The organism is Pseudomonas sp. LA5, from assembly GCF_028640825.1.
Lineage (GTDB): Bacteria > Pseudomonadota > Gammaproteobacteria > Pseudomonadales > Pseudomonadaceae > Chryseomonas > Chryseomonas aestiva.
Genome location: NZ_JAQYZY010000060.1, coordinates 221,643 through 277,703 on the forward strand (window position 1 = coordinate 221,643; position 56,061 = coordinate 277,703).

The following is a 56,061-nucleotide window of genomic DNA, read 5'->3' on the forward strand; positions in this document are numbered from 1 at the left end:
ACTGGCCGGCGCGAAAGCGATAGCGCGGGTCGCGGGTGGTCCTCAGGCTGAAGAGGTTATCGCTCCAGGGCCAGACGGCGGTGATCGTCTCGCGGGTGAACTTGTCTTCGGTGGCGGTCATACTGGCCTCTTTTTCCCGATTGCCTGGCGCCATTGTCCCGCAGTGAGCCGCCGATAAACACCGACAGAAACCATGCCTTCTCTCGTCTCGCCCTTCGCCACCCTCGAACTCGACCGCCAGCCACCACGCCGCGACGATCCCCTGCAGGCCTTCGACGCCGCCGACGAATACCTGCTGCAACAGGTCGCGGAGGATGGCCTGGACCCCGCCGCCCGGGTGCTGGTGCTCAACGACGGCTTCGGCGCCCTGGCCGCCAGCCTCGCCGCCCATGCCCGGGTGACCTCCAGTGGCGACTCGCACCTGGCGGCCCTGGCGCTGGTAGCCAACCTGGCGCGCAACGGCCTTGCCGCCGAGGCGGTGACCTTCGTCCCGGCCAGCGAGGCGACCAGCGGTCCCTTCGATCTGGTGCTGATACGGGTGCCCAAGACCCTGGCCTTGCTGGAGGAACAACTGATCCGCCTGCACGGCCAGCTGGCGCCCGGTGCGCGGGTGATCGCCGCCGGCATGCTCAAGCACCTGCCCCGCGCCGCTGGCGATCTGCTGGAGCGGCATATCGGTCCGGTGCAGGCGTCGCTGGCGGTGAAGAAGGCGCGGCTGCTGACCGCCACGCCCGAGGCGCGACCAGCGGTGACCTCGCCCTACCCGACTGGTTATCGCCTGGAGGCACCGCCGCTGACCCTGGTCAACCACGCCAACGTCTTTTGCCGCGAGGGTCTGGATATCGGCACCCGTGCCTTCCTCCCGCACCTGCCTCAGCAACTGGGCCAGGCCCGGGTAGCCGATCTCGGTTGCGGCAACGGCGTGCTGGCACTGGCCTGTGGCCTGGCCAATCCGGAGGCGCAATTCACCCTGGTGGATGAGTCCTACATGGCAGTGCAGTCGGCACGGGAGAACTGGACCGCGGCCTTCGGCGACCGGCCGGTGGCGATCCGCGCGGCCGACGGCCTGGCCGACCAGCCGCCGCGGTCGCTGGACCTGATCCTCTGCAACCCGCCGTTCCACCAGCAGCAGGTGGTGGGTGACTTCCTCGCCTGGCGCATGTTCCAGCAGGCGCGAGCGGCGCTGACCGAGCAGGGCGAACTCTGGCTGGTGGGCAATCGCCACCTGGGTTACCACGCCAAGCTCAAGCGGCTGTTCAAGCGCGTCGAACAGATCGCGGCCACCCCGAAATTCGTGGTGCTCAGGGCGGTCCAACCTCTCTGACATCCACCCCGGAGCGAGAGCTGCCCGCGTGCCTTCCCTGCCCCTCGATCTCCACTACATCGCCCTGGTCCTCGAACTGATCGGCATCAGCGCGGCGATCCACGCCATCATCACGGTGCGTACCGCCCAGGGCGCCATGGCCTGGGCCATGGCGCTGGTGTTCATGCCCTTCCTCAGCTTGATCCCCTATCTGGTCTTTGGCCGGCGGCGCTTCGACAGCTATGTGAAGGCGCGGCGCCAGGCCGACGAGGAGATGGCGCGGCAGGCCGCCGAGCTGGACTGGCGGCCCTGGATCGCCGAGGCCATGGCCGCCCAGCAGTGCAGCGCGGCCAATCGCAAGCTCAGGGCCATGACCGCCCTCACCGGTACCCCCTGCGTCGCCAACAACCAGGTGCGCCTGCTGATCAACGGCGAGGAAACCTTCGCCGCCATCCTCACGGCCATCCGCGGTGCGCAGAAGGTGGTGCTGGTGCAGTTCTTCATCATCCACGACGACGCCCTCGGCCTGGCCCTGCAGAACACCCTGCTCGACCGGGCCCGCGCCGGGGTCCAGGTCTTTCTGCTGTACGACGCCATCGGCAGCCATGCCCTGCCGCGCGCCTATGTGGAAAAGCTGCGCGAGGCCGGTTGCGAGGTGAAGGGCTTCAGCAACAGACGCGGGCTGATCAACCGTTTCCAGGTCAACTTCCGCAATCACCGCAAGATCGTCATCGTCGATGGCGAGGTGGGCTTTACCGGCGGGCTCAACGTCGGCGACGAATACATGGGCCTCAAGCCGCCCCTGGCGCCCTGGCGCGATACCCACCTGGAATTGCGCGGCCCGGCCCTGGCCACCCTGCAGGAGACCTTCGCCCAGGACTGGTACTGGGTCACCCGGCGGCTGCCCACCCTGCTGCTGCCGGAACGCTACGAAGAGGGCGGTGTGCTCTGCCAGGTGGTGCCCAGCGGGCCGGCGGACGACCAGGAGACCTGCTCGCTGTTCTTTGTCGAGGCCATCCACTCGGCGCGCCACCGGGTCTGGATCACCACGCCCTATTTCATCCCTGACGAAGCCGTTTCGGCCGCGCTGCGCCTGGCTGCCCTGCGCGGGGTCGACGTGCGCATCCTGCTGCCCTCGCGACCGGACCACAAGGTGGTCTATGCCGCCTCCTACCTCTATGCCTTCGAAGCGGTACATGCCGGGGTGCGGGTGTTCCGCTACGGACCGGGCTTCCTGCACCAGAAGGTGGTGCTGATCGACGAGGACGTGGCCGCGGTGGGCAGCGCCAACCTGGACAACCGCTCCTTCCGCCTCAACTTCGAGGTCATGGTGATGGTGATGGACGTCGCCTTCGCCTGGGAGGTGCGCAAGATGCTGGAACAGGACTTCAGTCGCTCCCGCGAACTCACCCCCGAGGACAACACCGCCCTGCGCCGCTGGCGGCGGGTGGCCATGCGGGTGGCGCGGGTGTTCTCGCCGGTGCTCTAGGGCCTCGGAACCCGCTCTGCGACGGCTCGGTCCGATAGCTCATGGCGCCACGCCCGGAGCGCCCCGCGCCCCCGGAGTCGCCTGCCATGCCATTCTTTTCGCCCCTGCGTTGCGTCTGCCTGCTGGCAGGTGGTCTGGCTCTTACGGCCACCGCCGCGCCGCGCAGCGTACCCTCCATCGAAAGCGAAGACGCCGCCCTGGGCAGCGTGGAGGTCAGCGAAAACTCCGGGCGCTTCCATCCGCAACTGGGCATGGACGTGCGCAACGGCGACTTCTCCCGCGGCAACTACGATGACGACGCGGCCAGCCTCGACCGCATCCCCTTGCACCTGCAGGCGGGCTTCGCGCTGGATCTGCACCAGGGAAGCGACGGCGTGGCCGATGCCTGGCTGGTGTTCAGCAGCAGCAACGGCCTGCACAGCCCGTCCAGCGAGGAACGGGTCAGCCCGCGACGCTGGTACGAGAGCAACAACCTGGTGGGCCTGGTGGTGTCACCGGCCGAGGGTCTGAGGATCGGCTTCGTCTACACGGTCAAGAGCAGCCCCAACGACGTCGCCGCCACCACGCAAGAGGCCAGCCTGACCCTGGCCTACCAGGCCGATACGGGCCTGGGTGCCTGGCGCCCGGGACTGGCGGTGACCACCCGCACCCAGGGTGACAGCGGTCTCTACACCCAGGGCAGCCTGGAACCAGGCCTGGATCTCTCGGCCAGCGGCCTGCGTCTGAGCTTCCCCAGCGCCCTGGGGGTGGGCTGGAACGGCTTCTATGGAGCGGACTCCGGCGACCGCCTCTATGCGCGCACCGGCCTGGCTCTGGAGCAGCCCTTTCGCTGGGGCGAGACGCGCTGGAGCGCTCGCGCCGAAGCCCTGGCGCTCTATCGCGACGGCGCCCTGCGCAACTTGAGCGGTCCGGAGGGCGAGACCGACGGCGTGGTGCCCCAGGTGACCCTCAGTCTATCCATGGCCTATTAGAAGCCGTTCACGATCTCGCGAGCTAGAGCCAAACAAGGCCTAGGCGGCCCCGCGATAAGGCCTGAGGAAGCGGACCGGGCTCACGCTCGAGTTTACTTGTCGTAAATGCGCATTCCGGCGGGGCTGGCCTTCCAGGGGCTTTTCAACGCCGTTTGGCCAACGCGCAGCAGATCGTGAATAGCTTCTTAGCCCAGCGGCGCCACGCCCAGCCCTTCCACCAGGGTCTCCAGGGCGCGCAGGCCGGCGACCGAGTTGCCGTAGCTGTCCAGCCGGGGCGACCAGACGCAGATGCTCATCTGCCCGGGCACGATGGCGACGATGCCACCCCCTACCCCGCTCTTGCCCGGCAGGCCGACGCGCCAGGCGAAGTCGCCCGCCGCATCGTAGAGGCCGCAGGTCAGCAGCAGGGCGTTGAGCTGGCGGGTCTGCTGGGGCGTCACCACGACCTGGCCATCCTGGGGATTGACCCCGCCATTGGCGAGAAAGGCGAAGGCGCGGGCCACGTCGACGCAACTCATGGCCAGGGCGCAGCCATGGAAATAGACGTCGAGGACGTCATCGACCTCGCTATGGAGATTGCCGTAGGCCTTCATCAGATAGGCCAGGGCGGCGTTGCGCGCCTTGTGCTCCATCTCCGAGCGGGCCACGCGGTCGTCGAAGTTGATCGCCGGATTGCCGGCCAGGCGCCGCGCCTGTTCGCGCATCATCCAGTGGATCGACATGATGCGCGACACCAGCAATTCGCAGACCTGCACGGCGCCGGCGTTGATGAAGGGATTGCGTGGCACGCCCTTCTCTTCTTCCAGCTGCGCCATGGAATTGAAGGCATGGCCGGAGGGCTCGCGGCCGACGCGGGTCCAGATGTCCGGCTCGTCCAGGCGCTGCATGGCGATCACCAGGTTGAGTACCTTGGAGATGGACTGGATGGAAAAGGCCGTGTCGGCCGCCCCGGCGCGCCAGACCTGGCCCTTGACGTCGCAGACGGCGATGCCGAACTGATCCGGTGCCACTTCGGCCAGGGCCGGGATGTAGTCGGCCACCGCGCCTTCGCCGAAATGGCGCGGCGCGGCGGCGGCGATACGGTCGAGCAGGGGTTGCAGCGGCTGGCGGTCGAAGGGCTCTGCCATGACGATTCCGAAACGGGCGGGGGCGCCAAGTGTAGGGGCCGCGGCGGCCTCAGGCGAGCCCCAGGCGCGGCTGCAGCGGCAGGCGGATCTCGAACCGGGCGCCACACCCAGCGCCGGTGCTCAGGTCCAGGCGGCCACCCTGGTTTGCCACTGCGCGACGGCTGATGGCCAGGCCCAGGCCGAAGCCGCCGGTGGCGCGGTCGCGACTGCGATCCAGGCGATAGAAGGGCTCGAAGACCCGTTCGCGCTCCACCGCGGGAATGCCTTCGCCGTCGTCCTCGACAGCGATCAGCAGCTCTTCGCCGTCGCCGCGGACCGTTACCCAGACCTCGCGCTGGCCATAGCGCAGGGCGTTGCCGAGCAGATTCTGCAGGGCACGGGCGGTGAGGCGAGGCGCCAGCTCCACTCGCCTGGGCGCCTGCGTCACGTCCAGGTGCACCTCGAGTCCGCGGCGCTCCTGCTCCTCGGCGAAGTCGGCCAGCACGCTGTCGAGAAAGGCCTCGAGTTCCAGATTCAGGCGTTCGGGCGGCTGCTGGCTGCTCTGCAGGCGGGCGAAGGACAGCAATTCGTCGACCAGGGCATCCAGTTCGCGAACGTGACGCACCAGTTGCTCCAGCTGCCGCTGGGTCTCGGCGGGCAGCGGATCGGCCTGCAGCAGCGCCAGGCCGAATTCCAGACGCGACAGCGGTGTGCGCAATTCATGGGAGACGGCGTTGAGCAGGTCGCGCTGCTGGACGATCAGCGCCTCCAGCTCCTGGGCCATGTCATCGAAGGCCCGCGCTACCTCGCCGATGTCCGAGCGCGGCGAGATGGCGGTGCGTTCGCCCAGATGGCCCTTGCCCAGGCGCGCCGCGGTACGCCGCAGCCGTTCCAGGTCACGCCAGTGCGGTCTCAGCCAGACGTAGAGACAGACCAGCAGCGCGGCGCCGATCAGGGCGTTCATGGCCCAGTAGGTCAGGGCGATGTCGGTGGGCGCCTCGGGGATGCCGACCCAGAGCACCTGAGCCGCCGGCAGCGGCACCAGGGCCGCGCTGGGCTCGCCATAGTCGCCCAGGCGCACCTGCCGCTCGCCGGCTTCGAGCGCCCTGCGCTCGGCAACGGTGAAGACCGGATCCTCGAGCGCGACCAGGCGCAGGGTGATGGGCGCCAGATCCGTGGCCAGTTCCTGCTGCACCGCCGGCCAGCGCTCCGGCGGCGTGGTGACGAAGGCGCGCTGCGCCAGGCTGAGCGGGCCGTGCAACTGCTCCAGGGCGTAGCGGCTGTAACGCTCGTCGAACACCCTGATCAGCGCCTCGGGCACCAGGTAGCTGGCGGCCCCGTAGGTCACCAGCAGGATGAGGTAGAGGCGGACGAGGATCTTGAGCATCAAGTGTGGTGCCTCAGAAGTTCGCGCAAGAATTGGCGAGTGATTTTTGCTTATGGGCTAGGCGCCGCGACGAGTCATAGCAGGGCTATGGCGAGGAGGGGCAACGACGCTCAGAATCAAAAAGCGCCGCCAAAATTGTGCAGTTAACTTCTGAGACACCACACTAGTCCCACTCGGCCCGGGAGAGCAGATAGCCCTTGCCCCAGACGGTCTTGATCCGCCGGGCTTCGCCGGGATGCTCCTCGAAACGCCGGCGCAGCTTGGAGATGGCCACGTCCACCGAGCGGTCGACGCCGTTGAATTCGATGCCGCGCAATTGCTGGATCAGCTGGTCGCGACTGAGTACCTCGCCGGCATGGCGCATGAGGATCGCCAGCAGGTTGAATTCGGTGGACGACACCTCCACCAGCTGGTCGCGCCACCAGACCTGACGCTCGCCCGGCAGCAGTTGCAGCTGACCGATCGTCAGGCGGTCATCGGCGGGCGCCTCGACCAGCTGGCAGCGGCGCAGCAGGGTACGGATGCGTGCCAGCAGCACCCGCGGTTCGCAGGGCTTGCTGACGTAGTCGTCGGCGCCGATCTCCAGCCCCAGCACCTGGTCGTGGCTGTCGTCCAGGGCGGTGAGCATCAGGATCGGCAGGCTCGGCTGGGTCGCGCGCAGCTGGCGACAGACCTGCAGGCCGTCCAGCCCGGGCAGCATGACGTCGAGCACCACCAGCTGTGGGCGCAGTCGCTGCACCGCGGCCAGGGCTTCGTCGCCGCGACCGATCACCGTCACGGCATAGCCCTGGCGGCCCAGGTAGGTGGCGATGAGCTCGGCCAGGGCGGTGTCGTCTTCGACGATGAGCAAGGGGATCACGGCAGGTCTTCGTGGCGGGAAAGTGCCGAGCATAGCCGAGCCCCGGGCGGACGGGCGCAAGGCTTAACACTCTTTCACAAGAGACCTACAGACGTTTACAGGGTGGCTTGAGCGAGACGCCTACCATGGCGCTCTCCTGGAGGAAGCCCCGATGTCCCTGTCCCGCCCTGCCCTCGGCAGCCTCGTGCTGCTCTGCCTGCTGCTCGCCGCCTGCGACCGTCCGGCCCCGGACGCCGCCGCCCCGCCCGCGCCCAGGGTGCAGGTGGAGACACTGCAACCGACGCCCCTGGCCATCGCCAGCGAACTCAGTGGCCGCCTGGTGGCGCCACGGACCGCCGAGGTGCGGGCACGGGTCGCCGGCATCGTGCTGCAGCGGGTGTTTCGCGAGGGCAGCGAGGTCAAGGCCGGCGAGGTGCTGTTCCGTATCGATCCGGCGCCGCTGCAGGCCGAGGTGGACAGCGCCGCGGCCGCCCTGCGCAAGGCCGAGGCCAGCGCCTTCCAGGCGCAGCGGCTGGCCGAGCGCTATGCGGCGCTGGTGGAGAGCGAGGCGATCAGTCGCCAGGAGCAGGACAATGCCCGCGGTGCCAGCCTGCAGGCGCAGGCCGAGGTGGCAGCGGCCCGGGCAGCGCTCAAGCGGGCGCGACTGAACCTGGGCTATGCCACGGTCAAAGCGCCCATCGCCGGGCGCATCGGCAAGGCCCTGGTCACCGAAGGCGCCCTGGTCGGCCAGGGCGATGCCACGCCCCTGGCGATCATCCAGCAACTGGACCCCATCCATGCCGATGTCACCCAGTCGACCCGCCAGCTCAAGACCCTGCGCGATGCGCTGCGGGACGGTCGTCTGCAGCAGGTGGCGCCGGATCAGGCCCGGGTGACCCTGTTGCAGGAGGACGGCAGCCCCTATCCCGAGAGCGGCCGCCTGCTGTTCGCCGATCTGGCGGTGGACGCCAGCACCGGGCAGATCACCCTGCGCAGCCAGTTTCCCAATCCGCGGCACGACCTCCTGCCGGGCAGCTTCGTGCGGGTGCGCCTGGAGCAGGCGCGCCTCGACCGGGGCCTGAGCGTGGCGCAGCGGGCGGTGCAGCGCAGCGTCGATGGTGGGGCCCAGGTCTGGGTGGTGGACGCCGAAAACCGGGTGGCCCTGCGCGAGGTGCGTCTGGGCCCGGTAGTCGAAGGGCGCTGGGTGGTGGAGTCCGGTCTCGCCGCCGGTGAGCGGGTGTTGCTCTCCGGCCTGCAACAGGCGCAGCCGGGCCTGGTGGTGGAGCCTGAAGAAGCCCAGGCCACCGCGGCGGAGGTGCGCTGATGGCCAGCTTCTTCATCGACCGCCCGGTGTTCGCCTGGGTGGTGGCGCTGTTCATCCTGCTCGCCGGCCTGCTGGCCCTGCCGCAGTTGCCGGTGGCCCAGTATCCCAACGTGGCACCGCCGCAGATCGAGCTGACCCTGAGCTATCCGGGCGCCTCGCCGCAGACCCTGGACGAGAGCGTGGTCAGCCTGGTCGAGCAGGAGCTCAATGGCGTCAACCATCTGCTCTACTTTTCCTCCAGCAGCAGCCAGGGCAGCGCCACCCTGACCGTGACCTTCCAGCCCGGCACCGATCCGGAGCTGGCCAAGGTGGACATCCAGAATCGCCTCAAGGTGGTGGAGCCGCGCCTGCCGCGTGCGGTCACCCAGCAGGGCATCCAGATCGAGGAGACCTCCGCCGGCTATCTGCTGTTCGTCACCCTTACCGCCACCGATGAGCGCCTCGACACCACCGCCCTGAGCGACTATCTGGCGCGCAACGTGGTCAACGAGCTGCGCCGCCTGGACGGCGTGGGCAAGGCCCAGCTGTTCGGCGCCGAGCACGCCCTGCGCGTCTGGCTCGATCCCAGTCGCCTGGTGGCGGTCGGTCTGACCCCGGCGGACGTGACCCGCGCCATCGCCGAGCAGAACGTCCAGGTGGCGGCCGGCAGCCTTGGCGAGTTGCCCGCCCCCGCCGGCCAGGAGCTGAGCGCGCCGGTATTGATCAAGGGCCAGTTGAGCGACCCGGCGGAGTTCGCCGGCATCCTGCTGCGTGCCGGGGCCGATGGCTCCAGCGTGACCCTGGGCGACGTGGCCCGGGTCGAGGTGGGCAGCCAGAGCTACAACTTCGGCACGCGGCTGGACGGCAAGCCTTCGGTGGCGGTCGGGGTGCAGCTGGCACCCACCGCCAACGCCCTGGCCACCGCCAAGGCGGTGCGCGCCAAGCTGGCCGAGCTGTCCCGGTACTTTCCGCCGGGCATGAAATACGACATCCCCTACGACACGGCGCCCTTCGTCGAGATCTCCATCACCCAGGTCATCCATACCCTGCTGGAGGCCATGGCGCTGGTGTTCGCGGTGATGTACCTGTTCCTGCAGAATCTGCGCTACACCCTGATCCCGACCCTGGTGGTGCCGGTGGCACTGTTGGGCACCTGCGCCGTGCTCCTGGCGCTAGGCTATTCGATCAATGTGCTGACCCTGTTCGGCATGGTGCTGGCCATCGGCATCCTGGTGGACGACGCCATCGTGGTGGTGGAGAACGTCGAGCGGCTGATGGCCAGCGAGGGTCTCGACCCACGCGCCGCCACCCGCAAGGCCATGGGCGAGATCTCCGGCGCCATCGTCGGCATCACCCTGGTGCTCACCGCGGTCTTCGTGCCCATGGCCTTCATGAGCGGCTCGGTGGGCGTCATCTATCGTCAGTTCTCGGCATCCATGGCGGTGGCCATCCTCCTTTCCGCCTTTCTCGCCCTGAGTCTGACCCCGGCGCTGTGCGCCACCCTGCTCAAGCCGATTCCCCAGGGTACCCATGCCCGCGGCGGCTTCTTTGGCGCCTTCAACCGGGGCTTCGAGCGGCTGACCGCCGGCTTCGAAGGCTGGGTGGCCCGCGCCATCCGCCGGCTGCTGCCCAATCTCCTGCTGTTCGCCCTCCTGCTGGTGGCCCTGGTGGCGCTGTATGGCCGTCTGCCCGGCGCCTTTCTGCCCACCGAGGACCAGGGTTATCTGATCACCGACATCCAGCTGCCGCCCGGCGCCACCCAGGAGCGCACCCTCAAGGTGCTCGAGCGACTGGAGCGCCATTACGCCGCCGAACCCGGGGTGGCCAACGACCTCGTGCTGCTCGGCTTCAGCTTTTCCGGCAGCGGCCAGAACGCCGCCCTGGCCTTCACCACCCTCAAGGACTGGTCCGCCCGCGGCCCGACCGACTCCGCCGCGGCCATCGCCGAGCGCGCCAACGCCGCCCTGGCCGGCGAGAGCGAAGCCCAGGGTTTCGCCGTGCTGCCGCCGCCGGTGGAAGGCCTGGGTACCTCCAGCGGTTTCGAGGTGCGCCTGCAGGACAGGTCCAATCGCGGCCAGGCGGCGCTCAAGGCGGCGCGCGATGAGTTGCAGGCCCGGCTGGCGGGCAATCCGATCATCGCCTACGTGCGGGAGACCGCCCTGGCCGACAGCGCCCAGGTGCAGCTGGTGGTGGATCGCCGCCAGGCCGCCGCCCTGGGGGTAGGCTTCGCCGCCCTCGGCGAGACCCTGGGCACTGCCCTGGGCTCAAGCTATGTCAACGACTTCCCCAATCGCGGCCGGATGCAGCAGGTGATCGTGCAGGCCGAGCTGGGCAGCCGCAGCCAGGTGGACGACCTGCTGCGCCTGGAGGTACGCAACGAGCGCGGCCGCATGGTGCCGCTGTCCGCCTTCGTCAACGCCGACTGGACCCAGGGCCCGGCGCAGCTGTCGCGCTACAACGGCTATCCCGCCATCAGCCTGTCCGGCGAACCGCTGCCCGGTCACACCACCGGCGAGGCCATGGCCGAACTGGCGCGCCTGACTGCCGAGTTGCCGCGTGGTTTCGCCCTGGAATGGACGGCGCTGTCGCTGCAGGAACGCCTCTCCGCCGGCCAGGCACCGGTGCTGCTGGGGCTGTCACTGCTGGTGGTGTTCCTCTGTCTGGCGGCGCTCTATGAAAGCTGGTCGATTCCCACCGCGGTATTGCTGGTGGTGCCCCTGGGCGTACTCGGCGCGGTGCTGGCGGTGACCCTGAGGGGGATGCCCAACGATGTCTTCTTCAAGGTCGGCCTGATCACGGTGATCGGTCTCACGGCGAAGAACGCCATCCTGCTCATCGAATTCGCCAAGCGCCTGCACGATGGCGGCCTGGACCTGTACCAGGCCACCTGTCGCGCCGCCCGGCTACGCCTGCGACCCATCGTCATGACTTCGCTGGCCTTCATTCTCGGTGTGGTGCCCCTGGCCCTGGCCACCGGTGCCAGCTCGGCGAGCCAGCAGGCGGTGGGCACCGGGGTGATCGGCGGCATGCTCAGCGCCACCCTGGCGCTGGTCTTCGTGCCGGTGTTCTTCGTGCTAGTGCTGCGGCTGGTCCGGCGCTGGCACGCGCCGGAACTCTAGCCTCAGGAGTTGAGGGAGCGCTTGTCGCCCAGCAGCGCGGCATCCTCGACCGGCGCGGGCTCCGGCGGGCGGGCGCCGATCTTGTCCGAGGTCCGCAGGCTCTGCGGCAGTGCCCAGAACATCAGGCCGGCGGCCAGCAGACTGGTGCAGCCGATGAGATAGAGCGCCGGAGTGGTGCTGCCGGTCATGTCCTTGATGTAGCCCACCATCACCGGACTGACGATGCCACCGAGCTGCCCCAGGGTGTTGATCAGGGCGATACCCCCCGCGGCCCCTGCGCCCGCGCCGGCCAGCAGTTTCGGCGGCAGCGACCAGAAGGTCGGGATGGCGGCGATGATGCCGGCGCCCATCAGGGCCAGCGACAGGATCAGGAAGGTGGTGTGATCGGCGAAGAGTCCCGCGCTGAAGAACCCCAGGGCGCCGGCGATCACCAGACCGCAGACGAACTTGCGCCGCTCGCCGCTGGCGTCCGACAGCCGGCCCACCACCACCATGCTGATGGCGCCGAAGACGTAGGGCACGGCGGTCAGCAGGCCGATGAGGGTGGGGCTCTCGGTCCCGGCGCTGCGGATCAGCTGCGGCGCCCAGAAGTTGAGGCCATAGGAGGCGACCTGGATCAGGAAGTAGATCACCGCGAGCAGCAGGAAGCCCGGCAGTCGGATCGCCGCCAGCAGCGAGCCATGGCTGTTGTTTTCATGACGGGCGATGCGGCTGGCCAGAAAGGTCTTCTCGTCGGCGTTGAGCCAGGGCGCATCGGCGATGCGGTCATGCAGCAGGCGCAGCACCAGCACGCCCAGCAGCACGCAGGGGATGCCACCCGCCAGGAACAGCCAGTGCCAGCCGCGAATACCGAGCAGGCCGTCCATCTGGCCGAGGATCACCCCGGAGACGGGGGCGCCGATCAGCCCGGCGAAGGCCGAGGCGAGGAACAGCGTCGAGGTGATGCGCCCGCGATAGCTCTGCGGAAACCACAGCGTCAGGTAGTAGAGGATCCCCGGCGCGAAGCCGGCTTCCATGGCGCCGATGAGGAAGCGCAGCACATAGAACTGCCATTCGGTGGTAACGAACATCATCAGCGCCGTGGCGATGCCCCAGGAGATCATGATGCGCGCGATCCAGCGCCGAGCGCCGACCTTGTACAGCATCATGTTGCTGGGTACCTCGAACAGCACATAGCCCACCACGAAGAGTCCCGCGCCCAGGCCATAGGCGGTGTTGCTCAGCGACAGGTCGGCCTGCAGCTGGAACTTGGCGAAGCTGATGTTGATGCGATCGAAGAAGGCGAACAGGTAGCAGATCATGATCAGCGGCATGAGCCGCCAGGCGACCTTGCGGACGATGGCCTGTTCGGCGGCCGCCACGGCGGCGGCGGAGGTTGCGGATAAGGGCATAGCGGTCTCCCGGGAGCGGCCAGACTGGCGCTCCTTTGTTGTTGTAGTCAGGGCGAACGAATGAAAGCGGGTGCGGCTCAGCCAGCGGTCGCGGGCGGTGGATGCAGATCGCAATTGCGCCCGGCCTTGGCCACCTGGCCGGGGGTGTCGTGCCCCAGCAGCGCCGGCAGGGTGCGCGACAACTCGATCAGCCGTTGCAGGTCGATGCCGGTGTCCACGCCGATCTCGGCGCAGAGATTCACCAGGTCCTCGGTGCAGATGTTGCCGGAGGCGCCCGGGGCGAAGGGGCAGCCACCGAGGCCACCGAGGGCGGCGTCGAAGCGCCGGGCGCCGGCTTCGTAGGCGGCCAGGACGTTGCTCAGGCCCAGGCCACGGGTGTTGTGGAAATGCAGGGTCAGGGCGGACGCCGGGATCAGTTCCAGCACCTGGCGCACGATCCGCGCGACCTGCCGCGGATTGGCCATGCCGGTGGTGTCGGCGAGGGTGATGCCGGTCATGCCCAGCGCCAGATAGCGCTGCACCAGCTCGAACACCCAGCCTTCGTCGATGCGCCCTTCGAAGGGGCAACCGAAGGTGGTCGCCACGGTGCCGTTGAGCGAGACCGCCTGCCCCTTGGCCAGCTGCACCACCTCGGCGAAGCTGGCGAGGGACTGCTCGCAACTCATGCGCATGTTGGCGCGATTGTGGGTCTGGCTGGCGGAGAGCACCAGGTTTAGCTCGTCGGCGCCTGCCGCCAGGGCGCGCTGGGCGCCCTTGAGATTGGGCACCAGGGCGACATAGGTCACCCCGGGCCGGCGAGCGATGCCCTGGAACACCGCCTCGCCGTCGCGCAGCATGGGCACCGCCTTGGGCGAGACGAAGGAACCGGCCTCGATCCGCGAGAAACCCAGCGCGGAGAGCCCGTCGATCAGGGCGATCTTGTCGGCGGTTTCCACCCAGCTCGGCTCGATCTGCAAGCCGTCACGGGGCGCGACTTCCTGGACGATCAGGCGTTCGCTACTCATTGCACCACCCCGCCCTTTCTGAGTCGCTGGATATCCGCTTCGCTCAGCCCCAGTTCGGTCAGCAGGCTATCGGTGTGCTCACCGAGGGTCGGACCCTGCCAGTTGACCTGGCCCGGGGTGGCCGACAGCTTGGGTACGATGCCCGGCATCTTCAGGGTGGCGCCGTCGGGCAGGGTGGTGTCCAGCAGCATCTCCCGCGCCTGGTAATGAGGGTCGGCGACGATGTCGGCGGCAGAATAGATGCGTCCGGCCGGAACCTCGGCGCCTTCGAGGATCTCCAGCACCTCGTCGATGCCGCGACTGCCGGTCCAGGCGGCGATGGCCTCGTCGATCAGCTCGCAGTGGCGGGCGCGCCCGTCGTTCTGCGCCAGGTCCGGGCGCTCGGCCAGATCGGGTCGGCCGATGGCCTGCATCAGCCGCACATAGATGGGATCGCTGTTGCCGGCGATCACCACGAAACCGCCGTCGCCGGTGGGATAGGTGTTGGACGGCGCGATACCGGGCAAGGCGCCACCGGTACGCTCGCGCACATGGCCGAGCATGGAGTATTCGGGTACCAGGCTTTCCATGACGTTGAACACGCTCTCGACCAGGGAGACGTCGACCACCTGGCCATCGCCCTGGCCGGTCTTGACCCGCAGCACCGACATCAGGGCGCCGATCACCGCGTGCATGGAAGCCAGGGAATCGCCCAGGCTGACCCCGACCCGCGCCGGCGGTACGCCCGGAGTACCGGTGGTGTAGCGGATGCCGCCCATGGCCTCGCCGATGGCACCGAAGCCGGGGCGATCACGATAGGGGCCGGTCTGGCCGTAGCCGGAGATGCGCACCAGGGTGAGCTTGGGATTGAGGGCGTGCAGCACGTCCCAGCCCAGGCCGAGCTTTTCCAGGGCGCCCGGGCGCAGATTCTCGATGAGCACGTCGGCGCCCTCGACCAGCTGCTTGACCAGGGCCACGCCTTCGGCGGAACGCAGATTTAGGGCGAGGGACTTCTTGTTGCGCGACTGCAGGTACCACCAGAGCGAGGTGCCCTCGTGCAGCTTGCGCCACTTGCGCAGGGGATCGCCCTTGTCCAGGGCTTCGATCTTGATCACTTCGGCGCCGAATTCGGCCAGCAGGCGGGCGGCGAAGGGGGCGGCGATGAGCGTGCCGATCTCGATGACACGGAGTCCGGTGAGAGCCGTCATGGCGGGCGAGCCTCTTTGTTATTGGAATGAGGCCGATGCTAGGACAATAGAGCAGCCGGTGGTTAACGTCTTTCGGCAAGGGGTCTTCGCGAATCGCGAAGACCCGGATTCAGACCTCCAGCAGGTGGTCGTAGAGCAGCCGGCTGACCGGCGATAGCGTCTCGACGTCGCGGACCACCAGCGCCAGGCTGCGCTGGGACCAGTCGTCATCCAGCGCCGCGGCGATCAGTCCGAGCGGTCGCCCGATGAGTTCGAAGGCCTGCAGCGGCAGCACGCCCAGCCCGAAACCCGCCTGCACCATGCGGCACACGGCATCGAAGCCGGGTACATGGATGCGCAGGCGCAAGGCCTTGCCGTGACTGCGGGCGGCCGCCTTGGTGCGCAGGTTGATGAAGCTGTCGGCGTGCAGGCCGACGTGGTCATCGTCCAGGGTCTCGGCGAAGGCCAGCCGCGCGCAGGCGGCCAGGCGATGATCGGGACGCATCACCACCACCAGGGTGTCCTGCCGGTAGGGCACGGCCAGCAGGCCGCGGGTATCGGTGTCCGAGGAGCAGATGCCCAGGTCGGCGGCGCCTTCCAGCACGCCCTTCACCACCCCGGCGCTGGGTCGCTCGTCCAGGCTGATCTTGACCTGGGGATGGCCGACGGTGAAGGCCTGCAGGTCCTCGGGAAGGAATTCGATGATGGCGGAGATGTTGGCCATCATCCGCACGTAGCCGCGCACGCCCTGCAGGTGTTCGCCGACGTCGATGCTGATGCGCTCGACGTCGGCAAGGATGCGCTTGGCGTAATGCAGCAGCGTCTCGCCGACCGGGGTGAGGGTGGTGCCCTTGGCGTTGCGCTCGAAGAGTTCGATGTCGAGCGACCGCTCCAGATCATGCAGGCGCTTGCTGGCGGCGGACAGGGCGATCATCTCGCGCTCGGCGGCGCGGGTCAGGGTGCCCTCCTCGTGCACCGCCAGCAGCAGCTGCAGCGAGACCAGGTCGAGGCGGCGGAGCAGGTTGCGGTAGTGCATCGTCTTGCGGTCCTGGCGGCCAGAGGTCCTTGTACAGGACCAGGCCCGCCCGGGCTAGCCGCCCGCCTCCGGTCAGAGACCCAGGTCGCTCAAGCCGGGATGGTCATCCGGCCGCCGCCCCTGGGGCCAGTGAAACAGCCGCTCGGCCGCGGTGATCGGCAGGTCGTTGATGCTGGCGTGACGCTCGGCCATCAGGCCCTGGTCGTCGAAGTGCCAGTTCTCGTTGCCGTAGGCGCGGTACCACTGGCCGTCTTCGTCCCGCCATTCGTAGGCGAAGCGCACGGCGATGCGCGCGCCGTCATGCGCCCAGAGTTCCTTGATCAGCCGGTACTCGTGCTCGCGCTGCCACTTGCGGGTGAGAAAGGCCTCGATGGCGACGCGGCCCTGGAGGAAGTCGGCGCGATTGCGCCAGCGGCTGTCGACGGTGTAGGCCAGGGCCACCTTGGCGGGATCGCGGCTGTTCCAGCCATCTTCGGCGGCGCGGACCTTCTGCTGGGCGGATTCGAGGGTGAACGGCGGGACGGGAGGACGGGCAGCGCTCATGGGACTCTCCTGGGCAGATGAGGCCCCAGTGTCGGGCCGTGGCGGCGGTGGCACAAGGTCGAACGGCCCACGGATCCGGCCAAGTTGCTTAGACCTCGACTAGGCGATAGTGCAATCCCCGCACTACCGCCTCGACCCGGTTGCGTGCGCCCAGTTTGCGGGCGGCGGAGTTGAGGTGCAGGTTGACCGTGGCGGTGGAGCGGTTGAGGGTCGCGGCGATGCGCTTGGCGGTCAGCCCCTTGGCGGAATACTGCAGGCACTCACGCTCGCGCGGCGTCAGGCGGACCTGGCCGCAGCGGCGCTCAGCCGGGGCGAGCAATTCGTCGGCGCGGGCCTGGAAGGCATGGGCCAGCACCAGGAAGGCGCCCAGGCAGGCTTCGCCGGCGGCCTCGGCGTCCGGGGCCTCGGCATCGAGGATGCCGGTCAGGGTGGCGAAGGCCCCGCCGGGCAAGTGCAGCGGCACGGTCACCCCGGTGGCCAGGCCGCTGTCGCGCACATAGCAGGTGACCGGGCGATGACTGTCACCCAGGTACTCGCGCAGGGCGCTGCGGGTTTCGCTGCGAAACGACCAGACGAAGGGCGCGGCGCGCCGACTGGCGCATTGCTGCACCGGGTCGATCTGGTAGTAGCCGCGCTCGCACCAGAAGGCCTGCATGTCCGCCGGGGCGTTGCGTACCTTGAACACCGAGGGGGTGATGAGTACCCCGTCGTGACTGAGGGGCACCGGGGCGTAGTCGTAGATCAGCGCCTTGCAGCCCAGGTGGCCGGCGCTGGCCTGGACGGCATCCAGACAGGCGTCGAGCGTGGGCAGCCCGGCGAGGCGGCTGCTGACGGTGAGCAGATCGGCATGCATCTTGGAGCTCCTGCCCTGATGGCGATCGGGAAAGCGAAGCAAAGGCTCTGCCAGTCGCCCCCGGCCTGCTGCAAACCTAGCACTTTTGTGGATGGGGCCAGGCCCCACCCTGGCCTAGAGTCGAGCCTACCCCGCCCCTTCGAGGAAGTCCCATGACTCAGCACGCTCCGTCCGGCGACGCCGCCGACCTCGCTCGCTTCGGCTACACCCAGGAACTCAAGCGCCAGCTCGGGCTGAAGGACCTGCTCATCTACGGCCTGGTGTTCATGGTGCCCATCGCGCCCTTCTCCATCTTTGGCGGGGTGTTCGACGCCAGCCACGGCATGGTGCCCCTCACCTACCTGATCGGCTTCGTCGCCATGCTGTTCACCGCGGTCAGCTACCAGCAGATGTCGCGCGCCTTTCCGGTGGCCGGTTCGGTCTACGCCTACGTCGGTCGCGGCCTGCACCCGGCGCTGGGCTTTCTCGCCGGCTGGGCCATCCTGCTCGACTACCTGCTGGTGCCCACCCTGCTCTATGTGATCGGCGCCAACGCCATGGCCAACGTCATCCCGGTCCTTCCCCAGCCGCTGTGGATCGTTTTCTTCGTCGGCCTCAACACCCTGGTCAACCTGCGTGGCATCGAGACCACCGCCCGCGCCAACCGGCTGTTCCTCTACGGCCAGCTGGCGGTGCTGCTGGTGTTCGTGGTGCTGGCCGCGCTGGCCATCAGCCGCGGCGTGAATGGCGCCGAGTGGAGCCTGAAGCCGCTGTACAACCCCCAGGAATTCTCCCTGCCACTGATCTTCAGCGCGTTGTCGGTGGCGGTGCTGTCCTTTCTCGGCTTCGACGCCATCTCCACCCTCTCCGAGGAAACCCGCGGCGGCAGCCGGGTAGTGGGTCGCGCCACGCTGCTGGCCCTGACCCTGGTGGCCGCGCTGTTCATGGTGCAGACCTGGCTGGCCGCCCTGCTGCAACCCAACCTGATCCAGTACCCCGACGCCGATGCCTCGAACAACGCCTTCTACGAGATCGGTCGGTTGATCGCCGGCCCCTGGCTGCAGGTGGTGATCGCCCTGGCGGTGGCCATCGGCGCCGCCATCGCCAACGCCCTGGTGGCCCAGGCCGCCACCTCGCGCCTGCTGTTCGCCATGGCCCGTGATCGCCAGATGCCGCAGTTCCTGCGGCAGATCCATCCCACGACCCGAGTGCCGCAGCGCGCCATCCTGCTGGTGGCGGCCCTGAGCCTGGTGCTGGGGCTGTTCTTTGTCGGCCAGATCAACCTGCTCGCCTCCATGTGCAACTTCGGTGCGCTGACCGCCTTCCTGCTCCTGCATGTGGCAGTGGCCTGGCATCACCGCGGCGCCGGTCGCCCGCTGCTGCATGCACTGGTCCCGCTGGTCGGTTTCATCATCCTCGCCTATGTGCTGTTCAACGCCGACGTCTACGCCAAGGTCGGCGGCAGCTGCTGGATGGTGCTGGGCCTGGCCGTGCTGGCCTTCCTCAGGCTCAGCGGCCGGACCACGGAATTCAAGGCCAACGACGCCGTCCATTAGGCACAGACCCGCCGCGGAGGCTCCCGATGATCAAGACCCTGCACAGCCAGCACTGCCATTGTGGCTGGGATCACAGCCTCCCCCCGGCGCTGGAGGTCGCGCCGGGAGAGACGGTCAGCTTTGCCTGCCGCGACGCGGCGGACGGCCACTTCCACGGCCACTCCAGCGCCGCCGACATCGCCACCCTGCCCTTCGAGCGAGTCAATCCGGTCTGCGGTCCGCTGTGGATCGAGGGCGCCGAGCCGGGCGACGTCCTCAAGGTGACGCTGGAAAGCTTCGCCCCCAGCGGCTTTGGCTGGACCGCCAACATTCCCGGCTTCGGCCTGCTCGCCGACCAGTTTCCGGACCCGGTGCTGCAGCTCTGGCATTACGACCGCAGCGGTCAGACGCCGGCCGCCTTCGGCGAGCTGGCGCGGGTCCCGCTCAAGCCCTTCGCCGGCACCCTGGGGGTGGCGCCCGCGGCGCCGGGTCTGCACTCGGTGGTGCCACCACGGCCGGTGGGTGGCAATCTGGATATCCGCGACCTGGCCGCCGGCACCAGCCTCTACCTGCCGGTAGAGGTCGCCGGAGCGCTGTTTTCCATCGGCGATACCCATGCCGCCCAGGGCGATGGCGAAGTCTGCGGCACCGCCATCGAGACCGCCATGGCGGTCACCGCCACCTTTGAGCTGATCAAGGGGCAACCGCTGGCCATGCCCCGCTTCAGCACCCCGGGGCCGGTCACCCGACATCTCGACGGCGCCGGTTACGAGGTCTTCACCGGTGTCGGACCCGACCTGCTGGCCGCGGCGCGGATGGCCGTCAGCGGCGCCATCGACTGGCTCGGGCAGACCCGCAACCTGCCGGCGGAGCAGGCCTATCTGCTCTGCTCGGTCTGCGGCGATCTGCGCATCAGCGAGATCGTCGACGTGCCCAACTGGGTGGTCAGCTTCTATTTTCCGCGGATCGTGTTCGAATAGCCGGGGCCGAACGGTCTGGCGTCCGCCGCGGCAACGTCCCCCACAGCGAGGCGATGACGATCAGCAGGCCGCCCAGCCAGCCCCAGAGGCCCAGGCGTTCGTCCAGCCAGAAGCTGGCGAACAGCGCGCCGAACAGCGGCTCGGCGCCCATCAGCAGGGCGACGCGGGTGGCGCTGGTGCGGCCCAGGGCAAAGTTCTGGGCGAGAAAGGCGCCCAGGGTGCAGAACAGCACCAGGTAGCCGGTGGCGAGCCAGAAGCCCGCTTGCATGGGCAGCGGTGCCAGGCCCGGGCCCAGGGCGAACAGCAGCAGACAGGCCAGGCCCACCACCCCGGTCTGCACGGCGGTCAGCGCCAGGGCCGGCACCGGGGCACTGGCCTGCTGCAGACGCCGACGCACCACGCAGACATTGACCGCGCGCAATACGGCCGCCAGCAGGATCAGGCCGTCACCCAGGTTGAAGCTCAGGGTCACCCCACGGGTCAGCAGCCCGGCGCCCGCCACCGCCAGCCCCGCGGCGCCCAGGGCGCGGGCCTCGGGGCGCTGACCGAGCAGCCACCACTCGGCGAAGGGCGTCAGGGCCACGCAGAGGCTGATGAGAAAGGCGGCGTTGCTGGCGCTGGTCAGGGCCACGCCATAGGTCTCGGCGAGAAAGATCGCCAATAGCAGCAGCCCGGTCGGCACCCCGGGTCGCCAGGCCCGCCGGCCCTCGCCCTTCAGGGTTGGCAGTAGCAGCGCCGCGGTGAGACAGAAGCGCAGCGCCAGGTAGCCGAGCACCGGATAGAGCATCACGGCGTCCTTGACCACGGCGTAGCTGGTCCCCCAGACCAGGGCGGTAGCGAGCAGCAGGCCTTCGGCGAGACCGAAGGTGGGGCGTTGCGACATGACAGCTTCTCCCTGAATCAGGCCGCCAGTGTGCCCGCCCCTGACCAGCACGATAAGCCCGCCAGCGTGCATAGCTCTTGTTCCCCCGGGGAAGCAATGGCAGCCTTTCCAGCCCTATTGCTTCTGGCGGACTTCGGCATGGATCTCCTGCGCGCCCTCCCCCTGCTGCCCTGCATGGTCGCCTTCGCCAAGGTGGTGGAGACCGGCAGCTTCACCGCGGCCGCCCGGCTGATGGACGCCACACCCTCGGCGGTCAGTCGTCAGGTCGCGCGGCTGGAACGGGAGCTGGGGGTGCGTCTGCTGCAGCGCACCACCCGCCAATTGCGGCTGAGCGAAGCCGGCCGCGAGGTACTCGGCCACTGCCGTCAGCTGCTGGCCGCCGCCGGTGCGGCGCTGGACAGTGGCCTGCAGCACAGCGAGGAACCGCGCGGGCAGGTACGACTGGCGGTGCCCAAGGCGGTCGGCTACCGGCTGATCGCCCCTTTGCTGCCGGAATTCTTCCAGCGCTATCCGCAGGTGGATCTGCAACTGCGCCTGGACGATCGCCCGCTGGATCCCATCGCCGACGACCAGGATCTGCTGGTGCGCATCACCGAGCAGCCACCCGCCGGCTTCGTCGCCCGGCCACTGCGCGAGATGGACTTCGTGCTCTGCGCCAGCCCGGCCTATCTGCAGCGCCGCGGCACGCCGCAGCAGCCCCAGGCGCTGGCGGAGCACGATTGCCTCTACCTCGGCGAAACCCCGGGCGACCAGCGCTGGCAACTGCGCCGTGGCGACCGGGTGGAAAGCGTAACGGTGCGCGGCCGCCTGGCCTGCAACCACAGCGGCGTGCGCCTGGAGGCGACCCTCGCCGATCTGGGCATCGCCTGCCTGCCGGCCTTCGCCGCCGAAGCCGGCCTGGCCGCCGGCAGTCTGCGGCGGGTGCTGCCCGACTGGCAATACCTCGGCCCCTACCAGGGCACCGCCTGGCTGCTCTATCCGCCGGATCGCCAGTTGCCAGCGGCGGTCAGGGTGCTGGTGGATTTCCTGCTGGAGCGGCTCAGGTCAGCCCCAGGTTCAGGCTAGCACCGCCACCGACTTGAGCTGCGCCCAGACCCGGCTACCCGGCTGCAACGCCAGCCGCTCCAGCGAATAGCGGGTGATCCGTGCCAGCAGCGCCGCGCCGCCCAGGTCCAGGCGCACCAGCACCTGGGCCGGCGAACGGGTCGGGGCGATCTCGGCGATGGTTGCCGGCAGCACATTGAGGATGCTGCTGTGCTGGCGCTCCAGGCTGAGGCTGACATCCCGCGCCAGTACCTTGATGCGCAACGCCTGGCCGGGCGGTAGCGGGGCATGGGCCAGCAGCACGCGCTGCTCGCCGGCCAGGCCCAGGCTGAGCAGGCCGTAGTCCGGATCATGGCCGAGCACCCGCCCTTCCAACACCACCCCGGCGTCATCGGCCAGGGCGATGGGCAGGTCGAGGCGCGCCAGTACCTCGGTGGTCGGCCCACTGGCCAGCACCCGACCCCGCTCCAGCAGCACCAGGTGATCGGCTAGTCGCGCCACCTCGTCGGGGGCATGGCTGACATAGAGGATCGGCAGCGCCAGCTCCCGGGTCAGGCGCTCCAGGTAGGGCAGGATCTCCGCCTTGCGCTCGGCGTCCAGCGCCGCCAGGGGTTCATCCATCAGCAGCAGCCGCGGACTGGTCAGCAGCGCCCGGGCTATGCCGACCCGCTGGCGTTCGCCGCCGGAGAGACGTGCCGGCATCCGGGTGAGCAGTCCCTCGATGCCCAGCAACTCGACGACCTGCTCCAGCGCCAGCCGGCGCTCGTCCGGCGCGACCCGCTGCCAGCCGAACAGCAGGTTGCGGCGCACGTCCAGATGCTCGAACAGGTTGGCGTCCTGGAAGACATAGCCCAGGGCGCGCCGGTGCGGCGGCAGGAACAGGCCGCGGTCGCTGTCCTGCCAGGTCTCCCCGGCCACCACCAGACGCCCGCGGGCGGCGGGTTCGAGTCCGGCCACGCACCTCAGGCAGCTGGTCTTGCCCGAGCCCGAGGGGCCGAACAGCGCGGTGACGCCGCTGCCGGGCAGCATCAGGTCCACGTCCAGCGTGAAGCTCGGGTGTGAGAGTTCGAATCTCGCCGTCAGACTCATACTCATGTCCAGGCCGACCGCCCGCGGCGGCCATAGAGCAGCAGGAGGATCACGAAGGAAAAGGCCAGCATGCCGCCGGCCAGGAGATGCGCCTGGGGATACTCCATGGCTTCCACGTGATTGAAGATCTGGGTGGAGACCACCTGGGTCCGCCCGGGAATGTTGCCGCCGATCATCAGCACCACGCCGAATTCGCCCACGGTATGGGCAAAGCCGAGGATGGCGGCGGTGACGAAGCCCGGCCGCGCCAGCGGCAGCACCACGTGGAAGAAGGTATCCAGGGGACTGGCCCTCAGGGTGGCCGCGGCCTCCAGGGGACGCGGACCGATGGCCTCGAAGGCGTTCTGCAGCGGCTGCACCACGAAGGGCAGCGAATAGCACAGCGAGCCCACCACCAGCCCGGCGAAGGTGAAGGGCAACCGCCCCAGCCCCAGGGCCGAGGTCGCCTGTCCCACCCAGCCCTCCGGCCCCATGGCCAGCAGCAGGTAGAAGCCGATCACCGTGGGCGGTAGCACCAGCGGCAGGGCCACCAGGGCACCGACCGGCCCCTTGAGCCAGGAGCGGGTGCGCGCCAGCCACCAGGCGAGGGGCGTACCCAGCACCAGCAGCAGCAGCGTGGTCACGCTGGCCAGTTCCAGGGTCAGGCGGATCGCCGCCCAGTCCGCCGCGCTCAGGCTCATGGGATCACTGCCGGTAGCCGTAGGCCTTGAGCACCGTGGCCGCCTGGGGTCCCTTGAGATAGGCCAGCAGCGCCTTGGCTGCCGGCTGATCCTGGCCCTTGTCCAGCAACACGGCGTCCTGGCGAATCGGCGCATAGAGCTCGGCCGGTACGATCCAGGCCGAGCCTTCCTTGACCTTGCCGTCCTGATAGATCTGCGACAGGGCAACGAAACCCAGCTCGGCATTGCCGGTGGCGACGAACTGGTAGGTCTGGGTGATGTTCTGACCTTCCACCCGCTTGGCCGCGACCGCCTCGGTCAGGCCCAGCTTAGCCAGCACCTGGGTGGCGGCCAGGCCATAGGGCGCGGTCTTGGGATTGGCCACGGCCAGGTGGGCGAAGGCGTTCTGCTTGAGCACCGCGCCTTCGCTGTCCACGTAGCCGGTCCTGGGCGACCAGAGCGCCAGGGTGCCGATGGCATAGGTGAAGCGCGAGCCCTTGACCGCCGCGCCCTCGCTTTCCAGCTTGGCCGGGGTGCTGTCGTCGGCGGAGAGGAAGACCGCAAAGGGGGCGCCATTCCTGATCTGGGTGTAGAGCTGACCGGTGGCGCCGCTGGAAATCACCAGCTGATGGCCGGTGTCCCGGGTGAACTGCTCGCCGATGGCCTTGAGCGGTGCGCTGAAATTGGCGGCCACGGCCACCTGGACCTCGTCGGCCAGGGCGGGCGCGGCCAGCGTCGCGGTGAGCAGGGAAAGCAACAGGCGGGAACGGCTGGTGGTCATCGGATCGGGCTCCTTGGGATGGTCAGGATGCGCTCATCAGCAGGACGCTGGCGGCGCTGAAACAGGCGCAGGCGGCCAGGCCCGGGACGAGTCCCAGCTGGCGACTGCTAGTGGCGGTCAGGGTGGCGGTGACGCGGCGACCGGCCGGTAGCGCCAGCACCACCTCGTGGTTGATCGGTCCCTCATGGACGCGCTCGACCTCTCCCCACCACAGATTCTGCGCCGACAGGCGCAGCCCCGGATCGGTGCCGATCAGCACTGCCGAAGCCTTGACCAGGGCCACCACGGCGCGACCTGGCGCCAGGCCGAGCTGCGCGGCGCTGTCGCGGGTGACCAGGGCAGTGAGTCGCGTGGCATCGTCCAGGCACAGCACCACGGCGCTTTCCACATCGCCCTGTTCGAGCGCCTCGACCACGCCGGAAAACTGGTTGCGGGCGCTGCTGCGCCAGTTGAGGTTGAGCAGCAACTGGCGAAAATCGGCCACTTCGGTGCGACTGGCCTCGTCCAGTCCGGCCGCCACCTGGTCCAAAGTGTTCTGGTAGTGCTGCTCCAGCGCCCGATAGAAGGCCACCACCCGCTGGCCATAGGCGGTCAGCCGGGTGCCGCCGCCACCGCTACCCCCCGTGCTGCGGGCGACCAGGGGCTGGGCGGAGAGGTTGTTGATCTGGTCCACCGCGTCCCAGGCCGCCTTGTAGGACAGTGGCACCCGCTTGGCCGCCTGGCTGATGGAGCCGGTGGCGGCGATGGCCTCCAGCAGACGAATGCGGGTCTGGGTCAGCTCGGCGCCGACACTGCTTTCCAGCGACAGATGGGCAATGAAGGGCGAGGCGCTCATGTCAGGGACTCCCGGCGTCCGGGTTGTATGACTACAACGCTCCGACCTAGAGTGGCGCCCCCTGCCTCTTCCCCAACGTTCAGGAGCGATATCCAATGAAGGTCAGTGCCCGCAATGTCTTCCCGGGAACCGTCAGCCAGATGCGCGAAGGCGCGGTGAATGCAGAGGTGACCCTTACCCTGACCGGCGGTACCGAGCTGGTGGCCGTGGTTACCCTGGACAGCGTGAAGAGCCTGGAGCTGGCGCCGGGCACGTCGGCGGTGGCCCTGGTCAAGGCGCCCTGGGTGATGGTGATGAGCGCCGATAGCGGACTGCGCCTGTCGGCGCGCAACTGCCTGGCCGGAACCGTGGAGAGCATCAGCGATGGCGCGGTCAACGCCGAGGTGGTCATCGCCCTGCCCGGTGGCAGCCGCGTGGTGGCCATGGTCACCCGTGACGCGGTGCAGGAGCTGCAGCTGGCACCGGGCGTGGCCGCTACGGCGGTGTTCAAGGCGTCTCATGTGATCCTGGGGGTCCCGGCCTGATCCTGGGGGCGGCGGATCCGATCCGCCAGGGCGTTATAGCCTAAAGTATATAGCGTGAGACAAAAGAAAACGCCGGCAGGTTTCCCTGCCGGCGTTTCGCTTGGCGCTTGAGAAGCTATTCACGATCTCGCGAGCTAGAGACAAACAAGGCCTAGGCGGCCCTGCGAAAACCCCTGAGGAAGCGGAGCCCACACCGGTAAATGAGCATTCCGACGGGGCTGGCCACCCAGGGCATTTTCAACGCCGTTTGGCCGACGCGCAGCAGATCGTGGAGAGCTTTTTAGGCCAGCTTCTTGTACTTGACCCGCTTGGGCTGGGCCGCGGCCTCGCCCAGGCGCTTCTTGCGATCGGCTTCGTACTCGGTGTAGTTGCCTTCGAAGAACACCACGTTGGAATCGTCCTCGTAGGAGAGGATGTGGGTGGCGATGCGGTCGAGGAACCAGCGATCGTGGGAGATCACGATGGCCGCGCCGGGGAAGTCCAGCAGGGCGTCTTCCAGGGCGCGCAGGGTTTCCACGTCCAGGTCGTTGGAGGGTTCGTCCAGCAGCAGCACGTTGCCGCCCTGCTTGAGGGTCAGCGCCAGGTGCAAACGACCGCGCTCACCGCCGGAGAGGTCCTTGACGAACTTCTGCTGGTCGGCGCCCTTGAAGTTGAAGCGACCCACGTAGCTGCGCGAAGGCACCTCGTAGTTGCCGATCTTGATCACGTCGGAGCCGTCGGAGACCTGCTCCCAGACGGTCTTGGTGTCGGACAGATTCTCGCGGCTCTGATCGACGCTGGCCAGTTGCACGGTATCGCCGATCTCGATGCTGCCGGCGTCCGGCTGCTCCTTGCCCATGATCATGCGGAACAGGGTCGACTTGCCGGCGCCGTTGCCGCCGATGACGCCGACGATGGCGCCCTTGGGCACCACGAAGCTCAGGTCGTCGATCAGCAGGCGATCACCATAGCCCTTGCTGACGTTCTTGAACTCGATGACCTTGTCGCCCAGGCGCTGACCGGCGGGGATATAGATCTCGTTGGTCTCGCTGCGCTTCTGGAATTCCTGGGACTGCATTTCCTCAAAGCGCTGCAGGCGGGCCTTGGACTTGGACTGGCGGGCCTTGGCACCGGAGCGTACCCATTCCAGTTCGGCCTTCATGGCCTTGGCGTGGGCGGCTTCCTGCTTGGCTTCCTGGGTCAGGCGCGCGGCCTTGGATTCCAACCAGCCGGAGTAGTTGCCCTCGAAGGGGATGCCCTGGCCGCGGTCCAGTTCCAGGATCCAGCCGGCGACGTTGTCGAGGAAGTAGCGGTCGTGGGTGATGGCCACCACGGTCCCGGGGAAGTCGTGGAGGAAGTGCTCCAGCCAGGCCACCGAGTCGGCGTCCAGGTGGTTGGTGGGTTCGTCCAGCAGCAGCATGTCGGGGGCCGACAGCAGCAGGCGACACAGCGCCACGCGCCGCTTCTCGCCACCGGAAAGCACGCCGACCTTGGCGTCCCAGGCCGGCAGGCGCAGGGCATCGGCGGCGACTTCCAGCTGGCGCTCCAGGTTGTGGCCGTCGGCGGCCTGGAGGATGGCTTCCAGCTTGGCCTGCTCGGCGGCCAGGGCGTCGAAGTCGGCATCCGGCTCGGCGTAGGCGGCATAGACCTCGTCCAGCCGGGCCTGGGCCTGCTTGATCTGACCGACCGCTTCCTCGACCACGTCACGAACTGTCTGCTCGGGATCAAGTTTCGGTTCCTGCGGCAGATAACCCACATTGATACCGGGCATCGGCCGCGCTTCACCTTCGATCTCGGTATCGACGCCGGCCATGATGCGCAGCAGCGTCGATTTACCCGCACCGTTCAGACCGAGCACGCCGATCTTGGCGCCGGGAAAGAACGACAGGGAGATGTTCTTGAGGATTTCACGCTTGGGCGGCACGACCTTGCCGACCCGGTGCATGGTGTAGACGTATTGAGCCATGGTGGGACCTTGGGACCGGAATGAAAAACAGGGGACACAGTATGGCGTCAGCAGCGAACGCTGTCGAAACCCCGCGCGACGAAAGCGCCGGTGCTGATCACGCGGAAAAAACCGGCGGAGACACCGTCCGGTCCCTTATCATAGGCCATCCCTGCCCCGCGGAATCGGGCGCAGCCGAACGGCCATCGCCTCTGCAGGAACGCAGTCCGTCGTGAACAGCCCGCCCTCCTCGCTGCCGGAAGAGCCGCTCGCCCCCGCTTCGCGACGCCTGACCCGCGGTCTGCTGATCCTCTCGCTGGTGGCCATGCTGGCCCTGATGTTCTGGCAGGCCCTCGCCAGCGTGGCCGAGCGCGAGACGCTGCGGCGCGAACAGCTGGATGGCCTGACCCGACAGCTGGCCAACACCGTCGAATTCGGGCTGGCGCTCAAGGCCCAGGCGGTGCGCAGCACCCTGCGCTGGTCGCTGGACCCCACCCTGCCGCTGGCGCCCAATCTGCTGCTGGGCCTCAAGGACTTCTTTCCCGGACTGCAACAGGTGCGCTGGCTGCCGGCCAACGCCAACCTACGCAGTGCGCGCCTGGGCGATACGCCGGACGCCGCCTTCATCCAGCAACTGATCGCGCGCGCCGGCCAGGCCGACTTCCGTTATGGCTACAACGCTCAGGCCACCGCCGCGCCCCTCTATGTGCTGCTGGCCGGCGATCCGCAACTGCAGAACGGCTGGTGGGTGCTGACCAGCGCCCCCCTGCTCGAACCCCTGTGGCGGCCGACCCGGGTACCGTCCGGCCTCGACTGGCGCCTGGAAGATCGCTCTCAGGGCACCCTGCTATTCCGCGGCGGAGAAGCCCCGGCGGCGAACAGCATCGACGAGGTACGCCAGGAACTGGCCTACAGCAACTGGCAGGTGGTGGGCAGCCATCCCGCCGAAGACATGGGCACCACGCTGCTGGGGGCCTCCTTCGGCCGCCTGGCGCTGTTCAGCCTGTCCGGCCTGGTGGCCGTCATCCTGCTCTATTTGCTGTTGCGCGAAGAACGTGGCCTGCGCGCCCTGACCCTCGCCTCGCGACGCGGCCTGCGCCTGGCCGGCATCGCGCTCAACGGGATCGAGGAAGCCGTCTGCATGACCCAGGCCGACGGTCGCCTGGTGCATGTCAACGCCACCGCCGCGCGGCTGCTGGGCATCGCCGCCAATGACGCCCAGCAATTCTTCCTCGCCAGCCTGCTGCCCGAGCTGGTTGCCCTGACGGCCGCCGAGCGTGACAGCGGCGCCCTGGTCACCCTGGCGGTGGAAGGCCAACCGCGGCGCTTCGCGGTCAGCTGCCACGCCCTGGCGGACAGCCAGCCCAGTGCCCGGGTCCTGCGCGACCGCACCCAGACCCAGGACGGCTTCGTCTGGGTCTTGCGCGACGTCACCGAACAGCAGCGCAACCTGGAGACCATCCAGACCACCCGGCAGCGCTACGAAAGCATCTTCAACGGGGTGCACACCGGCATCTGCGTGGTGGATCTGAGCGCCGTCCAGCCGCACATGCAGGCCCTCGGCCTGGAGCGCCCCGAGCAACTGGCGGAGCTGTTCGCCCGCGAGCCCGAAGTCCTGGACAGCCTGGGCCGCCAGGTGCGCATCACCGAGATCAACCAGCGCGCCCTGGAAATGCTCGGCATCGAGCACCTCGACCAGGCCTGGGCGCGGCTGGTGGGTGACTCCCGCGTCCAGCTCGGTGGCAAGAGATACCGCCTGCTGGCCGGCCTGCTCTCCGGCCAGCAGGTACTGGAACTCGAGACCTGCATCGGCACTGCCGAGGGCGAACGGCACCTCTGGCTGACCATGCACCTGCCAGCCGACCCCCGGCACCTCGACGCGACCCTGCTCAGCCTCAACGACATCACCCAGCGCAAGCTCGGCGAATTGCGCCTGCTCGAGCGCGACAGCTTCTGGTCGAATCTGATCAGCGCCATCCCCGACACCCTCTATACCTATGACGTGGCCAGCGGCGAGCTGACCTACGAGAGTCGTTCGCTGGCCCTCAAGCTCGGCTATCCGCCGGAAGCCTTCGCCAGCCTCGGGCGCGCGCGCCTGCACCCGGATGACCTCGAACTGCACGAGCGGGTGGTGAGCATGCGGCCGACGCTCTCCGACCAGCCCAGCAGCAGCCTCTTGCGCTGGCAGCACCGCAACGGCGGCTGGCGCTGGTTCGACGTGCGCGAGCAGCGCCTCGCCCGTGCGGCGGACGGCACCGCAGCGAGCGTGGTCGGGCTGGCCCTGGATGTCACCGACATGGTGCGGGCCAGCGAGCGCCTGCGCGAAAGCGAGAATCGCTACCGGCAGCTGGCGGAAAGCATCAGCGACGTCATCTTCACCACCGACGCCCAGCTGGTGCTCAACTACATCAGTCCCTCGGTGGAGGAATTGCTCGGCTATCCCGTCGGCGAGCTGCAACAACGCACCCTGGCCGAACTGGTGGTGCACTCGCGCCAGTGGCAGGAGGTGCGCCGCACCCTGCAGCGGCTGCTGCGCAGCCTCGACAATCCGCGCGCCCTGGCCGAGTTGCGCCGGGAACACTTCGCGCCCCTGTTGCTCGACTGCCTGCACGCCCAGGGCCACACCCTGCAGATCGAGCTGCGCCTCAAGCCGCTATGGGACGACCACGAGCGCTTCGCCGGTCTGCTCGGCATCTGCCGCGACATCTCCGCCCAGCGCCGCACGGAAAAGGACATGCGCATGGCGGCCACGGTGTTCGACCACTCCGCCGGCGCCATCCTGGTCACCGACCCGGCCGGCTACATCGTGCGGGTCAACCGCACCTTCACCCGCATCACCGGCTTCAGTCCCGAAGAGGTGTTCGACCAGCAGCCGATGATGCTCTGCGCGGACAAGCAGGAAGCCAACCAGCTGCAGCACGTGATGCAGCAGCTGCGCACCCAGGAGAGCTGGGAAGGCGAACTCTGGCAGCGCCGCCAGGACAACGAGCCCTACCCGTCCTGGGTCGGCATCACCGCCATCCGCGACGACGACGGCGACCTGATGAGCTATGTCTGCTTCTTCGTCGACATCAGCGAGCGCAAGGCCAGCGAAAGGCGCATCCACCGCCTGGCCTACTACGACGCCCTGACCCTGCTGCCCAACCGCACACTGTTCCAGGATCGCCTGCACAACGCCCTGCAGCAGAGCCGCCACAACGGCAGCTGGGTGGTGCTGATGTTCCTCGACCTCGACCGCTTCAAGCCGATCAACGACAGCCTCGGCCACGCCGCCGGCGACCGCCTGCTCAAGGACGTGGCCATGCGCCTGACCGCCTGCGTCGGCACCGAGGACAGCGTGGCGCGCATGGGTGGCGACGAATTCACCCTGCTGCTGTCCGGTCTGGAAAGCCGCGAGGTCGCCCTGGCCCAGGCAATCCGCGTCGGCGAGCAGATCCTCTCCCAGCTGTCCGAGGCCTTCGTGCTCGAAGGCCGCGAATTCTTCGTCTCCGCCAGCATCGGCATCGCCCTCTCGCCCCAGGACGGCCATGAACTCAGCCAGCTGATGAAGAACGCCGACACCGCCATGTACCACGCCAAGGAGATGGGCAAGAACAACTTCCAGTTCTACCAGGCCGAGATGAACGCCCGCGCCCTGGAGCGCCTGGAACTGGAAGCCGATCTGCGGCACGCCCTGCTGCAGGGTGAATTCCGCCTGCACTACCAGCCGCAGTACCGTTGCGACAACCGGCGCCTGACCGGGGTCGAGGCCCTGCTGCGCTGGGAGCATCCGGTGCGCGGCCACGTCTCGCCGGCGGAATTCATCCCGGTGCTGGAAGAGATCGGCCTGGTGGTCCAGGTCGGCGACTGGGTGATTCGCGAAGCCTGCCGGCAGATGCGCGAATGGCACGCGGCCAGGGTGCGCATTCCCAAGGTCTCGGTGAATCTCTCCGCCCGCCAGTTCAGCGATGGCCAGCTCGGCCAGCGCATCGCCGAGATCCTCGCCGAGACCGGCCTGGCGCCGGCCTGCCTGGAGCTGGAACTGACCGAAAGCATCCTGATGCGCGACGTCGGCGAGGCCCTGCAGCTGCTGGGCGAACTCAAGAGCCTGGGCCTGTGCATCGCGGTCGACGACTTCGGCACCGGCTATTCCTCGCTCAACTACCTCAAGCAGTTCCCCATCGACATCCTCAAGATCGACCGCAGCTTCGTCGACGGCCTGCCCCACGGCGAGCAGGATGCGCAGATCGCCCGGGCCATCATCGCCATGGCCCACAGCCTCAATCTCTCGGTGATCGCCGAGGGCGTCGAGGAGCCGGCGCAACTGGAATTCCTGCGCCTCCATGGCTGCGACGAGGTGCAGGGCTTCCTCTTCGACCGTCCGCTGCCGCCGGATCTGCTGCGCGAGCGGCTGGAGCACCAGGGGCTGTTCCCCGTCCTGACATGAGACCGATGGCGGCGGCGCATGACCGGCGCTCATACCTCAGAGTTCCCGCGATGGGGTAGAATGTCGCCCCTCACGAGCCCGATCGGGCTCGCTCTTCGCCATGCCTCAGGGGACCCTGCCGCCATGTTCAGCCGTGAAACCACCCTCGCCCGCTTCGACGCCGACCTGTATGCCGCCATGCAGCAGGAAGCCCAGCGTCAGGAAGATCACATCGAGCTGATCGCTTCGGAAAACTACACCAGTCCGGCGGTCATGGAAGCCCAGGGCAGCGTGCTGACCAACAAGTACGCCGAAGGCTATCCGGGCAAGCGCTACTACGGTGGCTGCGAGCATGTCGACAAGGTCGAGCAGCTGGCCATCGAGCGCGCCAAGCAGCTGTTCGGCGCCGACTACGCCAACGTCCAGCCGCACTCCGGCTCCCAGGCCAACTCGGCCGTGTACCTGGCGCTGATCGAAGCCGGCGACACCATCCTCGGCATGAGCCTGGCTCACGGCGGTCACCTGACCCACGGCGCTACCGTGTCCTCCTCCGGCAAGCTGTACAACGCCGTGCAGTACGGCATCGACGAGCAGGGCCTGATCGACTACGCCGAAGTCGAGCGCCTGGCCCGCGAGCACCAGCCCAAGGTCATCGTCGCCGGCTACTCCGCCTATTCCCAGGTGCTGGACTTCGCCCGCTTCCGCGCCATCGCCGATGCCGTGGGTGCCTACCTGTTCGTCGACATGGCCCACTTCGCCGGCCTGGTCGCCGCCGGTGTCTATCCGAACCCGGTACCCTTCGCCGACGTGGTCACCAGCACTACCCACAAGACCCTGCGCGGCCCGCGCGGCGGCCTGATCCTGGCCAAGGCCAACGAAGCCATCGAGAAGAAGCTCAACTCGGCGGTCTTCCCCGGCGCCCAGGGAGGTCCGCTGATGCACGTCATCGCCGGCAAGGCGGTGTGCTTCAAGGAAGCCCTGCAGCCCGAGTTCAAGACCTACCAGCAGCAGGTGATCAAGAACGCCCAGGCCATGGCCGGCGTGTTCATCGAGCGCGGCTTCGACGTCGTATCCGGCGGCACCGACAACCACCTGTTCCTGCTCAGCCTGATCAAGCAGGAGATCACCGGCAAGGACGCGGACGCCGCCCTGGGTCGCGCCTTCATCACCGTGAACAAGAACTCGGTGCCGAACGATCCGCGCTCGCCCTTCGTCACCTCCGGTCTGCGCATCGGCACCCCGGCCGTCACCACCCGTGGCTTCCAGGAAACCGAGTGCCGCGAGCTGGCCGGCTGGATCTGCGACATCCTCGGCAACATGGGCGACGAATCCGTGATCGACGCCGTGCGTGAGAAGGTGCAGGCCGTCTGCGCCCGCCTGCCGGTATACGGCAAGTAAGAGGTCCGCCTTCCCCCTCTCCCCTGGGAGAGGGCCGGGGTGAGGGAAAACCCCAAACCACGAGCCCCGACCAATCGGCCGGGGCTCGCTGCATTTCCAGCAGGGTCGTCAAGGCCGCCAAGCCGGACCCTGGCGCACGCCGGAAGGCCCTGAAAACGAAAAACCCCGGCCAGTGCCGGGGTTTTCTTTGTCAGACGCTGCTCAGCCTCAGAGGACCTGCAGATCGCCCAGGCCGTCCAGGTAGCGCTCGGCGTCCAGGGCGGCCATGCAGCCGGCACCGGCCGAGGTGATGGCCTGGCGATAGGTGTGGTCGGCCACGTCGCCGGCGGCGAACACGCCGGGTACGTTGGTGGCGGTGGCATTGGCCTCGCGACCGCCCTTCACCACCAGGTAGCCGTCGTGGCTGTCCAGCTGGCCTTCGAACAGCCCAGTGTTCGGCGTGTGGCCGATGGCGACGAACAGACCGGCCACCTGCAGCTCTTCGGTACTGCCATCGTTGTTCTTGATCCGTACCCCGGTGACACCCATGTTGTCACCCAGCACCTCGTCGACGCTGGCGTTGAGCTTGAGCGCCATCTTGCCTTCGGCGACCCGGGCGCGCAGCTTGTCCTGCAGGATCTTCTCGGCGCGGAAGGTCTCGCGGCGGTGGATCAGGGTCACCTTGCTGGCGATGTTGGCCAGGTACAGGGCTTCCTCGACCGCGGTGTTGCCGCCGCCGACCACCGCCACCTCGCGGTTGCGATAGAAGAAGCCATCGCAGGTGGCGCAGGCGGACACGCCCTTGCCCATGAAGGCTTCTTCGCTGGCCAGGCCCAGGTAGCGGGCGCTGGCACCGGTGGCGATGATCAGGGCGTCGCAGGTGTAGGTGGCGCTGTCACCCTTGAGGGTGTAGGGCTTGCCACCGAAGTCCACGGCATTGATGTGGTCGAAGACGATCTCGGTCTCGAAGCGCTCGGCGTGCTCGCGCATCCGCTCCATCAGCGCCGGACCGGTCAGGTCGTGGGGATCGCCCGGCCAGTTGTCGACCTCGGTGGTGGTGGTCAGCTGGCCACCCATCTGCATGCCGGTGATCAGTAGCGGCTTGAGGTTGGCGCGGGCGGCATAGACCGCAGCCGTGTAACCGGCCGGACCGGAACCGAGGATGATGAGGCGCGAATGGCGCGAGGTGCTGGCTTCAGACATGACATTCTCCCTGCCGGGATCTCCGGCAGACCTAAGAGTAGAGAGGCCGGCGCGCCCCATGGGCATGCCGGCCGGTGTGCGTGCGGAGCCGTTCCGCAGCGCCGGTCGCTCCTGGCGACGGCGCGACCGGCGCCGATAGGCGGACACCGGGTCCAGGGATGGGGCTCAGCCTAACGGGTACCGCCCCTCCACAGAAGCGACCATTCTAAATCCAGACCATAGGGCGCGCCTATGTCGACCGCTGCGGCAATCGAGCCCTGAGGTAAGCTGTGCATTCCCGCTCCCCGTCAGGAATCTTCATGGCTGTCGCTCCGCTGTCCGGCTCCGCCTATTTCGCCGAAGGGCTGCGCCTGGTGACTCGCCCCGGCATGCGCCGCTTCGTGGTCATCCCGCTCACCATCAACCTGCTGCTCTACGCGGCCATCCTCACCTTTGCCGTGCGCGGCTTCGAGGGCTGGCTGGAGCAGCTGATGCCGAGCCTGCCGGCCTGGGCGAGCTTCGTCGAATGGCTGCTCTGGCCACTATTCGTGCTCCTGCTGCTGGCGATCATCTTCTTTACCTTCACGATGCTGGCCAACCTGGTGGCGGCGCCCTTCAACGGCTTTCTCGCGGAAAAGGTCGAGGTCATGGTACGCGGCCAGGACGATTTCCCGCCGTTCAATCTCGCCGAACTGGTCACCATGGTGCCGCGCACCCTGCAGCGTGAACTGCGCAAGCTGGGCTACTACCTGCCGCGTGCGCTGGGCCTGCTGGTGCTGACCTTCATCCCCGGTCTGAACCTGATCGCCGCGCCGCTGTGGATCCTGTTCGGCGTCTGGATGATGGCGGTGCAGTACATCGACTTCCCCGCCGACAACCACCAGCTGGATTTCCGCAGCATGCTCGCCTGGCTGCGCACCCGCCGCCTGCGCTGCCTGGGCTTTGGCGGGGTGACCTACCTGGCGCTGCTGGTGCCCGGCCTGAACGCCCTGTTCATGCCCGCCGCCGTGGCCGGGGCGACGCTGTTCTGGGTGCGTGAAGGGGGCGACAAGGCGCTGCTGGTGCGCGCCTGAGGAGCGGGTTCGTCGGACTTTCTGACGCAGGTTGGCGCTGAGACGGCGCCAGCACCGAAGTCCGGCAGTCCTGGCTAAGCCAGCTCGTGATAACGCCGGTCGAAGTACAGCAATCCGCCTTCGCCACCCGGCTCGGCCACCCCCAGCACCTCGCAGAGCAGCAGGTCGTGGCTTCCCACCGACTGCACCTCGGCGATGCGGCAGTCGCAGGCCACCAGGGCACCGTCCAGCACCGGCGCCCCCGTGGCGAGGCGGGTCCAGCGCGCCGCGGCGAAGCGTTCGGCCATGGCGGTCTTGCCGCCGAAGAGGTTGGCCAGCGCCTGCTGGCCGGCGGCCAGGACGTTGACGCAGAGCACGCAGTTGGCACTGAAGGCGGGGTGCACCGAGGCGCTGCGGTTGAGGCAGACCAGCAGGGTCGGCGGGGTATCGCTGACGCTGCACACGGCGGTGGCGGTGAAGCCGGCCATGCCGGCCGGACCATCGGTGGTGACGAGGGTGACCGCGGCGCCCAGGCGCGCCATGGCCCCGCGGAAGAGGTCGCGTTCGACCGGGGCGACGGGGCTGGCGGCGGACAGGGGCAAGGCATGGGCAACGGACATGGCGTTACGCCTCCAGATCTTGGCTGAGATAGTCGAGCACCACCCGGTCGAAGGTGGCGGAATCGGTGACGCTGGAGGCGTGGCCGCCCCACTCCAGCAACTGGAAGCTGGCCCAGGGCAGACCCGCGGCCAGCTGCTGGGACGAGGTCCAGGGCACCAGGACATCGTCGCGATTGGCCAGCACCAGGGTCGGCACCGGGATGCGCGCCAGCTCGGCGTCCAGGTCGAAGGCCAGCAGCGCGCCGATACGCCGCAGGACATTGGCCTCGCCGGGGAAGTGCGCCAGGGCATGGGCTTCGTCGGCGGCCAGGCGCTCGCCGTGTTCGGCGATCCAGGTGGCCGGATAGAGAAAGATCGCCTGGGCCTGGACATAGGCCGCGGCGCCGCTGTCGCGCAGCAGGCGCTGCCGCAGGGCGAAGCAGCGCGCGGTATGCGCATTGGGTCGGCTCCAGGCATTGACCAGCACCTGGCGGCGGATCAGGCCCGGACGCAGCAGACTGGCCTGCAGGCCCACCAGACCGCCCAGGGCATGGCCCATGAACAGGCACTCGCGCAGTTCCAGGCGATCGGCCAGGGCCAGCAGGTCCTCGGCCATATGCTGGATGCGATAGTCCGCCGGCAGGTCGGCCGGACTGCTGCCGGTGCCGGTCTGGTCGTAGACCACCACCCGGAATCTTTCGCCGAGGGCCGCCAGCTGCGGCGCCCAGAAGGCCCCGGCGCCGCCCAGCCCGGAGCTGAGCAGCAGGGTCTCGGCCGCCGGGTCCTGGCGGCCATGGAGTTCGAAGTGCATGGGCGGTCCTTGAAGGTTGGTTGGTTGAGGCGGCCCTCACCCCAACCCTCTCCCAAGGGGAGAGGGGGTAGGTACGGAGCGGGAGCTAGCCGACATGGGCGATGCTGGCGATCTCGATCAGGGCGTCGGGCTTCACCAGGCCGCACTGGATGCAGTAGCGCGCCGGCTTCTCGCCGGGAAAGAATTCGGCGTACACCGCGTTGATGGCGGCGTAGTTCGCCCAGTCGGTGAGCATGATCATGTTGAAGGTGACGTCGGCCATGCTGCCGCCAGCCGCCTCCACCACGCCCTGGATGGTGGTGAGCACGTGGCGTGCCTGGGCGGCGGCGTCGCCCACATGGACCACGTTGTTCTGGGCATCGAACGGCAGGGTGCCGGAGACATAGAGCACGCCATCGGCCAGGCTGCCGGGCACGAAGGGGGCGATGGGGGTACCGGTACCTGCTGGGATCACGGCTTGCTTGGGCATGGTGCTCAGTCCTTGGCGAAGGTGGTGTGGAAGTCGGCGCAGCTGGCAACCCAGCCGAAGAAGGTCTCGATGTTGAACAGCGCGGCCTCGTGGGCCGCACGGGGCCCGGCCTGATGGCAGGCGTCGTGCAGGCAGACGCCGAAGTATTCGAGGAAGAAGCCGTCCCTCAGGGTCGACTCCACGCAGACGTTGGTGGCCACGCCGACGAACACCAGATTGCGGATGCCACGGGCGCGCAGCAGGCTGTCCAGGTGGGTGTTGTAGAAGCCGCTGTAGCGGGTCTTGGGCACCACCAGGTCCGCGGCCGCCGGTTGCAGCCGGTCGACCAGGGCATAGTCCCAGCCACCCCTGGCCAGCAGTTGCCCCTGCAATTCGGGTCGCTTGCGCATGGTCTTGAGGGCATTGGACTTGTGCCAGTTGGGCGAACCCGGCCCGCCCGCCTCGCGATACTCCGGGTCCCAGCCATTCTGGAACCAGACCACCTGGATACCCGCGCCGCGGGCGGTCTCCACCACCGCGGCGACGTTCTCGATCACCGGGCCGGTGGCCGAGACATCGAAACCGGCCAGATCCAGGTAGCCACCCTGGCTGGCATAGGCGTTCTGCATGTCCACCACGATCAGGGCGGTCTCGCTGGCCTTGAGCCGCAGCGGTTCGGGACGCGCCGGCAGGGTCAGGGCTTCGGTATCGCTCGCAGGCAAGGCATAGCCCGCCAGGGTTTCCACGGCATTCATCAGGCACTCTCCTTGAACAGGTCGACGTGACGGCGGCTCTGCATCAGCGGCTGGATGCGCTCGCCGAAGTCGGTCACGCCCTGGACGAAGTCATCGAAGGTCAGCAGCACCCCGCTGGCCCCGGGCACCTCGGCGATCTCGTCGAGCATCCGCGCCACGCTGGCGAAGGAACCCACCAGGGTGCCCATGTTGATGTTGACCGCCGAGGTCGGATCGGCCATCTGCCGCACATTGGTGTCGCTGCCGGACTTGGTGTCGGCGGCGGCCTGGGCGCCCAGCCAGGCGATGGCCTCCTCGTCGGCACCGGCCTTGTAGTGCTCCCACTTGGCGCGGGCGGCCTCGTCGGTCTCGGCGGCGATGATCATGAACAGGGCGATGGAAGAGACCTCGCGCCCGGTCTTGGCGGTGGCCGCCTGCAGCCGCTCCACCGCCGGGGCGAAGGCCTTGGGCGTGTTGACGCCCTTGCCGAAGACGAAGCTGTAATCGGCGTGTTCGGCGGCAAAGGCCAGGCCGGCGTCGCTCGCTCCGGCGCAGACGATCTCCATGGGCGCCTGGGGTTGGGGACTGACCCGGCAGTCCTCCATGCGGAAGTGCGCGCCCTGGAAATCCGACTGGCCGGTGCCCCAGAGGTCGCGCAGCACCTGGGCGTATTCACCGAGGTATTGATAGCGGCTGGCGAAGAACTCATCCCCCGGCCAGAGCCCCATCTGGCTGTATTCGGGTTTCTGCCAGCCGGTGACCAGATTGACGCCGAAGCGGCCACCGGAAATGCAGTCGATAGTGGCGGCCATGCGCGCGACGATGGCCGGCGGCAGGGTCAGGGTCGCGGCGGTGGCGAACAGCTTGATGCGCGAGGTCACCGCCGCCAGCCCGGCCATGAGGGTAAAGGACTCCAGGTTGTGGTCCCAGAATTCGGTCTTACCGCCGAAGCCGCGCAGCTTGATCATCGACAGGGCGAAGTCGAAGCCGTAGTGCTCGGCGCGCTGCACGATCTCGCGATTCAGCTCGAAGGTGGGCCGGTACTGGGGCGCGTTCTCCGACAGCAGCCAGCCGTTGTTGCCGATGGGAATGAAGACACCGATGTTCATCGCTCGCACTCTCCCGCAGTCAGGAATCGAGGCGCATCGAGATGCGCCATGGCTGCAGGATCGGAGCAGAAAGCTTGCCAAGTCTTGAAATTTCAAACCAATCAAGCACTTGGATGGAATTCAAGATTACCTCCAGACCATTTGGTCCAGATCAGAGCACCTAGTTTGTGCAAGACGCCCGAATCCGGGGCATGCAGGATGTCGGGCCATGCTAGAGTTTGGAAACCGGCGCGCTACCCTCTGGCATCCGCCGACGATTCGTCACCAGGAAGGTGCGAATCTCAACGACCGCGCCTGAAGCCGTCCCTCCCGCTCGTCCGGCGGTCGGTCCGCGTCAGATGTCCATGCAGGCCCAAGGAGCAGTTCGTGAGTCAGGCCAGTGATCCTCCGCCACGCAAGCCGCGTCAACCCAGCCCTGCCGCCCAGCAACGCCGGCAGCGTCAGATAGAAGCCAAGCGCGCCCAGATCCTCGGCGCCGCGCTCGATATCTTTTCCCGCTTCGGCCTGCACGGCGCCAGCCTGGATCAGGTGGCCCTGCAGGCAGACGTCTCCAAGACCAACCTGCTCTACTATTTCAGCAGCAAGGAAGAGCTCTATGTCGCCGTGCTGCGCCAGCTGCTGGCGACCTGGCTGAGTCCCCTGCGCACCTTCAGCGAAGACCAGGATCCCCTCGACGCCCTGCGCGGCTATCTGCGCCATAAGCTGGAGATGTCCCGCGACTATCCCGCCGAGTCCCGGCTGTTCTGCCTGGAGATGGTCCAGGGCGCGCCGCTGCTGCTGCCGGAATTGCAGGGCAGCCTGCACGACCTGATAGACGAGAAGGCCCGGGTGATCCGTACCTGGATCGATGCCGGCCGGCTGGCACCGGTGGATCCGTATCAGCTGATGTTCAGCCTCTGGGCCACCACCCAACACTACGCGGACTTCAGGGTCCAGGTGCAGGCACTCTGTGGCCGTACCCTGCAGGATCCAGCCTTCTTCGACGAGGTTCTGCGCGGCCTGGAAACCCTGCTCATCGACGGGCTGCGCCCGCGCCTCAGAGGCTGAAGCCCGGCTCAGGGCGCCAGGAAGAAGTCGGCGAACAGCTCGCTCAGTCTCGGCCAGAGCGGCGCCGGCAGGTCGTGGGCCATGTCGGGTATCAACTCGAAGCGGGCACCGGGAATGGTCCGGGCCACGGCGCGGCCACAGACCGGACGCAACAGCGGATCCCGCGCCCCATGGACCACCAGGGTCGGCGCCTGGATGCGCCGGGCAAAGGGCCGCAGATCGCCGCTGCCGAGCAGGGCGAACAGCTGCCGCTGCACCCCGTCCACATCCACCCCGCGCGCCAGGATCCGTTGCACCAGTCGTTCGAGCTCGGCGTCGCTCTGGCGATAGCGCGGGCTCTCGATGCCGCGCAGCAGGGCCTTCTGCCGGGCGAGCGCCGCTTCCGCCGGCAGATCGGCCGGCGGCCGCAGCAGCAGGCTGCCAAGCAGCCTGAACGAGGGCGGCGGCAACAGCGGCTGATTGGTCGACGAGAACAGGATGCCCAGCCGCGCGACCCGCTGCGGCCAGTCGGCGGCGAGGATCTGCGCGATCATGCCGCCCATAGAGCCGCCCAGCACGAAGGCGCGCTCCAGCCCCAGGTGATCGAGCAGCCCGACCGCATCGGCGGCCATGGCTTCCAGGCGATAGGGCACCGCACTGGGCTTGCCCAGTTGCGCCCGCCCCAGCACCGGCCACAGCGAAGGCGGCCGTCCACCCGGCCAGCTCAGCCGCGAGGACTGGCCGACGTCACGATTGTCGAAACGGATCACCCGCAGGCCCCGGCGCACCAGGGCCTCGCAGAAGCCTTCCGGCCAGAGCAGCAACTGGGCGCCAAAGCCCATGATCAGCAGCAGCGCCGGATCGGCGGGATCGCCCCAGTCCTCATAGGCCAGTTCGAGAGCACCGACCCGGGCGCGACCTTCACGTATGTCCATGGCTCCCCCGCGAAATAGGCAAAGGGTCATGCTACCCCAAGGCCGGCGCGGCGGAAGCGGCAGAACCCGGCGGTCACGCAGCGGTGCTGCGCTATGCTCGGGCAGACCCTTCCAGAGACCATCGCCATGCCCGCAGCGCCACTGGACTACCACCTGACCGACGAAGCGCGAGAAGACCTGCGCCAGGCCATCGCCGCGCCGCTGAGACGCTACAACGACAGCCAGGCCGGCCCGAGCGGCTACCGGGCCCTGGTCATCAGCCTGACCCGTGGCGGCGAATCCCTCGGCGGACTCTGGGGCTACACCAGCTATGGCTGGCTCTATGTGCAGTTGCTGGCGGTGGAGGAAGCCGCTCGCGGCCAGGGCGCCGGCCGCGAGTTGCTGCGGCGCGCCGAGGCCGAAGCCCTGGCCCGCGGCTGCCACGGCGCCTGGCTCGACACCCACGAATTCCAGGCCCGCGGCTTCTACGAGCGCCTGGGCTACGAGGTGTTCGGCGAACTGGCGGACTATCCGCCGGGCTTTGCGCGGTACTTCCTGCGCAAGACGCTCAAGGCAGGATGACGGCCAGTCCCGCTCATTGAGCGGTAAGGAAGTTGCCGATCCGGGCGTTCTCCTCGTCACCCTCCAGCAGCGGCACCTCGGCTTCGTCCTTGAGTTGCACGCCGGAGAGCTTGCGGCGATCCGCTTCGCGCATCAGGTAGAGCAGCTTGTGCGCCGCCAGGCCATAGGCGAGGCCTTCCAGCCGCACATTGGAGATGCAGTTGCGATAGGCGTCGTTGAGGCCCGGGCGCGGGCCGTAGGTGAAGTAGAGGCCGAGGCTGTCGGGCGAACTCAGACCGGGGCGCTCGCCGATCAGCATCACCAGCAGGCGCGCCTTGAGCAGCCCGCCGATTTCATCACCCACGGCTACCCGGCCCTGCTCCACCAGGGTCACCGGTGCCCAGCGCCAGTCCTCGGCCCCGGCCTGGTCGACCAGGCGCTCCAGGAACGGCAGCGCATGGCGATGCACCGCCAGGGCCGAGAGGCCGTCGGCGATGACTACGGCGACGTCGAAGCCCTCGGGATGCTCGGCGGCATAGGCGCCGAGTTCGCGAGCGGACTCCGCGGACAGCTTGCGCCCCAGATCCGGCCGTTGCAGATAGGTGTGGCGATCCGGCGCGGCGCTCTTGAGCACCAGGGTCTCGCGGCCCTGGGCGGCCAGGCCTTCGCGCAGCGCCTGCTGATCGAAAGCCAGGTGCACCGCATCGCGGGCCTGGGCATGGGCGGCCTGGAAGTCCAGCTGGGCCGACGTCGGCAGACTGGTGCCGGCCCGGCCCAGGGCGATGCGCGCCGGGGTGAGGCGCCGCAATTCGGCCCAGGGGTCGGGACGGGCGGTGTCGTTAGGGTTCATCGGCAAGACTCCTGAGCTATTAGGTTCATCGCGGCCATGGGCCGCTCCTACGAGAGCATCTATCCCTGTAGGAGCGGCCCATGGCCGCGATAAGGCCGCATCGGCAAACCGCCATGGCCGCGATCCTCCCTAAATCTGCGCCAACACCCGCTGGAATGGTGCCGGCAAACCCTCGCCGAGGCGGAAGCGGCCGTCTTCCAGGCGCAGGATGCCCAGGCGGTCGAGCCAGGCGGCGAATTCCGGCGCCGGTTGCAAGCCCAGCACCTGGCGGGCGTAGAGGGCGTCGTGGAAGGAGGTGGTCTGGTAGTTGAGCATCACGTCGTCCGACCCCGGGATGCCCATGATGAAGTTGATGCCCGCCGCGCCCAGCAGGGTCAGCAGCATGTCCATGTCGTCCTGGTCGGCCTCGGCATGGTTGGTGTAGCAGATGTCGCAACCCATGGGCACGCCGAGCAGCTTGCCGCAGAAGTGATCCTCCAGCCCGGCGCGGATAATCTGCTTGCCGTTATAGAGGTACTCGGGGCCGATGAAGCCGACCACGGTATTCACCAGCAGCGGTTTGAATTGACGAGCCACAGCGTAGGCGCGCACCTCGCAGGTCTGCTGGTCGACGCCATGGTGGGCCCCCGCCGAGAGGGCGCTGCCCTGCCCGGTCTCGAAATACATGAGGTTGTCGCCCAGGCTGCCACGGCGTTGCGACAGCCCGGCCTCGTAGCCTTCCTGCAACAGCGCCAGGCTGATGCCGAAGCTCTCGTTGGCGCCCTGGGTCCCGGCGATGGACTGGAACACCAGGTCCACCGGCGCGCCGCGCTCGATGGCGGCGATGCTGGTGGTGACGTGGGTCAGCACGCAGGACTGGGTGGGAATCTCGTAGCGCTGGATCACGGCGTCGAGCATCTTCAGCAGTTCGCAGATGCCGCTGGTGCTGTCGGTGGCCGGGTTGATGCCGATCACCGCATCGCCGTTGCCATAGAGCAGGCCGTCGAGAACGCTGGCGGCGATGCCGGCCGGATCGTCGGTGGGATGATTGGGCTGCAGCCGGGTCGACAGTCGTCCACGCAGGCCGATGGTATTGCGAAAGCGGGTCACCACCCGAACCTTCTGCGCCACCAGGATCAGGTCCTGGATGCGCATGATCTTGGACACCGCGGCCACCATCTCAGGGGTCAGCCCCGGGGCCAGGGCGGCGAGACTGGTCTCGTCGGCCGCCGCACCCAGCAGCCAGTCGCGGAAGCCGCCCACGGTGAGGTGGGCGACCGGGGCGAAGGCCTCGGCATCGTGCGTATCCAGGATCAGCCGGGTGACCTCGTCGGCCTCGTAGGGGATCACCGCCTCGCTGAGAAAGTGCTTGAGCGGCAGCTCGGCCAGCGCCATCTGCGCCGCCACCCGCTCCACGTCGCTGCCGGCGGCGACCCCGGCCAGGACGTCCCCGGAACGCGCCGGGGTGGCCTTGGCCAGCAGCTCCTTGAGATCGGCGAAACGCCAGGTCTGGCCGCCCACGCTGTGCTGGAAACCGCTCATGCTACCTCCTCGGGTTGCGCTGCTCAGGCCTCGCCGAAGGCAGCGTCGGGTGCAATGTCGCCCTGTCTACGGCTGAGACCGCAGACCAGCGCGCCTATCACCATCAGCACCACGAAGACGCTGGCGATCACCGGGTTGTACCAGACCATGGCGACCAGGCAGACCACCGCCAGCATCAGGGCGATGGCCGGCACCACCGGATAGCCCGGGGCGCGGAAGGTACGCTCCAGGTTCGGCTCGCTACGGCGCAGCTTGAACAGACTGAGCATGCTCATGATGTACATGACGATGGCGCCGAACACGCTCATGGTGATCATGGCGGCGGTCAGGGTCAGGCCCTGCAGGCTGATCACGCCGTCGCTGAAGATGGCGGCGATGCCCACCACGCCACCCGCGAGCACCGCCCGGTGCGGGGTCTGGAAGCGCGACAGCTTGGCCAGGCCGCGGGGCAGGAAGCCGGCACGAGCCAGGGCGAAGAATTGCCGGGAATAGCCGAGGATGATGCCGTGGAAGCTGGCCACCAGGCCGAACAGGCCGATGCCCACCAGCAGGTGCAGCCACACCGAACCCTCGCCCACCACGCCCTTCATGGCCTGCGGCAGCGGGTCGTTGATGTTGGACAGGGCGCGCCAGTCGCCCACCCCGCCGGCAAAGATCATCACGCCGATGGCCAGGGTCACCAGGGTGAGGATGCCGGCGATGTAGGCCTTGGGAATGGTCCGCTTGGGGTCCTTGGCTTCCTCGGCGGCCATGGCCGCGCCCTCGATGGCGAGAAAGAACCAGATGGCGAAGGGAATGGCGGCGAACATGCCACCCACCGCGGCCAGGGAGAACTGATCCTGGCCAGCCCAGCCACCGCTGGTGAAGTTGGTCAGGCTGAAGCCCGGCGCCACTACCCCCATGAAGATCAAGAGCTCGATCACCGCCAGCACCGTGACTACCAGCTCGAAGGTGGCGGCGATGCTCACCCCGAGGATGTTCAGCGTCATGAAGATGAAATAGGCCGCCACCGCGCAAAGCTTGGGATCGAGGGTGGGAAACTGCACGTTGAGGTAGGCGCCGATGGCCATGGCGATGGCCGGCGGCGCGAAGACGAATTCGATCAGGGTGGCGATGCCGGCGATGGTCCCCCCCGTAGGACCGAAGGCGCGCCGGCTGTAGGCGAAGGGCCCGCCGGCATGGGGAATGGCGGTGGTCAGTTCGGTGAAGCTGAAGATGAAGCAGGTGTACATCACCGCCACCACCAGCGCGGTGATCAGAAAGCCCAGGGTCCCGGCGACGCCCCAGCCGTAGCTCCAGCCGAAGTATTCCCCGGAGATCACCAGCCCCACGGCGATGCCCCAGAGGTGCAGGGTGCCGAGGGTCGGCTTGAGTTTCTCGTTGGTCATGACAGGCCACTCCCCGTGTAGCGACGTGATCCGAATGGGTCACCGCGATCCCGCGACGCCCGGCTTTTTCGAGCTTAAACAGCTCGGGGCCGTGCCGACTTGACCGCTTGGCACGGTCGCCGTGACCTCGGGTCAAGTCGGCGTTACCCCTCTTCCCAGGGTGCTACCCGAGACCGCACCACGCTGGTGCGATGCCCGACCACTCGCCCCGCGATGAAGCACGCCAAGGCGCTCGATAACGTGAAGGCCTCGGCGTTCCAGCCGCACTGGAGGACCGCTTTCCACCCCGGGGCACAGCCTTTGCTTCATTCATGCCGATCTCCTCCCTGGACCCGCACCATGCCCCTGGCCGCCTCCGGCTTTGCCGCCCTGACCGCACCGTCGCGCAACCTTGGCGTGCTCTCCGCCGCCGCCAGCGGCCTGGACGCCGTCATCACCAGCCACGGCGGTGACGTCGACCGCATCTTCGGCACCGCCGGCATCGATCCCGAACAGCTGCAGCACCCGACGCTGAGCCTCGGCTTGGGCAACTACTGCCGGGTCCTGGAAGAGGCTGCCGCCCAGTCCGGCTGCGACAATTTCGGCCTGCACTACGGCGGGCAGTTCAAGCCGCAGATGCTCGGCCTGCTGGGCTACGTGGGGCTCTGTTCGCCCACTGCCGAGGCGGCGCTGCAGAACTTCGCCGGCGCCTTTCCTTTCCACCAGCACAGCACCCTGATCCAGCTGGTGGACGCCGGTGAGTGCTGGCGCTTCGACTACCAGGTACGCCACGGCGCCATCGTCGCCCGCCGCCAGGACGCCGAGCTGACCCTGGGCATGCTGCTCAACCTGCTGCGCCATGTGCTCGGCGCTACCTGGGCGCCGCGCGCGGTGCAGTTCGAACACCCGCGTCCCGAGGGCTGGCACGAGCACCGCCGGCTGTTCGACGCCCCGGTCAGCTTCGGCCAGCCCTGCAACGCCATGCTGGTGCCCAAGGCCGACCTGCGCGACCGCGCCATGCCCGACCATGATCCGCTGCTCCTGCTGGTGGTACAGGACGCCATCCGCCAACTCGGCCAGCGCCTGCCGCAGATGGAACTGCTCGAAGAGGTCCGTGCCTCGGTGCGCCTGGCGCTGCCCCTGGGCGAGCCCAGCCTGGAGTCCATCGCCCAGCGCCTGGACCTTTCCACCAGCCAGCTGCAACGGCGCCTGCGCGACCAGGGCGCGAGCTTCTCGGCGCTGGTCGAGGGCGTTCGCCGCGACCTGGCTCAGCACTACCTGCGGCAGCGGCTGCCGGTCAGCGACCTGGCGCCGCTGCTGGGCTATTCGGAGACCAGCGCCTTTTCGCGAGCGTTCCGGCGGTGGTTTCAGGTGAGTCCGCGGCAGTGGCGGGGGATTTCGTAGGGAAGGGTCGGCGCGCCGAAGACCGGCTGACGTAGGCTGGTGCTGAGCGGAGCGAAGCCCAACAGAGCGGTGCGTCAGGTCTGGCTTATCGGTGTTCTGGCTGCTTATCGAATTTGGGGGAAGATTCTGTTTCGCCCACCCGGGCGAGTCACTTTTGCCAATCGCGGCTGCGCGCCCCGGACTACGCGTCCCGAACAAAAGTAACCAAAAACGCTGTCCCCACGTTTCGGCCTCACCGACGGGGACGGGACTCCAGCCTGAGGCTGTGACAGCTATCAACCGCCGAAGCCCAGCGCCCATAGGTGCAACTGTGTTATCGCGGCCATGGGCCGCTCCTACAGGGTTGGACTCAGCTTGTAGGAGTGGTCGCTACGGCGCACCGGCATGGGCGCGATTTCAACAGGCTCAAACCCCAGTAATGATTTCCACGGGTGAGTCTGGCCTTGGACAGTGGACAAGGCTTCGCCGTTGTCCACGCTACGGACGGTTATGGCTCTTCAACTAACACTTTCAGGCTGGCGAATCGCCCAGTTCAGGAGGGCGAACGCCAGTGTCGTGGAGTGGGTCGAGCCGCAGGGATGCGGCGAGAGGTCCAGTCGGCCAGGGACGGCCCATCTGGACCGACCCCGGAACGGCGCTGGCGTGAGCGGACCCGCAGCGCAGCGGAGGGCCGGATGGTGGGGCAAGCGTTTTTGGTTACTTTTGCCGCGACTGGCAAAAGTGACTCGCCCGGGTGGGCGAAACAAGAGGGATCAGCAAAGCTCGGTAAGCAGCTGAGGAACCAATAAATTTTGCACCATCGCAACGTTGGGCTTCGCTCCGCTCAGCGCCAACCTACCGAAGCAGTGAAGGTGGTGCGCTTGGGTGAGCGAAATATAAGCATCATCAAAACGCGAGAATCAGCCAAACACCTCCACCATACCTAGCCGAAAGGCAACCTATGTCCACCCGGTCAGATTCTTGCAAGGCCCTCCCCAAATAGCCCAACCAGAACAACGACCAACCCGATGACCTCTGCCCTGCCCCCTGCCCTCTTCACCCCCGCCTGGCTGGCGCGCCTGGAGTTGGCCTATGCCCGCCAGGGCGACTGGACCCGGCCGACCACCCGCCGCCACCTCGGCCCCTTGCGGGTGCAGAAACACCTGCACGCCGAAGGCCCCGAGGTCTGCCAGCACATCATCGTGCATCCCCCGGGAGGCATCGCCGGGGGCGATCGGCTGGACATCGACGTCAGCGTCGGCGCAACCGCCTGGGCCCAGCTCACCAGCCCTGGCGCCGCCAAGTGGTATCGCGCCGCTAGCGCCGCCCACCAGCAGATCGACCTGCGCGTCGCTGCCGGCGCCACCCTGGAATGGCTGCCCCAGGAGACCATCGTCTTCTCCGGCGCCCAGGCCCGTCTCGCCACCCGCATCGAGCTGGAGGGCGACGCTCGCCTCTGCTACTGGGACATCGTCGCCCTGGGCCGCCCAGCCAGTGCCGAGCGCTTCGCCGAGGGGCTGTTCCAGGCGCACCTGGACATCCGTCGCGATGGCACTCCGCTATGGCACGAGCGCCAGCGCCTGGTCGGGGCGGATCGGTTGCTGGACTCGCCCATCGGCCTCGCCGGTCGCCCGGTGTTCGCCACCCTGCTGATCACCGGCACCCTGGACGCGGATACCCTGGCGCGTTGCCGCGAACTCGGCCTGCCGGTCCGCGGCGACCTGACCCAGTTGCCCGGTCTGGTGGTCGCCCGCTGCCTGGCCGCCGAATCGCTGCAGGCGCGCGCCTGGCTGATCGAGGTCTGGCGCCTGCTGCGCCCGGCCCTGCTCGGCCGCGCCGCCGTGCCACCGCGGATCTGGAGCACCTGAGGCCACGTCACTCTTGTAGGCGCGGCCCACGGCCGCGATGATCGACCTTCCTTGACCGAACCTGCCAACCGGAACACCCATGGACCTGACGCCCCGCGAAAAAGACAAGCTGCTCATCTTCACCGCCGGCCTGGTGGCCGAACGCCGCCTGGCGCGTGGGGTGAAGCTCAACTACCCGGAAGCCATGGCGCTGATCTCCGCCGCCCTGCTCGAAGGCGCCCGTGACGGTCGCACCGTCGCCGAGCTGATGCACTACGGCACCACCCTGCTGACCCGCGACCAGGTGATGGAAGGCGTTCCGGAGATGATCCCGGAGATCCAGGTCGAAGCCACCTTCCCCGACGGGACCAAGCTGGTCACCGTCCACCAGCCGATCGCCTAGGGAGACCGCCATGAGTCTGATCGTCCGCGACGCCATCCCTGCCGACTTGCCGGCCGTGCTGCACATCTACAACGACGCCGTCAGCAACACCACGGCGATCTGGAACGAGACCCCGGTGGACCTGGCCAATCGCCAGGCCTGGTTCGACCTGCGCGCCACCCAGGGCTATCCCATCCTGGTCGCCGAGAATGCCGACGGCGTGGTGGTGGGCTATGCCTCCTTTGGCGACTGGCGGCCCTTCGAGGGCTTTCGCCACACCGTCGAGCACTCGGTCTACATCCATCCCGACCAGCGCGGCCAGGGCATCGGCCCGCGCCTGATGACGGTGCTCATCGAACGCGCCCGCGCCTGCGACAAACACGTGATGGTGGCCGCCATCGAGAGCGGCAACCAGGCCTCCATCCGCCTGCACGAGCGCCTGGGCTTCATCACCACCGGGCAGATGCCCCAGGTCGGCACCAAGTTCGGTCGCTGGCTGGACCTCACCTTCATGCAACTGATGCTGGAGCAGCGCCCATGATCCCCGGCGAATACCAGATCCAGGACGGCGATATCGAACTCAACGCCGGCCGCCGCACCCTGAGCCTGACCGTCGCCAACAGCGGCGACCGGCCGATCCAGGTGGGCTCCCACTACCACTTCCACGAGACCAACGACGCCCTGCTGTTCGATCGCGCCCTGGCCCGCGGCATGCGCCTGAACATCGCCGCCGGCACCGCCGTGCGCTTCGAACCAGGCCAGAGTCGCGAGGTGGAACTGGTCGAGCTGACCGGCCTGCGCACCGTCTACGGCTTCGCCGGGCGGGTGATGGGGAAGTTGTAGGGACAAGCCCCCTCACCCCAACCCTCTCCCTCAGGGAGAGGGGGCTAAAAGCAGACACCGTGCCTTTTGCGCTTTCCTCCTGCTCCGCGAGACTGGAGCGGAGCGAGAGGCCAAACCGGAACACCCGCCCTTCCCCCTCTCCCCCTGGGAGAGGGTCGGGGTGAGAGCAAAACAGAACACCCTGCGGTGCAGGAATACTCCCTGCACGAGGCAACAGGATGCCACCCGCTCTTCCCTCCTCTCCCCCTGGGAGAGGGTCGGGATGAGGACAAACCAGAACACCCTGCCGTCCAGGAATAACTCCCTGCTCGCGGCAACAGGATGCCACCCGCTCTTCCCCCTCTCCCTCCGGGAGAGGGTCGGGGTGAGGGCAAACCGGACCACCTTTATTCGGGATTCACACCTATGAAAATCTCCCGCCAAGCCTATGCCGACATGTTCGGCCCCACCACCGGCGACCGGGTGCGCCTGGCCGATACCGAGCTCTGGATCGAGGTCGAAGAAGACCACACCGTCTACGGCGAAGAAGTGAAATTCGGCGGCGGCAAGGTCATCCGCGACGGTATGGGCCAGAGCCAGCTGCTGGCGGCCGAGGTGGTGGATACCGTCATCACCAATGCGCTGATCGTCGACCACTGGGGCATCGTCAAGGCCGATGTCGGCCTCAAGCAGGGCCGCATCCACGCCATAGGCAAGGCCGGCAACCCGGATATCCAACCCGGCGTCAGCGTGCCCATCGGCGCCGCCACCGAGGTCATCGCCGGCGAGGGCATGATCCTCACCGCCGGTGGCATCGACTCCCACATCCACTTCATCTGCCCGCAGCAGATCGAAGAGGCGCTCATGAGCGGCACCACCACCATGATCGGTGGCGGCACCGGCCCGGCCACCGGCACCTATGCCACCACCGTGACCCCCGGTCCCTGGCACATGGCGCAGATGCTCAAGGCCGCCGACGCCTTCCCGATGAACATCGGCTTCACCGGCAAGGGCAACGCCAGCCTGCCCGGGCCGCTGGAAGAGCAGGTCCGCGCCGGCGCCATCGGCTTGAAACTGCACGAGGACTGGGGCACCACCCCCGCCGCCATCGACAACTGCCTGGCGGTGGCCGATCGCTTCGACATCCAGGTGGCCATCCACACCGACACCCTCAACGAATCCGGTTTCGTCGAGACCACCCTGGGCGCCTTCAAGGGTCGCACCATCCACACCTACCACACCGAGGGCGCCGGGGGCGGCCACGCGCCGGACATCATCAAGGCCTGCGGCTTCCCCAATGTGCTGCCCAGCTCCACCAACCCGACGCGGCCCTTCACCAAGAACACCATCGACGAGCACCTGGACATGCTCATGGTCTGCCACCACCTGGACCCGAGCATCGCCGAGGACGTGGCCTTCGCCGAGAGTCGCATCCGCCGCGAGACCATCGCCGCCGAGGACATCCTCCACGACCTCGGCGCCTTCGCCATGATCAGTTCCGACAGCCAGGCCATGGGCCGCGTCGGCGAGGTCATCACCCGCACCTGGCAGACCGCCGACAAGATGAAGAAGCAGCGCGGCCCACTGCCCGAGGACACTGCTGGCAACGACAATTTCCGGGTCAAGCGCTACATCGCCAAGTACACCATCAACCCGGCGATCACCCATGGCATCAGCCACGAAGTGGGCTCCATCGAGGTGGGCAAGTTCGCCGACCTGGTGCTCTGGCGCCCGGCCTTCTTCGGAGTCAAGCCGACGCTGATCCTCAAGGGCGGCGCCATCGCGGCCAGCCTGATGGGCGACGCCAACGCCTCCATCCCCACCCCGCAACCGGTGCACTACCGCCCGATGTTCGGCAGCTACGCCGGCATGCTCCACGACACCAGCCTGACCTTCATCAGCCAGGCCGCCTTCGACGCCGGGGTACCCGAGCAACTGGGGCTGAAGAAGCGCATCGGGGTGGTCAAGGGTTGCCGCACCGCGCAGAAGAGCGACCTCATCCACAACGGCTACCTGCCGACCATCGAGGTCGATCCGCAGAACTACCAGGTCAAGGCCGATGGCCAGCTGCTCTGGTGCGAACCAGCCGAGGTGCTACCCATGGCGCAGCGCTACTTTCTGTTCTAGAGGGGCCTGTTCTGAATGACGCGAGGCCCGGACCATGTTGGGCTTCGCTGCGCTCAATCCAACCTATGCAGCTCCCGTAGGTTGGGTTGAGGCAGCTCCATCGCCGAAGCCCAACACGCACGAATCATCCATAAGCGCTGAAAAAGGCTCTAAACTGCGACTTTCCACTCACCAAGGACGGTGATCTTGGACTACCGACGCAGCCGCACCGTGGGCGGTACCTTCTTCTTCACGGTCAACCTCAATGACCGCTCCGCCACCCTGCTCGTGGATCACATCGGCGCGCTACGGCAGGCGCTGCGCCAGGTAAAGGCCCGGCATCCCTTCGACATCCTCGCCATGGTGGTCCTGCCCGATCATCTGCACGCGCTCTGGCGCCTGCCGGAGAGCGACGGGGACTATCCGCTGCGCTGGAGCCTGATCAAGGCCGGTTTCTCCCGTCAGCTACCGCCATTGGAGACGGTGCAGCTATCACGACGGCTGAAACGCGAGCGCGGCGTCTGGCAGCGGCGCTACTGGGAGCACCGGATCCGCGATGAGCAGGACCTGCAGCGGCACCTCGACTACATCCATTTCAATCCGGTGAAGCACGGCCATGCGCGGAGCGCGGTGGAGTGGCCTTATTCCTCCATCCATCGTTATGTGCGAGCAGGGGTCCTGCCGGCGGATTGGGCAGGACAGCGCGATGAGGAATGGGCGGTGGGCGAGCGCTGAAGGTAAGTCGTGTTGGGCTTCGCTTTCGCTCAGCGCCAACCTACGGCGCCCGTAGGTTGGGTTGAGGCAGCTCTATCGCCGAAGCCCAACAGTCCGCGGCATGATCAAGCACCGTTGGGCTTCGCTACGCTCAACCCAACCTACGCAAAACTAACGCGGCGCAGCCGGGGCTTCCGCACGGTCGTCGCGGTCGTAGGTGGCCTTGTCCAGCTGGCCCATCCAGCGTGCGGTCAGGGTGCCGGCGGTCATGGAGCCGTTGACGTTGAGGGCGGTACGCCCCATGTCGATCAGCGGCTCGATGGACACCAGCAGCGCCACCAGGGTGACCGGCAGGCCGAGGGCCGGCAGCACGATCAGGGCAGCGAAGGTAGCACCGCCACCTACGCCGGCCACGCCCGCCGAACTCAGGGTGACGATACCCACCAGGGTGGCGATCCACAGCGGATCGAAGGGGTTGATACCCAGGGTCGGGGCGACCATCACCGCCAGCATGGCCGGATAGAGACCGGCGCAGCCGTTCTGGCCGATGGTGGCGCCGAAGGACGCGGCGAAGCTGGCGATGGCCGGGGGCACGCCGAGGCGCTCGGTCTGGGCTTCGATGCTCAGCGGGATGGTCGCCGCGCTGGAACGGCTGGTGAAGGCGAAACTCAGCACCGGCCAGACCTTGGGAAAGAAGCGCGCGGGCGACAGGCCGCTCAGGGTCAGCAGCAGCGCATGCACGCCAAAGAGGATGCCCAGGCCCAGGTAGGAGGCGATCAGGAAGGTGCCCAGCTTGAGCACGTCCTGGGGACTGGCGGTGGCGACCATCTTGGTCATCAGCGCCAGCACGCCGTAAGGGGTGAGTTGCAGCAGCAGGCGCACAAGCTTCATCACCCAGGCCTGGAGCACGTCGATGCCGGCCAGCACCTTCTCGCCACGCACCGGATCGTCGCGCTGCAGGCGCAGGGCGGCGACGCCGAGGAAGGCGGCGAAGATCACCACGCTGATGATGGAGGTGGGATTGGCACCCGTGAGATCGGCGAAGGGATTCTTCGGAATGAAGGACAGCAGCAGCTGCGGCACCGACAGATCCGCCACCTTGCCGACATAGCTGTTCTGCAGGGCGGTCAGGCGCGCGGTCTCCTGGGCGCCTTGCACCAGGCCCTCGGCGCTCAGGCCGAACAGCCAGGTGACCAGCACCCCGACCAGGGCGGCGATGGCGGTGGTGAACAGCAGCGTACCCAGGGTCAGCAGGCTGATGCGCCCCATGGAAGACGCTTCGCGCAGCCGCGCCACGGCCGCCAGGATGGAGGCGAACACCAGCGGCATGATGCTCATCTGCAGCAGCTGCACATAGCCGTTGCCGACCAGGTTGAACCAGCCGATGGAGGTCTTGAGCACCGGGGCGTCATGCCCGTAGACGAATTGCAGCACCAGGCCGAAGCCCACGCCCAGGGCGAGGCCGATGAAGACGCGCACGGCCAGGCTCCAGCCGGTGTTGCGGGTACGCGCCAGCAGGCCGAGCAGCACGGCGAAGGCGACGAGGTTGAGAACGAGAGGCAGATTCACACGAGGTCTCCAGAACGGCGCCCGACACGACCGCCGGACGAAAAGGCGGCGATGGTAGCAGCTCGGACCGCCTCGGCTTAGATCGAGGTGCTATCACCTGATAACGGGAGGAGCGGTCCTATCGCCGGGGTGAACGGCGCTCGTCCAGGGCGTTGCGCTGCTAGAGTTCAGCCAACCGGGAAATGACGCCCGGCCCTGCCACATCAGAAAAGGAATACTCCATGCAACGTTTCGCCAAGCTCGCCGCTTCCTTCGCCCTCGCCGCCGCCGTCGCTGGCTGCACCGGCACCGCGATGAAGACGCAGAACCTGGATCCGTCGCAGTACACCGTCGTCGGTCATGGCGAGGGCAAGGCTACCGGTCTCATGATCCTGGGCTTCATTCCGGTCCAGCAGAACGACCGCTTCGTGCGCGCCCAGCAGGCCGCCATCAAGTCCCGCGGTGGCGATGCGCTGATCAATGCCCAGGTGCAGGAAAACTGGTTCTGGGCCTACGTCCTGAGTGGTTTCACCACCACCGTTTCCGGCGACGTGGTCAAGCTCAAGCGCTGAGCCCCATCCGTCCGATCGACGCCGCCCATCGAGGCGGCGTTTTTGCGCTAGGCTGATCGCTTCTTTCCGAGGAAGCCGACCATGACCGCGACCCTGATGAAACTCCCGCTGCAATCCATCGACGGCGAAACCCTGACCCTGGAGCGCTACCTGGGCAAGGTGCTGCTGGTGGTGAACGTTGCCTCCAAGTGCGGCCTGACCAGCCAGTACGAAGGCCTGGAACGCCTCTATGAGGCCCAGCGCGAGCGCGGCCTGGAAGTGCTCGGCTTTCCCGCCAACGACTTCAAGCAGCAGGAGCCGGGCAGCGACGCCGAGATCAAGGAATTCTGCACCCTCACCTATGGCGTGCAATTCCCCATGTTCGCCAAGCTCAGCGTGGTGGGTGAAGACAAGCATCCGCTCTATGCCGAACTGACCCAGGCGCAACCCGAGACCACCGGCGACGGCCCCTTCCGCGAGCGCATGCTGAGCCGTGGCGGCACGCCCAATCCCAAGCCCGAGGTGCTGTGGAATTTCGAGAAATTCCTGATCGGGCGGGATGGGGAGGTGGTGGGGCGCTTCGCACCGGATGTGACCGCGGATGATCCGCGGTTGGTGGCGGCCATCGAGGCGGAATTGGCGAAGGGCTGAAGCTGCCCTACCGGTAAATGGCGAGGCGTGACCTGATTCGTAGGTTGGGTTGAGCGCCAGCGAAGCCCAACAATACGTCGCCATTGAAGGCTTGTTAGTGCACTAGCTGATTATCGAGTGACCTGATGGCTCTTGTTTCGCCCACCCGGGCGACTCACTTTTGCCAGTCGCGGCTGCGCGCCCCGGACAAAAGTAACCAAAAACGCTGCCCCCACGTTTCGGCCCTCCGCTGCGCTCCGGGTCCCCTCGCTCCGGCGCCGCTCCTGGGGCGCGGCACGAAGGGGCGTCCTGCCTCGCATCCCCCTCCGTGACACCTGCACTCAGCCTCACTGACGGGGACGGGACGCCAGCCTGAAATT

At 67.8% G+C, this 56,061-nt stretch carries 50 protein-coding genes (1 of these 50 cut by a window edge); 23 read left to right on the plus strand and 27 right to left on the minus strand.

Annotated features, from left to right (window positions below; all coding sequences use genetic code 11):
- Positions 1-121 carry the start of a ferredoxin--NADP reductase gene (locus tag PVZ72_RS23620; RefSeq protein WP_187981164.1) on the minus strand. It extends 656 nt beyond the left edge of the window, so only the first 121 of its 777 coding nucleotides appear in the window; its start codon is at positions 119-121; its stop codon lies off the left edge, out of view.
- A gap of 72 nt (positions 122-193) precedes the next feature.
- Between PVZ72_RS23620 and PVZ72_RS23625 the strand changes: the two genes are divergently transcribed.
- From PVZ72_RS23625 to PVZ72_RS23635, 3 genes are all read left to right on the plus strand, one after another.
- Complete coding sequence (locus PVZ72_RS23625; RefSeq protein WP_273863143.1) at positions 194-1,324, plus strand: methyltransferase; 1,131 nt, start codon at positions 194-196, stop codon at positions 1,322-1,324.
- A gap of 28 nt (positions 1,325-1,352) precedes the next feature.
- A complete protein-coding gene (gene cls, locus PVZ72_RS23630) occupies positions 1,353-2,792 on the plus strand; it encodes a cardiolipin synthase (RefSeq protein WP_273863144.1) in 1,440 nt (479 codons plus the stop codon).
- An 86-nt stretch (positions 2,793-2,878) separates the two neighbouring features.
- Positions 2,879-3,763 carry a hypothetical protein gene (locus tag PVZ72_RS23635; RefSeq protein ID WP_273863145.1) on the plus strand — a complete coding sequence of 295 codons (885 nt, stop codon included), beginning with the start codon at positions 2,879-2,881 and terminating at the stop codon, positions 3,761-3,763.
- 185 nt (positions 3,764-3,948) lie between these two features.
- Here PVZ72_RS23635 and glsB read toward each other — a convergent pair whose 3' ends face one another.
- The 3 genes from glsB to PVZ72_RS23650 all read right to left on the minus strand — a co-directional run bounded on the left by glsB (position 3,949) and on the right by PVZ72_RS23650 (position 7,148).
- Positions 3,949-4,863: a glutaminase B gene (gene glsB / locus PVZ72_RS23640; protein WP_443218262.1), complete on the minus strand. Its 915-nt coding sequence runs from the start codon at positions 4,861-4,863 to the stop codon at positions 3,949-3,951.
- Positions 4,864-4,939: 76 nt separating this feature from the next.
- Positions 4,940-6,256 carry an ATP-binding protein gene (locus PVZ72_RS23645; RefSeq protein WP_273863147.1) on the minus strand — a complete coding sequence of 439 codons (1,317 nt, stop codon included), beginning with the start codon at positions 6,254-6,256 and terminating at the stop codon, positions 4,940-4,942.
- A 163-nt stretch (positions 6,257-6,419) separates the two neighbouring features.
- Positions 6,420-7,148 (minus strand): response regulator, encoded by a 729-nt coding sequence (locus tag PVZ72_RS23650; RefSeq protein WP_405046220.1) that lies wholly within the window; start codon positions 7,146-7,148, stop codon positions 6,420-6,422.
- 118 nt (positions 7,149-7,266) lie between these two features.
- On the opposite strand from PVZ72_RS23650, the gene PVZ72_RS23655 reads away from it, so the two are divergent.
- Positions 7,267-8,418 carry an efflux RND transporter periplasmic adaptor subunit gene (locus tag PVZ72_RS23655; RefSeq protein ID WP_273863148.1) on the plus strand — a complete coding sequence of 384 codons (1,152 nt, stop codon included), beginning with the start codon at positions 7,267-7,269 and terminating at the stop codon, positions 8,416-8,418.
- On the plus strand, positions 8,418-11,516 hold the full coding sequence (locus tag PVZ72_RS23660; RefSeq protein WP_273863149.1) for a multidrug efflux RND transporter permease subunit: 3,099 nt from the start codon (positions 8,418-8,420) through the stop codon (positions 11,514-11,516). Before PVZ72_RS23655 ends, PVZ72_RS23660 begins: the two co-directional genes overlap by 1 nt.
- Positions 11,517-11,518: 2 nt before the next feature.
- Here the strand turns inward: PVZ72_RS23660 and PVZ72_RS23665 are convergent, their stop codons facing one another.
- From PVZ72_RS23665 to PVZ72_RS23690, 6 genes are all read right to left on the minus strand, one after another.
- Positions 11,519-12,907, minus strand: coding sequence for an MFS transporter (locus PVZ72_RS23665; protein ID WP_273863150.1), 1,389 nt, complete (start codon positions 12,905-12,907; stop codon positions 11,519-11,521).
- Between the two features lie 77 nt (positions 12,908-12,984).
- Positions 12,985-13,911: a hydroxymethylglutaryl-CoA lyase gene (locus PVZ72_RS23670; protein WP_187981156.1), complete on the minus strand. Its 927-nt coding sequence runs from the start codon at positions 13,909-13,911 to the stop codon at positions 12,985-12,987.
- Complete coding sequence (locus PVZ72_RS23675; protein WP_273863151.1) at positions 13,908-15,098, minus strand: CaiB/BaiF CoA transferase family protein; 1,191 nt, start codon at positions 15,096-15,098, stop codon at positions 13,908-13,910. Before PVZ72_RS23675 ends, PVZ72_RS23670 begins: the two co-directional genes overlap by 4 nt.
- A gap of 109 nt (positions 15,099-15,207) precedes the next feature.
- Positions 15,208-16,113, minus strand: a complete 906-nt coding sequence (locus tag PVZ72_RS23680; RefSeq protein ID WP_273863152.1) for a LysR family transcriptional regulator — start codon at positions 16,111-16,113, stop codon at positions 15,208-15,210.
- A 72-nt stretch (positions 16,114-16,185) separates the two neighbouring features.
- On the minus strand, positions 16,186-16,656 hold the full coding sequence (locus PVZ72_RS23685; RefSeq protein ID WP_133862145.1) for a nuclear transport factor 2 family protein: 471 nt from the start codon (positions 16,654-16,656) through the stop codon (positions 16,186-16,188).
- Positions 16,657-16,744: 88 nt separating this feature from the next.
- Positions 16,745-17,509 carry a LuxR family transcriptional regulator gene (locus PVZ72_RS23690; protein ID WP_187981155.1) on the minus strand — a complete coding sequence of 255 codons (765 nt, stop codon included), beginning with the start codon at positions 17,507-17,509 and terminating at the stop codon, positions 16,745-16,747.
- A gap of 152 nt (positions 17,510-17,661) precedes the next feature.
- Here PVZ72_RS23690 and PVZ72_RS23695 point away from each other — a divergent pair, with 152 nt between their 5' ends.
- The gene (locus PVZ72_RS23695) at positions 17,662-19,044 is read left to right on the plus strand and encodes an APC family permease (protein WP_273863153.1); all 1,383 of its coding nucleotides are present in this window, start codon (positions 17,662-17,664) and stop codon (positions 19,042-19,044) included.
- 26 nt (positions 19,045-19,070) lie between these two features.
- Positions 19,071-20,003, plus strand: a complete 933-nt coding sequence (locus PVZ72_RS23700; RefSeq protein ID WP_273863154.1) for an acetamidase/formamidase family protein — start codon at positions 19,071-19,073, stop codon at positions 20,001-20,003.
- Here PVZ72_RS23700 and PVZ72_RS23705 read toward each other — a convergent pair.
- Positions 19,969-20,886: a DMT family transporter gene (locus PVZ72_RS23705; protein ID WP_273863155.1), complete on the minus strand. Its 918-nt coding sequence runs from the start codon at positions 20,884-20,886 to the stop codon at positions 19,969-19,971. The genes PVZ72_RS23700 and PVZ72_RS23705 overlap by 35 nt on opposite strands.
- A 138-nt stretch (positions 20,887-21,024) precedes the next feature.
- Between PVZ72_RS23705 and PVZ72_RS23710 the strand changes: the two genes are divergently transcribed.
- A complete protein-coding gene (locus PVZ72_RS23710; protein WP_273863156.1) occupies positions 21,025-21,951 on the plus strand; it encodes a LysR family transcriptional regulator in 927 nt (308 codons plus the stop codon).
- On the opposite strand, the gene modC is transcribed toward PVZ72_RS23710, so the two are convergent.
- The 4 genes from modC to PVZ72_RS23730 are packed head-to-tail and all read right to left on the minus strand — an operon-like array spanning position 21,943 to position 25,294.
- Positions 21,943-23,019 carry a molybdenum ABC transporter ATP-binding protein gene (modC, locus tag PVZ72_RS23715; protein ID WP_273863157.1) on the minus strand — a complete coding sequence of 359 codons (1,077 nt, stop codon included), beginning with the start codon at positions 23,017-23,019 and terminating at the stop codon, positions 21,943-21,945. The two genes, PVZ72_RS23710 and modC, sit on opposite strands and share 9 nt — an antisense overlap.
- Positions 23,020-23,021: 2 nt before the next feature.
- A complete protein-coding gene (modB, locus tag PVZ72_RS23720; protein WP_187981150.1) occupies positions 23,022-23,699 on the minus strand; it encodes a molybdate ABC transporter permease subunit in 678 nt (225 codons plus the stop codon).
- A 4-nt stretch (positions 23,700-23,703) separates the two neighbouring features.
- Positions 23,704-24,459 carry a molybdate ABC transporter substrate-binding protein gene (gene modA / locus PVZ72_RS23725; protein WP_187981149.1) on the minus strand — a complete coding sequence of 252 codons (756 nt, stop codon included), beginning with the start codon at positions 24,457-24,459 and terminating at the stop codon, positions 23,704-23,706.
- A gap of 22 nt (positions 24,460-24,481) precedes the next feature.
- Entirely contained in the window at positions 24,482-25,294 is an 813-nt protein-coding gene (locus PVZ72_RS23730; RefSeq protein ID WP_273863158.1) for a TOBE domain-containing protein, read from the minus strand.
- Between the two features lie 95 nt (positions 25,295-25,389).
- Between PVZ72_RS23730 and PVZ72_RS23735 the strand changes: the two genes are divergently transcribed.
- On the plus strand, positions 25,390-25,818 hold the full coding sequence (locus PVZ72_RS23735) for a TOBE domain-containing protein (protein WP_273863159.1): 429 nt from the start codon (positions 25,390-25,392) through the stop codon (positions 25,816-25,818).
- Positions 25,819-26,098: 280 nt separating this feature from the next.
- Here PVZ72_RS23735 and ettA read toward each other — a convergent pair whose 3' ends face one another.
- Positions 26,099-27,763, minus strand: a complete 1,665-nt coding sequence (gene ettA / locus PVZ72_RS23740; protein WP_158893649.1) for an energy-dependent translational throttle protein EttA — start codon at positions 27,761-27,763, stop codon at positions 26,099-26,101.
- A 211-nt stretch (positions 27,764-27,974) separates the two neighbouring features.
- On the opposite strand from ettA, the gene PVZ72_RS23745 reads away from it, so the two are divergent.
- Together PVZ72_RS23745 and glyA are read left to right on the plus strand one after the other, a co-directional pair.
- Positions 27,975-32,168: a sensor domain-containing protein gene (locus tag PVZ72_RS23745; protein WP_273863160.1), complete on the plus strand. Its 4,194-nt coding sequence runs from the start codon at positions 27,975-27,977 to the stop codon at positions 32,166-32,168.
- Positions 32,169-32,291: 123 nt separating this feature from the next.
- A complete protein-coding gene (gene glyA / locus PVZ72_RS23750; protein ID WP_273863161.1) occupies positions 32,292-33,545 on the plus strand; it encodes a serine hydroxymethyltransferase in 1,254 nt (417 codons plus the stop codon).
- Positions 33,546-33,752: 207 nt separating this feature from the next.
- Here glyA and trxB read toward each other — a convergent pair whose 3' ends face one another.
- On the minus strand, positions 33,753-34,727 hold the full coding sequence (trxB, locus tag PVZ72_RS23755; RefSeq protein WP_133862163.1) for a thioredoxin-disulfide reductase: 975 nt from the start codon (positions 34,725-34,727) through the stop codon (positions 33,753-33,755).
- Between the two features lie 299 nt (positions 34,728-35,026).
- Between trxB and cysZ the strand changes: the two genes are divergently transcribed.
- Positions 35,027-35,779 (plus strand): sulfate transporter CysZ, encoded by a 753-nt coding sequence (gene cysZ, locus PVZ72_RS23760; protein WP_133862164.1) that lies wholly within the window; start codon positions 35,027-35,029, stop codon positions 35,777-35,779.
- A gap of 74 nt (positions 35,780-35,853) precedes the next feature.
- Here cysZ and PVZ72_RS23765 read toward each other — a convergent pair whose 3' ends face one another.
- From PVZ72_RS23765 to rutA, 5 genes are all read right to left on the minus strand, one after another.
- Positions 35,854-36,378 (minus strand): flavin reductase, encoded by a 525-nt coding sequence (locus PVZ72_RS23765; protein WP_273863162.1) that lies wholly within the window; start codon positions 36,376-36,378, stop codon positions 35,854-35,856.
- Positions 36,379-36,382: 4 nt separating this feature from the next.
- Positions 36,383-37,168, minus strand: a complete 786-nt coding sequence (rutD, locus tag PVZ72_RS23770; RefSeq protein WP_273863163.1) for a pyrimidine utilization protein D — start codon at positions 37,166-37,168, stop codon at positions 36,383-36,385.
- A gap of 85 nt (positions 37,169-37,253) precedes the next feature.
- The gene (gene rutC / locus PVZ72_RS23775) at positions 37,254-37,637 is read right to left on the minus strand and encodes a pyrimidine utilization protein C (RefSeq protein ID WP_017642623.1); all 384 of its coding nucleotides are present in this window, start codon (positions 37,635-37,637) and stop codon (positions 37,254-37,256) included.
- A gap of 5 nt (positions 37,638-37,642) precedes the next feature.
- Positions 37,643-38,371: a pyrimidine utilization protein B gene (gene rutB / locus PVZ72_RS23780; RefSeq protein ID WP_273863164.1), complete on the minus strand. Its 729-nt coding sequence runs from the start codon at positions 38,369-38,371 to the stop codon at positions 37,643-37,645.
- Positions 38,371-39,459, minus strand: coding sequence for a pyrimidine utilization protein A (rutA, locus tag PVZ72_RS23785; protein ID WP_273863165.1), 1,089 nt, complete (start codon positions 39,457-39,459; stop codon positions 38,371-38,373). Before rutA ends, rutB begins: the two co-directional genes overlap by 1 nt.
- Before the next feature lie 366 nt (positions 39,460-39,825).
- Between rutA and rutR the strand changes: the two genes are divergently transcribed.
- A complete protein-coding gene (gene rutR, locus PVZ72_RS23790; protein ID WP_133862169.1) occupies positions 39,826-40,506 on the plus strand; it encodes an HTH-type transcriptional regulator RutR in 681 nt (226 codons plus the stop codon).
- A gap of 8 nt (positions 40,507-40,514) precedes the next feature.
- Here rutR and PVZ72_RS23795 read toward each other — a convergent pair whose 3' ends face one another.
- Positions 40,515-41,420, minus strand: a complete 906-nt coding sequence (locus PVZ72_RS23795) for an alpha/beta fold hydrolase (protein ID WP_273863166.1) — start codon at positions 41,418-41,420, stop codon at positions 40,515-40,517.
- Between the two features lie 93 nt (positions 41,421-41,513).
- On the opposite strand from PVZ72_RS23795, the gene PVZ72_RS23800 reads away from it, so the two are divergent.
- Positions 41,514-41,981, plus strand: coding sequence for a GNAT family N-acetyltransferase (locus PVZ72_RS23800; protein ID WP_337960395.1), 468 nt, complete (start codon positions 41,514-41,516; stop codon positions 41,979-41,981).
- Positions 41,982-41,994: 13 nt separating this feature from the next.
- Here the strand turns inward: PVZ72_RS23800 and eutC are convergent, their stop codons facing one another.
- The 3 genes from eutC to eat form a co-directional block, all read right to left on the minus strand.
- Positions 41,995-42,810 (minus strand): ethanolamine ammonia-lyase subunit EutC, encoded by an 816-nt coding sequence (gene eutC / locus PVZ72_RS23805; RefSeq protein ID WP_273863167.1) that lies wholly within the window; start codon positions 42,808-42,810, stop codon positions 41,995-41,997.
- A gap of 129 nt (positions 42,811-42,939) precedes the next feature.
- A complete protein-coding gene (locus PVZ72_RS23810) occupies positions 42,940-44,331 on the minus strand; it encodes an ethanolamine ammonia-lyase subunit EutB (protein WP_273863168.1) in 1,392 nt (463 codons plus the stop codon).
- A gap of 23 nt (positions 44,332-44,354) precedes the next feature.
- Positions 44,355-45,719, minus strand: a complete 1,365-nt coding sequence (eat, locus tag PVZ72_RS23815) for an ethanolamine permease (protein WP_273863169.1) — start codon at positions 45,717-45,719, stop codon at positions 44,355-44,357.
- A gap of 339 nt (positions 45,720-46,058) precedes the next feature.
- On the opposite strand from eat, the gene qhpR reads away from it, so the two are divergent.
- The 7 genes from qhpR (at position 46,059) to PVZ72_RS23850 (ending at position 52,973) form a co-directional block, all read left to right on the plus strand.
- A complete protein-coding gene (gene qhpR / locus PVZ72_RS23820; protein ID WP_273863170.1) occupies positions 46,059-47,102 on the plus strand; it encodes an AraC-like transcriptional regulator QhpR in 1,044 nt (347 codons plus the stop codon).
- A 1,007-nt stretch (positions 47,103-48,109) separates the two neighbouring features.
- Positions 48,110-48,949, plus strand: a complete 840-nt coding sequence (locus tag PVZ72_RS23825; protein WP_273863171.1) for an urease accessory protein UreD — start codon at positions 48,110-48,112, stop codon at positions 48,947-48,949.
- A gap of 79 nt (positions 48,950-49,028) precedes the next feature.
- Positions 49,029-49,331, plus strand: coding sequence for an urease subunit gamma (gene ureA / locus PVZ72_RS23830; protein ID WP_007162996.1), 303 nt, complete (start codon positions 49,029-49,031; stop codon positions 49,329-49,331).
- A 10-nt stretch (positions 49,332-49,341) separates the two neighbouring features.
- Positions 49,342-49,851, plus strand: coding sequence for a GNAT family N-acetyltransferase (locus tag PVZ72_RS23835; RefSeq protein WP_133862177.1), 510 nt, complete (start codon positions 49,342-49,344; stop codon positions 49,849-49,851).
- A complete protein-coding gene (locus PVZ72_RS23840; protein WP_273863173.1) occupies positions 49,848-50,153 on the plus strand; it encodes an urease subunit beta in 306 nt (101 codons plus the stop codon). The genes PVZ72_RS23835 and PVZ72_RS23840 overlap by 4 nt, the downstream gene beginning before the upstream one ends.
- A 405-nt stretch (positions 50,154-50,558) precedes the next feature.
- Positions 50,559-52,259, plus strand: coding sequence for an urease subunit alpha (ureC, locus tag PVZ72_RS23845; protein ID WP_187981133.1), 1,701 nt, complete (start codon positions 50,559-50,561; stop codon positions 52,257-52,259).
- Positions 52,260-52,442: 183 nt separating this feature from the next.
- Positions 52,443-52,973 carry an REP-associated tyrosine transposase gene (locus tag PVZ72_RS23850; protein WP_273863198.1) on the plus strand — a complete coding sequence of 177 codons (531 nt, stop codon included), beginning with the start codon at positions 52,443-52,445 and terminating at the stop codon, positions 52,971-52,973.
- 150 nt (positions 52,974-53,123) lie between these two features.
- On the opposite strand, the gene PVZ72_RS23855 is transcribed toward PVZ72_RS23850, so the two are convergent.
- Positions 53,124-54,521, minus strand: a complete 1,398-nt coding sequence (locus tag PVZ72_RS23855; RefSeq protein ID WP_273863174.1) for an L-cystine transporter — start codon at positions 54,519-54,521, stop codon at positions 53,124-53,126.
- Positions 54,522-54,742: 221 nt separating this feature from the next.
- Between PVZ72_RS23855 and PVZ72_RS23860 the strand changes: the two genes are divergently transcribed.
- Positions 54,743-55,072: a hypothetical protein gene (locus tag PVZ72_RS23860; RefSeq protein ID WP_133862181.1), complete on the plus strand. Its 330-nt coding sequence runs from the start codon at positions 54,743-54,745 to the stop codon at positions 55,070-55,072.
- Between the two features lie 81 nt (positions 55,073-55,153).
- The gene (locus PVZ72_RS23865) at positions 55,154-55,702 is read left to right on the plus strand and encodes a glutathione peroxidase (protein ID WP_273863175.1); all 549 of its coding nucleotides are present in this window, start codon (positions 55,154-55,156) and stop codon (positions 55,700-55,702) included.
- The last annotated feature ends 359 nt before the right edge of the window (positions 55,703-56,061 follow it).

Bases quoted from the DNA above. Each gene is read 5' to 3' on its own strand.
- PVZ72_RS23625 (WP_273863143.1), top strand. From the start codon at position 194: ATGCCTTCTCTCGTCTCGCCCTTCGCCACCCTCGAACTCGACCGCCAG.
- PVZ72_RS23635 (WP_273863145.1), top strand. From the start codon at position 2,879: ATGCCATTCTTTTCGCCCCTGCGTTGCGTCTGCCTGCTGGCAGGTGGT.
- PVZ72_RS23645 (WP_273863147.1), bottom strand. From the start codon at position 6,256: ATGCTCAAGATCCTCGTCCGCCTCTACCTCATCCTGCTGGTGACCTAC.
- PVZ72_RS23650 (WP_405046220.1), bottom strand. From the start codon at position 7,148: ATGCTCGGCACTTTCCCGCCACGAAGACCTGCCGTGATCCCCTTGCTC.
- PVZ72_RS23655 (WP_273863148.1), top strand. From the start codon at position 7,267: ATGTCCCTGTCCCGCCCTGCCCTCGGCAGCCTCGTGCTGCTCTGCCTG.
- PVZ72_RS23660 (WP_273863149.1), top strand. From the start codon at position 8,418: ATGGCCAGCTTCTTCATCGACCGCCCGGTGTTCGCCTGGGTGGTGGCG.
- PVZ72_RS23665 (WP_273863150.1), bottom strand. From the start codon at position 12,907: ATGCCCTTATCCGCAACCTCCGCCGCCGCCGTGGCGGCCGCCGAACAG.
- PVZ72_RS23670 (WP_187981156.1), bottom strand. From the start codon at position 13,911: ATGAGTAGCGAACGCCTGATCGTCCAGGAAGTCGCGCCCCGTGACGGC.
- PVZ72_RS23675 (WP_273863151.1), bottom strand. From the start codon at position 15,098: ATGACGGCTCTCACCGGACTCCGTGTCATCGAGATCGGCACGCTCATC.
- PVZ72_RS23680 (WP_273863152.1), bottom strand. From the start codon at position 16,113: ATGCACTACCGCAACCTGCTCCGCCGCCTCGACCTGGTCTCGCTGCAG.
- PVZ72_RS23685 (WP_133862145.1), bottom strand. From the start codon at position 16,656: ATGAGCGCTGCCCGTCCTCCCGTCCCGCCGTTCACCCTCGAATCCGCC.
- PVZ72_RS23690 (WP_187981155.1), bottom strand. From the start codon at position 17,509: ATGCATGCCGATCTGCTCACCGTCAGCAGCCGCCTCGCCGGGCTGCCC.
- PVZ72_RS23695 (WP_273863153.1), top strand. From the start codon at position 17,662: ATGACTCAGCACGCTCCGTCCGGCGACGCCGCCGACCTCGCTCGCTTC.
- PVZ72_RS23700 (WP_273863154.1), top strand. From the start codon at position 19,071: ATGATCAAGACCCTGCACAGCCAGCACTGCCATTGTGGCTGGGATCAC.
- PVZ72_RS23705 (WP_273863155.1), bottom strand. From the start codon at position 20,886: ATGTCGCAACGCCCCACCTTCGGTCTCGCCGAAGGCCTGCTGCTCGCT.
- PVZ72_RS23710 (WP_273863156.1), top strand. From the start codon at position 21,025: ATGGATCTCCTGCGCGCCCTCCCCCTGCTGCCCTGCATGGTCGCCTTC.
- modC (WP_273863157.1), bottom strand. From the start codon at position 23,019: ATGAGTCTGACGGCGAGATTCGAACTCTCACACCCGAGCTTCACGCTG.
- modB (WP_187981150.1), bottom strand. From the start codon at position 23,699: ATGAGCCTGAGCGCGGCGGACTGGGCGGCGATCCGCCTGACCCTGGAA.
- modA (WP_187981149.1), bottom strand. From the start codon at position 24,459: ATGACCACCAGCCGTTCCCGCCTGTTGCTTTCCCTGCTCACCGCGACG.
- PVZ72_RS23730 (WP_273863158.1), bottom strand. From the start codon at position 25,294: ATGAGCGCCTCGCCCTTCATTGCCCATCTGTCGCTGGAAAGCAGTGTC.
- PVZ72_RS23735 (WP_273863159.1), top strand. From the start codon at position 25,390: ATGAAGGTCAGTGCCCGCAATGTCTTCCCGGGAACCGTCAGCCAGATG.
- ettA (WP_158893649.1), bottom strand. From the start codon at position 27,763: ATGGCTCAATACGTCTACACCATGCACCGGGTCGGCAAGGTCGTGCCG.
- glyA (WP_273863161.1), top strand. From the start codon at position 32,292: ATGTTCAGCCGTGAAACCACCCTCGCCCGCTTCGACGCCGACCTGTAT.
- trxB (WP_133862163.1), bottom strand. From the start codon at position 34,727: ATGTCTGAAGCCAGCACCTCGCGCCATTCGCGCCTCATCATCCTCGGT.
- cysZ (WP_133862164.1), top strand. From the start codon at position 35,027: ATGGCTGTCGCTCCGCTGTCCGGCTCCGCCTATTTCGCCGAAGGGCTG.
- PVZ72_RS23765 (WP_273863162.1), bottom strand. From the start codon at position 36,378: ATGTCCGTTGCCCATGCCTTGCCCCTGTCCGCCGCCAGCCCCGTCGCC.
- rutD (WP_273863163.1), bottom strand. From the start codon at position 37,168: ATGCACTTCGAACTCCATGGCCGCCAGGACCCGGCGGCCGAGACCCTG.
- rutC (WP_017642623.1), bottom strand. From the start codon at position 37,637: ATGCCCAAGCAAGCCGTGATCCCAGCAGGTACCGGTACCCCCATCGCC.
- rutB (WP_273863164.1), bottom strand. From the start codon at position 38,371: ATGAATGCCGTGGAAACCCTGGCGGGCTATGCCTTGCCTGCGAGCGAT.
- rutA (WP_273863165.1), bottom strand. From the start codon at position 39,459: ATGAACATCGGTGTCTTCATTCCCATCGGCAACAACGGCTGGCTGCTG.
- PVZ72_RS23795 (WP_273863166.1), bottom strand. From the start codon at position 41,420: ATGGACATACGTGAAGGTCGCGCCCGGGTCGGTGCTCTCGAACTGGCC.
- PVZ72_RS23800 (WP_337960395.1), top strand. From the start codon at position 41,514: ATGCTCGGGCAGACCCTTCCAGAGACCATCGCCATGCCCGCAGCGCCA.
- eutC (WP_273863167.1), bottom strand. From the start codon at position 42,810: ATGAACCCTAACGACACCGCCCGTCCCGACCCCTGGGCCGAATTGCGG.
- PVZ72_RS23810 (WP_273863168.1), bottom strand. From the start codon at position 44,331: ATGAGCGGTTTCCAGCACAGCGTGGGCGGCCAGACCTGGCGTTTCGCC.
- eat (WP_273863169.1), bottom strand. From the start codon at position 45,719: ATGACCAACGAGAAACTCAAGCCGACCCTCGGCACCCTGCACCTCTGG.
- qhpR (WP_273863170.1), top strand. From the start codon at position 46,059: ATGCCCCTGGCCGCCTCCGGCTTTGCCGCCCTGACCGCACCGTCGCGC.
- PVZ72_RS23825 (WP_273863171.1), top strand. From the start codon at position 48,110: ATGACCTCTGCCCTGCCCCCTGCCCTCTTCACCCCCGCCTGGCTGGCG.
- ureA (WP_007162996.1), top strand. From the start codon at position 49,029: ATGGACCTGACGCCCCGCGAAAAAGACAAGCTGCTCATCTTCACCGCC.
- PVZ72_RS23835 (WP_133862177.1), top strand. From the start codon at position 49,342: ATGAGTCTGATCGTCCGCGACGCCATCCCTGCCGACTTGCCGGCCGTG.
- PVZ72_RS23840 (WP_273863173.1), top strand. From the start codon at position 49,848: ATGATCCCCGGCGAATACCAGATCCAGGACGGCGATATCGAACTCAAC.
- ureC (WP_187981133.1), top strand. From the start codon at position 50,559: ATGAAAATCTCCCGCCAAGCCTATGCCGACATGTTCGGCCCCACCACC.
- PVZ72_RS23860 (WP_133862181.1), top strand. From the start codon at position 54,743: ATGCAACGTTTCGCCAAGCTCGCCGCTTCCTTCGCCCTCGCCGCCGCC.
- PVZ72_RS23865 (WP_273863175.1), top strand. From the start codon at position 55,154: ATGACCGCGACCCTGATGAAACTCCCGCTGCAATCCATCGACGGCGAA.